Annotated in this window: 47 protein-coding genes, 1 tRNA gene and 1 riboswitch (1 of these 49 running past the window's edge); of the genes, 30 read left to right on the top strand and 18 right to left on the bottom strand. The window is 30.5% G+C overall.

The features are described 5' to 3' along the window. On the bottom strand, positions 1 to 2,934 hold the 5' portion of the coding sequence (thrA, locus tag WAO74_RS09440) for a bifunctional aspartate kinase/homoserine dehydrogenase I (protein ID WP_422161535.1). 471 nt of this gene lie to the left of the window's left edge; the window shows 2,934 of its 3,405 coding nt (coding positions 1-2,934); the start codon lies at positions 2,932 to 2,934; its stop codon lies off the left edge, out of view. A 98-nt stretch (positions 2,935 to 3,032) separates the two neighbouring features. Beyond that, on the bottom strand, positions 3,033 to 4,307 hold the full coding sequence (locus WAO74_RS09435) for an O-acetylhomoserine aminocarboxypropyltransferase/cysteine synthase family protein (RefSeq protein WP_422161534.1): 1,275 nt from the start codon (positions 4,305 to 4,307) through the stop codon (positions 3,033 to 3,035). Between the two features lie 190 nt (positions 4,308 to 4,497). Next, positions 4,498 to 4,631: riboswitch (SAM riboswitch) on the bottom strand. Between the two features lie 413 nt (positions 4,632 to 5,044). Between WAO74_RS09435 and metK the strand changes: the two genes are divergently transcribed. The 4 genes from metK (at position 5,045) to WAO74_RS09415 (ending at position 10,948) form a co-directional block, all read left to right on the top strand. Continuing rightward, entirely contained in the window at positions 5,045 to 6,334 is a 1,290-nt protein-coding gene (gene metK / locus WAO74_RS09430; RefSeq protein ID WP_422161532.1) for a methionine adenosyltransferase, read from the top strand. 140 nt (positions 6,335 to 6,474) lie between these two features. Then, positions 6,475 to 8,976, top strand: coding sequence for a zinc-dependent metalloprotease (locus WAO74_RS09425; protein ID WP_422161530.1), 2,502 nt, complete (start codon positions 6,475 to 6,477; stop codon positions 8,974 to 8,976). Positions 8,977 to 9,071: 95 nt separating this feature from the next. Continuing rightward, positions 9,072 to 9,950, top strand: a complete 879-nt coding sequence (locus WAO74_RS09420; RefSeq protein ID WP_422161528.1) for a bile acid:sodium symporter family protein — start codon at positions 9,072 to 9,074, stop codon at positions 9,948 to 9,950. 116 nt (positions 9,951 to 10,066) lie between these two features. After that, on the top strand, positions 10,067 to 10,948 hold the full coding sequence (locus tag WAO74_RS09415) for a PIN domain-containing protein (protein WP_422161526.1): 882 nt from the start codon (positions 10,067 to 10,069) through the stop codon (positions 10,946 to 10,948). Between the two features lie 61 nt (positions 10,949 to 11,009). Here the strand turns inward: WAO74_RS09415 and WAO74_RS09410 are convergent, their stop codons facing one another. Continuing rightward, the gene (locus WAO74_RS09410) at positions 11,010 to 12,926 is read right to left on the bottom strand and encodes an ABC-F family ATP-binding cassette domain-containing protein (protein ID WP_422161524.1); all 1,917 of its coding nucleotides are present in this window, start codon (positions 12,924 to 12,926) and stop codon (positions 11,010 to 11,012) included. Positions 12,927 to 12,979: 53 nt separating this feature from the next. Here WAO74_RS09410 and WAO74_RS09405 point away from each other — a divergent pair, with 53 nt between their 5' ends. Next, positions 12,980 to 13,366, top strand: coding sequence for a DUF983 domain-containing protein (locus tag WAO74_RS09405; protein WP_422161523.1), 387 nt, complete (start codon positions 12,980 to 12,982; stop codon positions 13,364 to 13,366). A gap of 18 nt (positions 13,367 to 13,384) precedes the next feature. On the opposite strand, the gene WAO74_RS09400 is transcribed toward WAO74_RS09405, so the two are convergent. From WAO74_RS09400 to topA, 7 genes are all read right to left on the bottom strand, one after another. After that, entirely contained in the window at positions 13,385 to 14,425 is a 1,041-nt protein-coding gene (locus tag WAO74_RS09400) for an NAD(P)/FAD-dependent oxidoreductase (protein ID WP_422161521.1), read from the bottom strand. 194 nt (positions 14,426 to 14,619) lie between these two features. Next, complete coding sequence (gene gldN / locus WAO74_RS09395; protein ID WP_422161520.1) at positions 14,620 to 15,474, bottom strand: gliding motility protein GldN; 855 nt, start codon at positions 15,472 to 15,474, stop codon at positions 14,620 to 14,622. Between the two features lie 13 nt (positions 15,475 to 15,487). Next, on the bottom strand, positions 15,488 to 17,017 hold the full coding sequence (gldM, locus tag WAO74_RS09390; protein ID WP_422161518.1) for a gliding motility protein GldM: 1,530 nt from the start codon (positions 17,015 to 17,017) through the stop codon (positions 15,488 to 15,490). A 41-nt stretch (positions 17,018 to 17,058) separates the two neighbouring features. Beyond that, positions 17,059 to 17,694: a gliding motility protein GldL gene (gene gldL / locus WAO74_RS09385; protein ID WP_422161517.1), complete on the bottom strand. Its 636-nt coding sequence runs from the start codon at positions 17,692 to 17,694 to the stop codon at positions 17,059 to 17,061. Between the two features lie 34 nt (positions 17,695 to 17,728). Further along, positions 17,729 to 19,090 (bottom strand): gliding motility lipoprotein GldK, encoded by a 1,362-nt coding sequence (gene gldK / locus WAO74_RS09380; RefSeq protein ID WP_422161515.1) that lies wholly within the window; start codon positions 19,088 to 19,090, stop codon positions 17,729 to 17,731. A 102-nt stretch (positions 19,091 to 19,192) separates the two neighbouring features. Continuing rightward, positions 19,193 to 20,353, bottom strand: a complete 1,161-nt coding sequence (locus tag WAO74_RS09375; RefSeq protein ID WP_422161514.1) for a formimidoylglutamase — start codon at positions 20,351 to 20,353, stop codon at positions 19,193 to 19,195. Between the two features lie 36 nt (positions 20,354 to 20,389). Then, a complete protein-coding gene (gene topA, locus WAO74_RS09370; RefSeq protein WP_422161512.1) occupies positions 20,390 to 22,873 on the bottom strand; it encodes a type I DNA topoisomerase in 2,484 nt (827 codons plus the stop codon). A gap of 200 nt (positions 22,874 to 23,073) precedes the next feature. On the opposite strand from topA, the gene miaB reads away from it, so the two are divergent. From miaB to groL, 8 genes are all read left to right on the top strand, one after another. Then, positions 23,074 to 24,528, top strand: coding sequence for a tRNA (N6-isopentenyl adenosine(37)-C2)-methylthiotransferase MiaB (miaB, locus tag WAO74_RS09365; RefSeq protein ID WP_422161510.1), 1,455 nt, complete (start codon positions 23,074 to 23,076; stop codon positions 24,526 to 24,528). A 133-nt stretch (positions 24,529 to 24,661) separates the two neighbouring features. Next, positions 24,662 to 25,003, top strand: coding sequence for a hypothetical protein (locus WAO74_RS09360; protein ID WP_422161508.1), 342 nt, complete (start codon positions 24,662 to 24,664; stop codon positions 25,001 to 25,003). 3 nt (positions 25,004 to 25,006) lie between these two features. Then, positions 25,007 to 26,230 (top strand): sigma-54 interaction domain-containing protein, encoded by a 1,224-nt coding sequence (locus tag WAO74_RS09355; protein ID WP_422161506.1) that lies wholly within the window; start codon positions 25,007 to 25,009, stop codon positions 26,228 to 26,230. Between the two features lie 104 nt (positions 26,231 to 26,334). Further along, the gene (locus WAO74_RS09350; protein WP_422161505.1) at positions 26,335 to 26,841 is read left to right on the top strand and encodes an LptE family protein; all 507 of its coding nucleotides are present in this window, start codon (positions 26,335 to 26,337) and stop codon (positions 26,839 to 26,841) included. 34 nt (positions 26,842 to 26,875) lie between these two features. Next, on the top strand, positions 26,876 to 27,625 hold the full coding sequence (locus WAO74_RS09345) for a hypothetical protein (RefSeq protein ID WP_422161503.1): 750 nt from the start codon (positions 26,876 to 26,878) through the stop codon (positions 27,623 to 27,625). Continuing rightward, positions 27,625 to 27,957 (top strand): preprotein translocase subunit SecG, encoded by a 333-nt coding sequence (gene secG, locus WAO74_RS09340; protein ID WP_422161501.1) that lies wholly within the window; start codon positions 27,625 to 27,627, stop codon positions 27,955 to 27,957. The genes WAO74_RS09345 and secG overlap by 1 nt, the downstream gene beginning before the upstream one ends. 197 nt (positions 27,958 to 28,154) lie before the next feature. Next, on the top strand, positions 28,155 to 28,430 hold the full coding sequence (locus tag WAO74_RS09335) for a co-chaperone GroES (protein WP_422161500.1): 276 nt from the start codon (positions 28,155 to 28,157) through the stop codon (positions 28,428 to 28,430). 113 nt (positions 28,431 to 28,543) lie between these two features. Then, positions 28,544 to 30,169, top strand: coding sequence for a chaperonin GroEL (groL, locus tag WAO74_RS09330; RefSeq protein WP_422161497.1), 1,626 nt, complete (start codon positions 28,544 to 28,546; stop codon positions 30,167 to 30,169). A gap of 128 nt (positions 30,170 to 30,297) precedes the next feature. Here groL and WAO74_RS09325 read toward each other — a convergent pair whose 3' ends face one another. From WAO74_RS09325 to WAO74_RS09310, 4 genes are all read right to left on the bottom strand, one after another. Beyond that, on the bottom strand, positions 30,298 to 31,023 hold the full coding sequence (locus tag WAO74_RS09325) for a heavy-metal-associated domain-containing protein (RefSeq protein WP_422161495.1): 726 nt from the start codon (positions 31,021 to 31,023) through the stop codon (positions 30,298 to 30,300). Between the two features lies 1 nt (position 31,024). After that, complete coding sequence (locus tag WAO74_RS09320; RefSeq protein ID WP_422161493.1) at positions 31,025 to 31,435, bottom strand: heavy-metal-associated domain-containing protein; 411 nt, start codon at positions 31,433 to 31,435, stop codon at positions 31,025 to 31,027. Between the two features lie 144 nt (positions 31,436 to 31,579). Next, positions 31,580 to 33,823, bottom strand: a complete 2,244-nt coding sequence (locus WAO74_RS09315; RefSeq protein ID WP_422161492.1) for a TonB-dependent receptor — start codon at positions 33,821 to 33,823, stop codon at positions 31,580 to 31,582. Positions 33,824 to 33,898: 75 nt separating this feature from the next. Beyond that, complete coding sequence (locus WAO74_RS09310; RefSeq protein ID WP_422161490.1) at positions 33,899 to 34,303, bottom strand: HYC_CC_PP family protein; 405 nt, start codon at positions 34,301 to 34,303, stop codon at positions 33,899 to 33,901. 125 nt (positions 34,304 to 34,428) lie between these two features. On the opposite strand from WAO74_RS09310, the gene WAO74_RS09305 reads away from it, so the two are divergent. The 7 genes from WAO74_RS09305 to rodA all read left to right on the top strand — a co-directional run bounded on the left by WAO74_RS09305 (position 34,429) and on the right by rodA (position 42,101). Next, the gene (locus WAO74_RS09305; protein ID WP_422161488.1) at positions 34,429 to 34,881 is read left to right on the top strand and encodes a GAF domain-containing protein; all 453 of its coding nucleotides are present in this window, start codon (positions 34,429 to 34,431) and stop codon (positions 34,879 to 34,881) included. A 97-nt stretch (positions 34,882 to 34,978) separates the two neighbouring features. Then, entirely contained in the window at positions 34,979 to 36,505 is a 1,527-nt protein-coding gene (purH, locus tag WAO74_RS09300; RefSeq protein WP_422161486.1) for a bifunctional phosphoribosylaminoimidazolecarboxamide formyltransferase/IMP cyclohydrolase, read from the top strand. 75 nt (positions 36,506 to 36,580) lie between these two features. After that, positions 36,581 to 37,609, top strand: coding sequence for a rod shape-determining protein (locus WAO74_RS09295; protein ID WP_422161484.1), 1,029 nt, complete (start codon positions 36,581 to 36,583; stop codon positions 37,607 to 37,609). A gap of 18 nt (positions 37,610 to 37,627) precedes the next feature. Further along, positions 37,628 to 38,458 (top strand): rod shape-determining protein MreC, encoded by an 831-nt coding sequence (mreC, locus tag WAO74_RS09290; RefSeq protein ID WP_422161483.1) that lies wholly within the window; start codon positions 37,628 to 37,630, stop codon positions 38,456 to 38,458. Further along, positions 38,451 to 38,954, top strand: a complete 504-nt coding sequence (gene mreD, locus WAO74_RS09285; RefSeq protein WP_422161482.1) for a rod shape-determining protein MreD — start codon at positions 38,451 to 38,453, stop codon at positions 38,952 to 38,954. The genes mreC and mreD overlap by 8 nt, the downstream gene beginning before the upstream one ends. Continuing rightward, positions 38,954 to 40,840 (top strand): penicillin-binding protein 2, encoded by a 1,887-nt coding sequence (gene mrdA, locus WAO74_RS09280; protein WP_422161570.1) that lies wholly within the window; start codon positions 38,954 to 38,956, stop codon positions 40,838 to 40,840. Before mreD ends, mrdA begins: the two co-directional genes overlap by 1 nt. Further along, entirely contained in the window at positions 40,821 to 42,101 is a 1,281-nt protein-coding gene (rodA, locus tag WAO74_RS09275) for a rod shape-determining protein RodA (protein ID WP_422161480.1), read from the top strand. Before mrdA ends, rodA begins: the two co-directional genes overlap by 20 nt. Before the next feature lie 86 nt (positions 42,102 to 42,187). Here the strand turns inward: rodA and rpsT are convergent, their stop codons facing one another. The 3 genes from rpsT to proS form a co-directional block, all read right to left on the bottom strand. Continuing rightward, the gene (gene rpsT, locus WAO74_RS09270; protein ID WP_422161478.1) at positions 42,188 to 42,439 is read right to left on the bottom strand and encodes a 30S ribosomal protein S20; all 252 of its coding nucleotides are present in this window, start codon (positions 42,437 to 42,439) and stop codon (positions 42,188 to 42,190) included. 35 nt (positions 42,440 to 42,474) lie between these two features. Next, positions 42,475 to 42,546 (bottom strand) — tRNA-Glu (locus tag WAO74_RS09265). An 88-nt stretch (positions 42,547 to 42,634) separates the two neighbouring features. Beyond that, positions 42,635 to 44,113, bottom strand: a complete 1,479-nt coding sequence (proS, locus tag WAO74_RS09260; RefSeq protein WP_422161476.1) for a proline--tRNA ligase — start codon at positions 44,111 to 44,113, stop codon at positions 42,635 to 42,637. A 146-nt stretch (positions 44,114 to 44,259) separates the two neighbouring features. Here proS and WAO74_RS09255 point away from each other — a divergent pair, with 146 nt between their 5' ends. The 5 genes from WAO74_RS09255 (at position 44,260) to WAO74_RS09235 (ending at position 49,236) form a co-directional block, all read left to right on the top strand. Then, complete coding sequence (locus WAO74_RS09255; protein ID WP_422161473.1) at positions 44,260 to 45,306, top strand: hypothetical protein; 1,047 nt, start codon at positions 44,260 to 44,262, stop codon at positions 45,304 to 45,306. A 28-nt stretch (positions 45,307 to 45,334) separates the two neighbouring features. After that, the gene (locus WAO74_RS09250; RefSeq protein WP_422161472.1) at positions 45,335 to 46,717 is read left to right on the top strand and encodes an OmpP1/FadL family transporter; all 1,383 of its coding nucleotides are present in this window, start codon (positions 45,335 to 45,337) and stop codon (positions 46,715 to 46,717) included. 107 nt (positions 46,718 to 46,824) lie between these two features. Beyond that, complete coding sequence (locus WAO74_RS09245) at positions 46,825 to 47,733, top strand: NifU family protein (RefSeq protein ID WP_422161470.1); 909 nt, start codon at positions 46,825 to 46,827, stop codon at positions 47,731 to 47,733. Positions 47,734 to 47,803: 70 nt separating this feature from the next. Then, on the top strand, positions 47,804 to 48,535 hold the full coding sequence (gene ubiE / locus WAO74_RS09240; protein WP_422161468.1) for a bifunctional demethylmenaquinone methyltransferase/2-methoxy-6-polyprenyl-1,4-benzoquinol methylase UbiE: 732 nt from the start codon (positions 47,804 to 47,806) through the stop codon (positions 48,533 to 48,535). Between the two features lie 2 nt (positions 48,536 to 48,537). After that, complete coding sequence (locus WAO74_RS09235; protein ID WP_422161467.1) at positions 48,538 to 49,236, top strand: porin family protein; 699 nt, start codon at positions 48,538 to 48,540, stop codon at positions 49,234 to 49,236. 73 nt (positions 49,237 to 49,309) lie between these two features. Here WAO74_RS09235 and WAO74_RS09230 read toward each other — a convergent pair whose 3' ends face one another. Beyond that, positions 49,310 to 50,041, bottom strand: a complete 732-nt coding sequence (locus tag WAO74_RS09230) for a TrmH family RNA methyltransferase (protein ID WP_422161465.1) — start codon at positions 50,039 to 50,041, stop codon at positions 49,310 to 49,312. Positions 50,042 to 50,106: 65 nt separating this feature from the next. Here WAO74_RS09230 and WAO74_RS09225 point away from each other — a divergent pair, with 65 nt between their 5' ends. The 5 genes from WAO74_RS09225 to WAO74_RS09205 form a co-directional block, all read left to right on the top strand. Next, on the top strand, positions 50,107 to 52,596 hold the full coding sequence (locus WAO74_RS09225) for a BamA/TamA family outer membrane protein (RefSeq protein ID WP_422161463.1): 2,490 nt from the start codon (positions 50,107 to 50,109) through the stop codon (positions 52,594 to 52,596). A gap of 96 nt (positions 52,597 to 52,692) precedes the next feature. Then, on the top strand, positions 52,693 to 53,760 hold the full coding sequence (gene fbaA, locus WAO74_RS09220; protein WP_422161461.1) for a class II fructose-bisphosphate aldolase: 1,068 nt from the start codon (positions 52,693 to 52,695) through the stop codon (positions 53,758 to 53,760). A 186-nt stretch (positions 53,761 to 53,946) separates the two neighbouring features. Further along, the gene (gene accD, locus WAO74_RS09215; protein ID WP_422161460.1) at positions 53,947 to 54,804 is read left to right on the top strand and encodes an acetyl-CoA carboxylase, carboxyltransferase subunit beta; all 858 of its coding nucleotides are present in this window, start codon (positions 53,947 to 53,949) and stop codon (positions 54,802 to 54,804) included. A gap of 107 nt (positions 54,805 to 54,911) precedes the next feature. After that, complete coding sequence (gene rpsO / locus WAO74_RS09210) at positions 54,912 to 55,181, top strand: 30S ribosomal protein S15 (RefSeq protein WP_422161458.1); 270 nt, start codon at positions 54,912 to 54,914, stop codon at positions 55,179 to 55,181. Between the two features lie 271 nt (positions 55,182 to 55,452). After that, the coding region (locus WAO74_RS09205; RefSeq protein WP_422161456.1) for a polyribonucleotide nucleotidyltransferase at positions 55,453 to 57,671 on the top strand (2,219 nt) is incomplete at its 3' end.

Genomic DNA, 57,671 nt, shown 5'->3' with positions numbered 1-57,671 from the left:
AAATCCTTTATCAATAGCTTCTTTTAATACGGATGAAAACGTAACATTTTTTTCAGAAAAATTATTAAAAAGATAACTTAAAGTTCCAGAAAAAACACCTCTAATTTTGGTGATATTCTCACCAGATTCATGTAATAAACGAATGGTATCAATTAAAGGCAAACCTGCACCAACATTGGTTTCGTATAAATATTGTTTTTTATATTCTTTTAATTTAGCTCTTAATTCTTTATAAAAATCAAAAGATAAGGTGTTTGCAATTTTATTGCAGGAAACTAAATCGAAACCAGCTTCAATTAAAGGAATATAATTAGATACAAAATCGACACTTGCAGTATTATCTACAGCAATTAAATTCTCTAAATGATATTCTTTTGCAAACGCAATGATATCTTCAACAGAAATAGTTGAATCACCTTTTTCGAGTAAATCTTCTTTCCATTTTTGGGTAACTCCATTTTTATTTAGTAGCACTTTTTTAGAATTGGCCACAGCAAAAACATTGAGTTGCAGTTTTCTTCTTTCTAAGACAGATTGTGTATTTTCTATAATTTGATTTATTAAAGTAGCACCTACCAAACCTTTTCCGAAAATGGCAATATTTATTTTTTTAGTAACTCCAAAAACTTGTCCGTGAATTACATTCACAGCTTTGTTTAATTCGGTTTTTTTGACCACCAAACTTACATTTTTTCCAGTTACTGTATTGTTGAATAAAAGGGGTATAATTTGGTTTTTAATTAAGGCATTATATGGTAAATGGAATTCACTTAAATCTTGACCAATTATTGATATTACTGCAACATCATTAACTATAGAAATTTGATTTACATCTTGCGAATAAAAATCATTTTCAAATTCGTTTTCTAAAGCCTCAACTGCTTCTTGTGCTCTATCTGCATTAATAATTAATCCAATTCCTCTTTCTGATGAACCTTGAGAAATAATACTAATACTAATATTTTTATCACTTAAAGCTCTAAAAATTCTTGCATCAACACCAACTTTACCCAATAAACCTCTACCTTCAAAATTTAATAAAGCTACATTATTAATTGTAGAAATTGATTTTATGCCTTTTGCTGATGAAGGTTCTGCAGTGATTAAAGTCCCTTTATCTTCTTTATTAAAGGTATTTAAAATTCTAAGATTGATATTTTTTTCTAATAAGGGAATAATGGTTTTTGCATGCAAAATTGTAGCTCCGAAATTGGCTAATTCATTCGCTTCTGAAAAAGATAGTTGCTCAATCTTTTTAGCATCTACGACCAAATCAGGATTTGCAGTAAAAATTCCGCTTACATGTGTATAATTTTGCAACTCATCTGCATCTAAAAAATTAGCCAAAAGTGCAGCTGTATAATTGCTTCCATTTCTACCTAAAGTGGTGGTTTCTCCTTTTTTGTTTGACGCAATAAAACCTGTAATAATATGAATTACATCCTTATTTTTCTTAAAATGTGCAATAGTATTTTCTTTAGAAATTGCTAAAATTGGTTGCGCATTTCCAAAGTTTTCATCTGTAATAATTAGTGTTCTGGCATCTGTTGCATTTGCAGCAATATTTTCTTTTTCTAATAAACTTACTAATAATTTTACAGCTAGTAATTCGCCTTGTGCTAAAACTTCATCTTTAATTTTCTGGCTATAATCACCCAATAAAGAAACACCTTCGAAAATGGCATCTAATTTTAAAAATTCTTGAGAAAAATCTACAGCATTATTAGGCTCTAATTGATATTCTTTAAACTTCTCAAAGCTATTTTTATATGCTGTTTTTGCTGCTGCTTTTTGTAAAATGGCTTCCAAATCGTTCGTTGTATTTCCTCTTGCAGAAGCAACAACTGTAATTTTTTCTTTGTTCTCGTATTTATTTTTGATAATTGCAATTGAATTCTCTAACCCTTTTCCGTTTGCTAAAGATTTCCCTCCAAATTTAATCACCTTCATTCTTTTCTTCCTATAATCTTTATTAAAAATCGGCTCAATAATAGTTTGCAACTGATCGTATTCTATTAAAAATGCATCATGCCCATGAACCGAATTTATTTCATTGTAGGTGACATTTTCTTTGGTTAACGCCAACTTTTTATGGGTTTGTCTATTTTCTTCGGCTGTAAAAAATAAATCAGAATCCACACCAATAATGTGAATATCTGCTTCTATTTTATCAAAAATAGATTCAGAAATTTTTCCATTTTTTGTAACGTCAATCGATTTTAATAATTGATTCATTAACTTATAAGACGATAATTGATAGCGCTCTTGCAACTTTTTTCCATGATGTAACAACCAACTTTCTACATTAAAAAATTCTGAATTTTCTTTTTTAGATCGATGAAAACGCTCTTTAAAAGATTCTGGAGTTCTGTAACAAAGCATCGCATGCATACGTGCATCATGCACAGGATTGCTAGAATTTACCAAAAATTGCTCTTGAATTTGGCAATTGGCAATTAACCAATCTGTAGATTTCCAATCGGTTGCAACTGGAATAAAATGTTGGGTTAATTTTGTGTTTAGCAACATCATTTCCCAAGCAATTCCTCCTCCTAAAGAACCACCAATCAATGCAAAAAGTGTATCAACTTTTAATTCTTTTAATCCTATTAAAAAGATTTTTGCAATATCTCTGGCAATAAAACTTTTGTAATCTTCAATTACAAAACCGTCAAAACCATTACCAGGAATGTTAAAGGAAAGAATCGTATAATTATTTGTATCAATCGTTTTTTCTATGCCAATAATGTCTTTCCACCAACCATTTTCGCCAGCAACATTGCTATTACCTGTCAATGCATGGTTAACCAAAACTACAGGAGCAGAACCTAATTCTTGTCCAAATAATTGATAACTTAATTGCAAATCGAGAAATTGCAATCCACTTTCTGTTGTGAAATTATGAATAGTGATATGTTGTAATTGATTTTTCAATTAGTATAGTAATTCGTCTGTTCGAGCGTAGTCGAGAACTTTAAACTCAAAAGTAAAAAGATCTTTCGACTGCGCTCAAGGTGACATTCTTAAACTTATTATATTTTTGCAAAAGCAGCTCTTAAATCTTCTTTTAAATCTTCTAAATCCTCAATACCCACAGACAAACGAATTAAATCTTGAGTTACGCCTGTACTTGCTTGTTGTTGTTCATCTAATTGCTGATGAGTAGTGCTTGATGGATGAATAATTAACGATTTAGTGTCGCCAATATTTGCCAATAAAGAAAATAATTTGGTAGTATCTGCAATTGTTTTTGCAGCTTCAAAACCTCCTTTTGGTCCAAATGTTACAATTCCACTTTGTCCTTTTGGCAAATATTTATCTGACAATTTTTTGTATTTACTACTTTTTAAACCAGGATAATTTACCCAAGCCACTTCCTCCTGTTCTTCTAACCATTCTGCTAAAGCCAAGGCATTTTCTGAATGTTTTTGAATTCTAACTGGTAAAGTTTCTAAACCTTGAATAATATTAAATGCGTTTGTTGGACTTAATGCACCTCCAAAATCACGTAAACCCTCTAAAATCAATTTAAAAACAAAAGAAGCCGCTCCTAAAGTTTCATAATATTTTAAACCATGATACCCTGCAGAAGGCTCTGTAAATTCTGGAAATTTGCCATTTGCCCAATTAAAAGTTCCTGCATCAATAATTGCACCACCTAAAGAAGTTCCTTGGCCACTAATATATTTTGTTAGCGAGTGAATTACTAAATCTGCACCATGTTTAATTGGGTTTAATAAAGCTGGAGTTGCTACTGTATTATCTACAATAAAAGGAACTTCAGCTTTTTTTGCTTGTTTAGAAATTGCTTCTAAATCTAACACATCTAATTTAGGATTCCCTAAAGATTCTATAAAGATTGCTCTTGTGTTTTCTTGCACAGCTTTTCCGAAATTTTCTGGGTCAGAAGCATCTACAAAAGTAGTTGTAATGCCAAATCTCGGTAAAGTAACATTTAATAAATTGTATGTTCCACCATACAAACTACTTGAAGCAACAATGTGATCTCCTGCTTTTAAAAGTGCTAACAAGCCTGTTGCAATCGCTGATGTTCCAGATGCAAAAACTACAGCTCCAATACCACCTTCAATAGCTGCTAAACGATCTTGTAAAATTTGATTTGTTGGGTTATTTAAACGTGTGTAAATAAAGCCTAATTCTTTTAACGAAAAAAGATTTGCTGCATGTTCTGAATTGTTAAAAACATAAGCTGTTGTTTGATAAATTGGCACTGCTCTTGTACCTCCATTTGCTTTTACATCATGCCCTGCATGTAAAGCGTTTGTTGCTAATTTTAATGTACTCATTTTTCTATTTTTTTGAGTTAATTTAGATTCCTGTTTTCACAGGAATGACATTTTTAAAAGAAACACAATATTGCATATTGTGAATCATTTTGCGATTAAACCAAAAGTCAAATGCATCAATTTTGTTGATGTACTTACTAGAAAAATGTTATTAAGAAAATAGGATTTTTCAGAAATGAAAAATTCTGTTTTGTTATCTATCCTTCATATTTAAATGAGATACTGAAACGAGTTCAGCACAGGGTAGAATTTAGCACCTTCTTTATTACTAAAGGGTTGCTAAGGTTTCAAAGGGTCTAATCCCTCCACCTTTCTTGATAACATTTCAATAAGTTATTGAACTTTGTGAGTGCAAATATTGCAACAGAAAAAATTAGTATCCAAATAAAAATCATATTATTTTTTATTTAATATTGATTTCACATTTTAAGCAACCTAGTTTTCATCATTTACTAATTATATTGCTTTTTAGTCCAAAAAAATGATTTATTGATGATATCATCATAAATAATTATAACAAAAAAATGTTTGATTATAATTTTTAAATGTAACTTTGCATCAGAATTAAGAGGAAAAATTTGAACTGATTGCAACCTCTTTGTTGATTTGTTTAAGATACTGAAACAAGTTCAGCAGAACAAAAAGCTAAAGCAGTAATTATCTACTTCTTTTAGCAATTCAGCAATCAATTTTTATCCTTCAAATAATTCTTATTTTAAAAAATAAAAAAGAATTTTATGTCATATTTATTTACCTCAGAAAGCGTTTCTGAAGGACATCCAGATAAAGTTGCAGATCAAATTTCTGATGCTTTGATTGATAATTTTTTAGCTTTTGACAAAAACAGCAAAGTTGCTTGTGAAACTTTAGTAACAACTGGACAAGTTATTTTGGCTGGAGAAGTGAAATCTGAAACGTATTTAGACGTACAAAAAATTGCTAGAGACGTTATCAATAAAATTGGTTACACGAAAAGTGCGTATATGTTCGATGGAAATTCTTGTGGAGTTCTGTCTGCAATTCATGAACAATCACCAGATATAAACCAAGGAGTTGATAGAGCGAACCCAGAAGAACAAGGTGCAGGAGACCAAGGAATGATGTTTGGTTATGCAACTGATGAAACTGAGAATTATATGCCTTTAGCTTTAGAGTTATCTCACAGGCTATTAAAAGAATTGGCTGAATTAAGAAGAGAAAATAAAGAGATTCCTTACCTAAGACCAGATGCAAAAAGCCAAGTTACTATAGAATATTCTGATGATAATGTACCTCAAAGAATTGATGCCATTGTAATTTCTACACAACATGACGATTTTATAAAATCATCATCAGAAAAAATAAGCGATAAAAAAATTGCTGAAGATAAAATGTTAGAAAAAATTAATTCTGATATAAAATCAATTTTAATTCCTAGAGTTGTGGCAAAATTACCTGCACATATTCAAAAATTATTTACAGACAATATTACATATCATATTAACCCAACAGGTGTTTTTGTAATTGGTGGGCCTCATGGAGATACAGGTTTAACAGGACGAAAAATTATTGTAGATACCTATGGTGGAAAAGGTGCTCATGGTGGAGGAGCTTTTTCTGGAAAAGATCCAAGTAAAGTAGATAGATCTGGAGCTTATGCAACCAGACATATTGCTAAAAATTTGGTAGCTGCTGGTTTGTGTAAAGAAGTTTTAGTACAAGTTTCTTACGCTATTGGGGTTGCAAAACCAACCAGCATAAATGTAGATACTTATGGTACATCAACAGTTCATTTAACGGATGGAGAAATTAGTAAAATAGTAGAAAGTATTTTTGATATGCGTCCTTATTTTATCGAAAAACGCCTAAAATTAAGAACACCTATTTATTCAGAAACTGCTGCTTATGGTCACATGGGTAGAACCCCAGAGGTTAAAACAGTAACATTTACAAATCCTATGGGCGAAACTGTTTCTGAAGAAGTAGAAACTTTTACTTGGGAAAAATTAGATTATGTAGATAAAGTTAAAGCTGCATTTCATTTATAAATTCAACAATTTTTTAATATTTAAAAACCTTCAAATTTATTGAAGGTTTTTTTATGTTAACTAAATTCCCTTTAACATAACTTTATGAAAAACACATGTATTGTTTGCGTAATTTCGGCGGAATTCAAATCAAATTTATAATGACAAAAAAAATACTAGCACAACTTACATTGGTTGCTTTTGTTTTTGCCTTTTCTTTAGATGTTAGTTCACAAAGAAAAGAGAAAAAAAACAAAAAAAATGTCAAAAAAACGGAGGCAGTTAAACCTGCTGCACCTGCTGCAAAAAAAGGAGGAATTCAACCTTATGGTAAAGTAGTTACCAAAGAATTTAAAACAGACAAAGGTTTGTTTCATGTGCATCAAAATGATGATTCTTATTTATTCGAAATTCCAGATTCTCTTTTAAAAAGAGAAATGTTAATGGTTACTAGAATTGCTAAAACTGCAAGTGGAATTGGTTTTGGTGGAGGAAAAACAAACGAACAAGTTTTACGTTGGGAAAAAAAGAACAACAATATTTTATTAAGAATCGTTTCTTATGATGTTGTTGCAGATTCTATTTTACCCGTTCATGAAGCTGTTGTAAACTCTAATTTAGAACCAATCCTTTACTCTTTTCCAATAAAAGCATATGGCAAAGACTCGACTTCTACTGTAATTGATGCCTCAACTTTTTTTAATGATGATGTTAAACCTTTGGGGTTTCCTGATAGAAGAAGAAAAGGATATCAAATTACAAGAATGGATAAAGACCGTTCTTACATAGAGAGAATAAGTAGTTATCCAGAAAATATAGAAATTAGAAACGTAAAAACGTATTTTGCAAATAATCCGCCTTCCAATGCAAGTGCAGGTTCTATTACTGTAGAAATGAGTAATTCTATGATTTTGTTACCAAAAGTACCAATGCAAAGACGTTATTTTGATGAAAGAGTTGGATGGTTTACATCAAGACAAACAGATTATGGTTTAGAGGTTCAAAAAACAAAAACTGTTACCTATTTAGATAGATGGAGATTAGAAGTAAAAGATGAAGACATCGAAAAATTTAAAAGAGGTGAATTAGTAGTGCCAAAAAAACAAATTGTATATTATGTTGATAGAGCAACTCCAAAAGAATGGGTTCCTTTCATCAAACAAGGTATTAACGATTGGCAAGTTGCATTTGAAGCAGCTGGTTTTAAAGAGGCTATTATTGCAAAAGATCCACCAACGAAAGAAGAGGATCCAGATTGGAGCCCTGAAGATGTGCGTTATTCTGTGGTGCGTTATTTAGCATCACCAATTCCAAATGCAAACGGCCCTCATGTGAGTGATCCACGTTCTGGAGAAATTTTAGAATCGGATATTAACTGGTATCACAATGTAATGACTTTGTTACACAATTGGTATTTTATTCAAACAGCAGCTATTAATGATGATGCAAGAAGTAACAGTTTTAAAACAGATGTTATGGGGCGTTTGGTTCAGTTTGTATCTTCTCACGAAGTTGGTCATACCTTAGGATTACCACATAATATGGGAAGTTCTGTGGCTTATCCTGTAGATTCTTTACGTTCTGCAAGTTTTACTCAAAAGTTTGGAACTGCACCTTCTATTATGGATTATGCACGTTTTAATTATGTTGCACAGCCAGAAGATAAAGGAGTTGCTTTAATGCCAAATATTGGTATTTATGATAAATATGCAATTTCTTGGGGATACAGACCTATTTTAGATAAAGATTCTAAAACAGAAAAAGAAACTTTAGATTCTTGGATTTTAGCACATGCAGGAGACCCAATGTATAGATTTGGTCATCAACAAGCTGGAGGTGTTGTAGATCCAAGTTCGCAAACAGAAGATTTGGGTGATGATGCCATGAAAGCATCTATGTATGGTATTAAAAACTTGAAAAGAATTTTACCCAATTTAGAAAAATGGACATCAGAAAAAGGTGAAACTTACGAAGAGCTTTCTACAATGTACGATCAGTTATTGGGTCAATTTAACAGATATATGGGACATGTTTCTGCAAATGTTGGTGGTGTTTATGAATACTACAAAACAACAGATCAAGCAGGAGCAGTTTATACACATGTAGATAAAGCAGTTCAGAAAGAAGCTTTACAATTTGTGATTGATAATTTATTCGAAACTCCAACTTGGATGTTAGACGAAAATATTTTTAGCAAAATTGAGTTTTCTGGAGCTATTGAAAGAGTTCGTGGTTTACAAGCAAGAACTCTAAATAATATTTTAGATGCTGGTAGAATGGCTAGAATGATAGAAAACGAAACTTTAAATGGAACTAAAGCCTATACTTTGGTTGATATGATGAGCGATTTACGCAAAGGTGTTTGGACAGAAATTTATAATGGTCAGTCTATAGACACTTACAGAAGAAACTTACAAAGAGCGCATTTAGACAGATTAAACTATTTGTTAAATGAGGCAAAAGATCAGAGAGATGCTAACAGTGGTTACTTTAAGCAAACAGGAATTACCATCAATCAATCTGATGTGAAATCTGTGGCAAGAGGAGAATTGAAAAGAATTCAACGTGATGCAAAAGCAGCTTCTTACAAAGGAAACACTATAACACGTTACCATTTACAAGATGTTGTTGATAGAATTGATATGATTTTAGATCCTAAATAGATTTAAAAATTAATTAAAAAACAAAAAACCTTATCTTTATTGATAAGGTTTTTGTGTTTTCAGAACAAAGAACCTGATGAACTAAATGATACTATATGGATACAGCAGAATTAATAAGTAAAGTATTTTTACCATTATCATTGGCAATTATAATGTTAGGAATGGGAATGACTTTAATTCCTGATGATTTTAAACGGATTTTCAAATATCCAAAAGCCATTTTTATTGGATTGACAAATCAACTAATTTTATTGCCTATTGTTGGTTTTTTATTGGCTATTGTATTTAATTTAGACCCAATAATGGCTGTTGGTTTAATTATACTTGCTGCTTGTCCTGGAGGACCAACAAGTAATTTAATCACCCAAGTTTGTAAAGGAAATATTGCACTATCTGTCACATTAACTGCTATTGCTAGTTTTATAAGCATTTTATTGATTCCTTTTATATTATCTTATGCATTGGCCTATTTTGGTACAAATACAACTACAGAAATTAAACTCCCAATTTTAGATACTATTTTACAAATTATGGTCATTACAGTTATTCCAATATCTATTGGAATGCTAATTCGAAAGTTTAAAACAAGTTTTGCCATGAGAATGGAAAAACCAATGAGAATGGCATCTACAGTTATTTTTATATTGGTATTTGCAGCAGTTTTAGCTGCTAATAAAGACATGCTAATAGATGGTATGAAAAAAGCTGGTTTGGTTACCCTACTTTTAAATCTAATTACAATGAGCTTAGGATATTTTACAGCAAAACTATTTAAATTAGACTTAAAAAGTAGAATTTCTATTACCATTGAAAGTGGTATTCAAAATGGAACTTTAGCCTTTGTTATTGCTGCTTCAATTTTAAACAATGTAGAAATGGGCATCCCAATTGGTGCTTATGCCATTTGGATGTTTATTACTGGAGGAATTTTAATGTGGTATTTTGGGAGGAAAAAAGAAATTAAAAAAAATTAAATTGTTTAAATTTACAAAGCAACAGTAATTTAAAAATTATAATAACCTATTTAATTTATGGGATATGAGTAATAAAAGTTATTTTATAATGAGTTGGGCATAATTTTAAAAACAATATGGCGAAAAAGAAAATTGAAAAATTAGATGCTTTAATATTCATTGACACAAATATATTACTAGATTTTTATAGAATTCGAAGAACAGATGTTTCTTTAAAGTATTTAGAATTAATAGAAAAACATAAGGATCAACTTATTGTTACTAGTCAAGTAGAAATGGAATATAAAAAGAATCGCCAATCTGCAATTCTTGAATCAATTACTGAAGTTAAGAAAATCAATAATGTCAATTTAAGTGTTCCAGCAATTCTTTCAGATTCCAAAGCTGTTGAAATGATCAAAAAGCAAAAAAAAGAAATTGATATCCAACAAAAAAAATTGAAAGAAAAGATTGATAAAATATTAACCAATCCGAATCAAAATGATGAAGTTTTTAAAAAGCTTCAAAAAGTGTTTAAACATAAATGTGATTTTAATTTAAACAGAGAAAACAAACAAAGATTCACAATTAGGAGGCTGGCTCTTAAAAGATTTATGTTAGGATATCCACCTAGAAAAAACAGTGACAATTCTATTGGAGACGCAGTGAATTGGGAATGGATAATTAAATGTGCTGAAACTTCTAAAAAACATATTATAATAGTGACTCGAGATACTGATTTTGGTGCTATTCACGAAAACGAATCATACCTTAATGATTGGCTAAAACAAGAATTTAAACAACGAATTAGTCAACAAAGAAAATTAGTGTTAACAGATAAATTATCAAGAGCTTTTCAATATTTAGAAATACCTGTTACTAAAGAAATGATAGAAGAAGAAGAAAAAGTAATAAAGCTTTCATCTGAACTCTACAGAAAAAAACTAATAGAACAACTATTGAAAAAATTTAAAGAAACTGAAAAAGATAATAATGATGAAGATGACACAGATAAATAAAATCTATGCACAACATCCATAAATAACAAATAAAAAACTATAAATTTAATAGTTTCTTATTTTAAGTAAAACTACCAACTTCAGCTTCAATCTTTTCCCATTCTTCCATTAAAGAATCTACTTTTGCTTTTTTAGCTTTGTATTTTTGAAAAAAGTTAGGTCTGGCTGAAACTTCATCATAGTTTTTTGCCAATTCTAAATCTATTTTTTCGATTTCTTTTTCTAAATCTGAAATTTCAGTTTCTATATTCGATAATTTATTTTTTAATTTTCTAAGGTCTTTTTCTTCTTCTTTAGATAAAACATCATCATTTTTAACAACTGCTTTTTCAACTTTTACAACGGTTCTTTTCTCAGCTTCACGTAAACTTTCCATTTTATGCTCTTCTAAGAAATAATCAATATCTCCTAAATATTCTTTAATCACTTTGTCTTTAAAGCCATACACAGTTGAAGTTAATCCTTGTAAAAATTCACGATCGTGAGAAACCACAATTAAAGTTCCATTAAAGTTCTTCAACGCTTCTTTTAAAACAGTTTTAGAGGCAATATCTAAGTGGTTTGTTGGCTCATCCATGATTAAAACATTGAATGGTTGCAGTAATAATTTACATAAAGCCAATCTGTTTCTTTCTCCTCCAGAAAGTACTTTTGCTTTTTTATCTACAGCATCACCTCCAAAAAGAAACGAACCCAACATGTCTCTAACACGCATTCTGTTGCCATCTGTGGCAGCATCTTCCATAATTTCTAACACCGTTTTTTCTGGTGGTAAATATTCTGATTGATTCTGCGCAAAATATCCAACTTGTACATTATGCCCTAATTTTAAATGACCTTTAAACGGAATTTCACCAACCATCATTTTTGCTAAAGTAGATTTCCCTTGTCCATTTTGACCAACAAAAGCAATTTTGCTATTTCTTTCAATTAATAAATCAACTCCTTCTAAAACGTGTTTGTCTCCATAGCTTTTAGACAAATTTTCTGCTTCTACAATAATTTTACCTGGCTCTTTAGAGATTGCAAAACGCACATTCATGGCTGCATTATCATCTTGATCTACTTCAATTCTCTCAACTTTATCTAATTGTTTCATTAAAGATTGAGCCATAGAAGCTTTACTCGCTTTTGCCTTAAACTTGTCTATTAATAGTTGCTTGGCTTTTATTTCTTTCTCTTGATTTTTTTGAGCTTGTAATTGTTTTTCCTTGATTTCTCCTCTTAACAATAAGAATTCAGAATATGGTTTTTTGTAATCGTAAATTTGTCCTAAAGAAATTTCAATAGTTCTATTGGTTACATTATCTAAAAACATTTTATCATGCGAAACCAAAACTATTGCGCCTGCATAGGTTTTTAAAAAGTTCTCTAACCAAATAATAGATTCGATATCTAAGTGGTTGGTTGGCTCATCTAATAATAAAATATCATTATTCTGTAAAAGCAGTTTTGCCAATTCTATACGCATTCTCCAACCTCCAGAAAAAGTATCTGTCAATTTATCAAAATCTTCTCTTTGAAAACCTAAACCTTGCAGAATTTTCTCTGTATCTCCTTGATAATTATAACCTCCTAAAAGTTCGTAACGCTCTTGTTTGTCTGTTAAATTCTGAATCAATTCTGTGTAAGAATCACTTTCGTAATCAGTTCTGGTAGTTAACTGAATATTAATTTCCTCTAACTCTAACTCAATTTCTTTAATTTCTTCGAAAGCTTGGTAAGCTTCTTCTAAAATAGTTCGTCCTTCCACAAAATCGATATCTTGTCTAAGAAAACCAATTCGAACATCTTTATCAAAAGCCATAGTACCTCCACTGGTTTCTATATCTTTAGAAAGCACTTTTAAAAGCGTAGATTTTCCTGCACCATTTTTTCCAATCAATCCTATTCTATCGCCTTTATTCAATTTAAAAGTGATGCCTGAAAACAAGTCTGTTCCCATAAAGGAAACTGTTAAATTATGTACGTTTAACATTAATTTTTGAGTAATTTTGTAGAGTGCAAAACTAATTAAAAAAATAGTTTCTGATGTTTAAAAAAGGTACAAAAATCTATAGTATTGTTAATGGCAAATGCCCAAAATGCCAAAAGGGAGATTTTTTTAAATATGGCTTCACTTTTAATCCATCAAAAATTACTAAAATTCACGATAATTGTTCGAATTGTAATTTAAAATACATGCTAGAACCTTCGTTTTTTTATGGTGCCATGTATGTAAATTATGGAATTACTGTTGGTATTTCTATTGTAGTTTTTATAATTGCAAAATTGGGTTTTGAACTAAGTTTATTGCAATCTTTTTTAAGTATAATTATTGCTCTCTTTGTTTTAGCACCTGTTAATTTGCGATTGTCTAGAATTCTTTGGATAAATATGTTTGTGAGTTATGAGGATGAAGTGGGAAGATTGAAGTAGGGAGTTTGAAGTGGTAAGTTATTCAAATCTTTTGATGTTTATTTCTGGGTCTAAGTCTGTATTATTTTCTAAGTGATTAAACAATTGTTTCGCAACTGTTGGAGCAATCATAACTCCTCTTGTTCCTAACCCGTTTAAAATAGCTAAATTTGGATATGCAGGTTGCACACCTACTAAAGGTCTTCGATCTCTCACAGTTGGTCTAATTCCTGCAGTTTGATCCAGTATTTTATAAGGAACAGAAATTACTTTTTTTAATTTTTCTATTAGCTCGTTTTTCGCTTCTTCAGTAATGTTCGAAGTTTTATCATCCCAATTAAAAGTGGCACCCACTTTATATAAATCATTTCCTAGAGGAAAAACGAATAAAGATGATTTCAGTTGAAAATTTATTTTTAATTCTGGAGTGTGAATAATAATTAGTTCGCCTTTTACTTCATTTAAGGGCAGGTAATTAAAAAATAAATTTTTAGTCATTCCAAAACCTTCGCAAAAAACAATTTTGCCAACGGAAATATCTTTGTATTCTAGGTTGTCTTTTCTAAACTTTATTAGCTCATGTTCGAACTTTTCGAATCTAATTATAGATTCGCTTTCTAAATAATCTCTGTAAGTATTTATAAGTTTTTTGGTATTTATCCAACCTGTTTCTTTTACATTTCCATATCCAAAATCTCCAAGAATAGCATCTCGTTTTTGATGGTCTATTTTAGCATCTAAATAGGTGTTTAATTCTGGCTTATCTAAAGCTTCAAACCAATTATTCTGTTCTTCTATAGATTTAAAAACCTTTTTTGTAGCAAACTTTTCATCGAACTTTGTATTGAATTTTTCTTCTAATTTTTGATAAAAAGGCATTGCTATTTCCAATTGCTCTTTGGCATTCCAAGCTAATGTAAATCTTTTTAAAATTACAGGATTGTAAACACCTCCTGCAACCAAAGAAGAGGTTTGAGAAACATCTTCAAAAACCATAAACGTTTTTTTTGCAGCAACTAATTCTTCTGCAAAAGCCAAACCAGCTAAACCTAAACCAACTATAATATAATCTACTTTCACAGTGTAAAAGTACTTAAGTTTTGTATTAAATAAATAGTTTTCTGAAAAATTGTAAACATGTCTAGCCCTGATTGTAGCAATTGTTTGAGCTCTTTTTGAGGAACGAAAAAAAGCGAGTGCGAAAAGCAGGAAATAGCTCCAAATAAAAAAACGCTTGCTTTCGCAAACGTTTTAAATATATTTTTTGGTAAAAATTAGTAGTTCCACATATCGATTTCTCTGTCTCGAATGTCTTCTTTTATTTTATCCGCTTCTAGAAGTTGAAATAAAGAATTACCTCTAACATAATCTTCTATGGCTCTATTGCCATAAATATTTTCTTCTCTAACAATTACAGAACTAAATCTTCTTGCATTTAATAAATGATCGTAAGAAATTGGATGAGAAGCATTCATTGGATTGAATACTTTAGACTCATGCAAAACTTCTCTTGCAGATGGGAAGAAAATCCAGAATAATTCGTACAACTTCTCGTCTTCAATATCTTCTAAACCTAAAGTTTGCACATCTTTACCCATTGGAGCGATTGCTAATAACCTGTATTTCATTTCTCCTTGGCGCTTGTCAAAATACCACATTCCTTTTAGCATGTAACCACCCACGTCTTCTGTTTGTATTCTGTAAGTATCACTATATCCATTTACTTCACGCACATTTACCAAACGAGATTCTATTTCATCACTTGTAATTTTTGATGTAAAAAAAGAATCTGAATATGCTTCTGTAATTTTGCCTTGTTTGATACCTTTTAGTAAAGTATCGAATAAAGATCTTCTATCTGAAGAAATATTTGTAGTGTCTATTGGAAAATAATAAGGTAAATTTATTTTCTGATTTAAATCTACAAACTCCCAAACTACTTTAGACCACATCACATCTCTATCATCTACATAGCCATAAGGAATTGGGCCATCGTTATCTGCTTCAATTTGTTTTTCATTTTTCTTTCCTATTTCATCAACAGATTTTGCATTTAAAATATTAATTTGTGCATTGGAAATACCTGCAACTAGAAAAATGTAAAATAATACTAAACTTTTTTTAAACATAATGTTTGTTGTTTTAGTTTGTTAACTCTATACTAACAGGTAAAACTTGTTTCAAATCGTAGCCATTTGCTGTAGCCTTAATATCATAAATATTTATAATATCACCTCTATTTGCTTTTTCTAAAACTTTCTTAGCTGCTGCACTTAAAGTAGAGCCATTAACAATAATAGTTAATTCTCCTGGAACTTTAATTTTAAAACTTACTACGTTAATATTTAACTCGAATTCAAAATCTGGAATACCTGCTGTTATAGGTGAATTTCCTAAACTAGATTTCGGCATTCTAACTGTTCCAAATTGGCCTCTAACCATACCTGTTGCTGCAGGTATATCTTTAATTCTAAATGTTGCTTTAGAATTCACGGTTTTACCACTACTTAATGTTGCACTTACGTTAATTGTTGCAACGTCTCCACCTGCAGGTCTTAAACTGTATTTACTTCCACTACCTGATAAGGCACCTCCAGAAGCTGAAACTTTTAAATTATTATCTCCAACACCTGGTAAAGAAACAGAAATTGGATTGTCTAGACCTCTGTACACCACATTCATTTTATCTGCAGAAACAACAGCAGAACTAGGTTCAGCAATTACAGAATATTTACTTTCAAAATTTACAGGAATTTCTTCACCATTTTCTGTAAAAAATATAGTACCTTTTATGTTTTTTTCTCCAACATTACCAGCTGCCATATCAATTATAACTTGACCATTTTTTACTGCATTTGTTGCATCAGCTCCATTTAAAATTACTTTATCTGGCACTAATGAAGCATCATATCTTCCTAATACAACTTCTCCTGTAACTCTTTCACCTGCGAAATAAGCAGTTTTATTTAATCTAACTATACCTGTGTAATTATTTAAAGATAATGCTTCTTCTAATTTACCACCTAACAATGCAGAAACAATATCAGATTCTGTATTTTTAATGTCAGCTTGCATTTGAGTAAGATTAGTTAAAGAGGCTACCAAAGGAAAACCTTCATATCTATATTTTAACCAAGGAATTTCTTTTCCATCACTATCAATTTCTACTTCTGTATTAAATCTTTCATTTAAAACCGTTTCGAATTTATTATTTTCACCTAATGTGTTACTAACATTTGTTCTGTAACCATTAACTTTATCGATAAATTCTTGACCTTCTGCAGTATAAGCATCCCCTTTAAAGAAATAAGTATCTAGAAAATCTGTTTTATCCATAGATTCATAGTCTGTTTTATCTTCTATATCTGTAGTCATTTTAGTCTTTAATTCTCCTAAATAAGAATAAAAATCTGCAGAATATTTCTTTATTTCGTTTGCTTGTGCGTTTAGTTTTCCAAATTTCTCTTTTTGTTCACTAGCTTTTGTAGCCAAATTCGCATACGCTTCGTTGTTTTTTTCTGTCGTAGAAACATTATTTTTATCGAGCTTCTCGTTCATAAAACCAAATGCAGACAATACCTCTTTACTCATGTTCATTGCCAACATTGCAATAAATACAAGATACATCAGGTTAATCATTTTCTGCCTTGGTGACATTTTTCCTCCTGCCATTTTTTAATTAGTTTTTTAGATTTATATATTTATTATACTAATTATTTGCTAGACATTGCAGATAACATTCCTCCATAAACTCCATTTAATGAAGATAAATTTTTGGCTAAAGACTCCATTTGCTCTTTTAATCTTTCAGTATTTTCTACAACCGCTGAATTTATTTCAGCTTGTTTTGTAGAGTTTTCAACTTGTACTTTATACAAGCTGTTTAAAGTTTCCATTTGAACAGCTGCCATAGAAACTTGCTCATTGTATTTATTTGTTGATGAAATAGATTCTGATGCTGCAGATAAGCCTTCTGCTGCCCCTTGAAAGTTTTTCATGCTATTTCCTAAACTTTCCATCAAAGAAGAATCAATTTTTGCTTCCTGTAATAAAACGTCTAATTTTTGAGCTAATAAACCTTCTGCTCCTATTTTATCTTCAGATGAAAAACCATCTTGACCCAATTCTGGATATACTTTTGTCCAATCTAAATCATCATCTGGAGCGTCGAATGCAGATATTGCAAATACGATTGCCTCTACTACTAAACCTATTGTTAACATTACTCCTCCAGTTAAAGGACCAATAGAATAGTGTTGAATTTTAAATAATGCTCCAATAATTACAACTGCTGCTCCCATTCCGTAAACGAAATTCATTCCTCTTTTATAAGATCTAGATTGTGCCATTTTTTAATTTAATTTTTTTTGTTTAGTTTATTTTTTACTTGTTCGTTGTTCCTATATAATTTTGAACGGTTCTAAAACCAATGTAACTTCTTGCAGTATCTGCATATTCGTAATCTCTAGAAGCAACTTCTAAATAATATGCAACATCTTTCCAAGAACCACCTCTAATTATTTTTCTTTTATTTTTTCTATCTTCAACATTCGGATTCATAGTAGAAGCCATGTAATAAGAAGATAAATTATATGCTGTATTTGTCCACTCAGAAACATTACCAGCCATATTGTACAAACCATAATCGTTTGCATTATAGGATTCTGCTTCAACAGTATATAAAGAGCCATCTACAGCATAATTACCTCTTACTGGTTTAAAGTTTGCTAGAAAACAACCTCGATCACTTGTTGTGCTACCTGTTCCCCAAGGATAAGTTGCAAATTCTAAACCTCCTCTTGCTGCATATTCCCATTCTGCTTCTGTTGGTAGCCTAAAATCTGGAACTTGAGTAGCTCCTTTTTTCCCTCTTAAAAAATCATTTTTCTTTTTAGTTCTCCAGTTGCAAAATGCATTTGCTTGTCCCCAAGTTACACCTACTACAGGATAATCTCCATAAGATTGATGATAAAAATAATCTTGGTGCATTGGGTCGTTATAAGAATAATTAAAATCTTTTACCCAAACTGTTGTATCTGGATATATGTTTAACACTTCTGTTTGAACAAAATCTTTTCTGTCTCCACCTTTTCTAGCAGCATTATCTCTATCAAACCAAGAGTATTTGTATTTTAAATACTTTGTGTTAAAAGTTCTAATTCCATCTACTGCATCTTCCTTGCTTATGTATAGAGAATCCATTACCTCAACATAATCTGCATCTGGAAAATCTTCTTTTTTCCAAACAATTTCTTCATCCCAATTTAAAGGCTGAATAGTATCAAAACTGTAGTAATTATCATACATATATTTTTGATAAGCACTCGCATTTGCAGTATCTGATGCTTTAAAAGCATAACTTTGAATACCTGAAGTACGACCTCTTCCTTGAGGATCTGGAGTTGCTCCCAAAGCTGCAAACTCTGCTTGGTAGGCTAATTTTGTTCTAACTACAGAATCTCTTACCCAAAATACAAATTCTTTGTACTCGTTATTGGTAACTTCAGTTTCATCCATAAAATAAGGACGAACTGTAACTGTTTTTGTAGGAGTGTTAAGCGTACCTAATATATCTTGATCTTGTTTACCCATGGTAAAAGAACCTCCAGGAATCAATGCCATTCCATAAGGTTTTTCTGAAAACCATTTTTTCTTAGATTTTACTCCAACCAATTCTCCTCTGTCATTAGAACCACAGCTGTAAAAAACGGTTATTAAAAGTGCAAATATTGCTGCTTTCTTCATATTTTATTTTGTCTTTACTAAAAGTCCGTAAACCTATTATTTTTTTTGCTAAAATACAATCTTGAGAGTGTTTTTAACGTAGTTAATTTACTATTTATTTAATTACATCATTTTTTTCATGGCTTTATACCATCTTTCTGGTATTATTTGCTTTGTTGCGTCTGTGTAATCTTTATATGTACATGGTATTAACGCATGTCTTTTGTATTTATTATCTGATAAAATATTTATCTCCATCCACCATCTTCCTGTTTTATTACTTTTATAAAATATTATTGGATCGTCCTCTAATAAAAGCACTGTGAATTTTTGATAATTTTCTTTTCCAGAAAAAGGGTAATCTTTTACTCTAGAATTCACACCTTCAATAAAATACCAAATCATTTGGGCTATTAAACTTGCTGTTTGAAAATTATTGTCGAGCTTCGAATTGTATTCGTAAATACCAAAAGAAGACACTTTATCACTTAAACCTGCATATCTAGAAATGGCACAAATTTCTTCGCCATAAAAGCCATTTGGAGAAGCATTATTATTGGCAGGAGCTTCACTTTGTCTTACAGCACCAATATCTATAGATACAATATCTGCATTTCTAAATGCGGGTTCTATATTTTCTAATTCTTTTGCAACTCCTAATCTGTATGCATCAAAAAATAAATCGTCTAACAGCTCTATTTCTTCTTGTGAATTAAAGTAAGTTTGATAACCAACATTGCAATAATTGAATAAATTACTAGGAGTTTGCATAAATATTTTCGTTAAATAGGATTGTGATGTTAACTCATCATCAGCATTTCCCAAATCAAATCTACTATCTACAGTGGTTATATTTAAGGTTTGCTCTCTTTTATCGTAAGCTCTGTAATTTACGTAAGTAATATCTTGACCTCCACCAATAATTATTGGAATAATGTCTCTATCTAACAATTCTGTAATAATTTCTGCAACTGCAAAATAGGTGTCAGTCACAGACTCGCCTTTTAAAACATTGCCTAGATCTGCAATTTCTACATTCCAATCACCTGGAAATAATTCATAAAACTTTCTTCGAATAAAATGAAGATTCTCTCCACAACCAAAATTATTTTCAGAATTTCTATCTTCTTGTACCCCAAATATGGCAATTTTAACATCTTCTAAATCTGGAAAACTTTGTTGAAAATTATGAATCCGTATATTTTTTCCCAAACATTTTGGGGAATGCAGTACCAAATGAGCCAAAGCTGCATCATTTACTGGGACTAAAAAATCGTGATTCATCAATTTTTTTATTGGGTACGCAAGATAATAAAATCTTTATTTCTTTTTAGCTGTTTTTCTTTTTGTTACTTTCTTTTTTGGAGTTTTTGCTTCTATCATTGCAACTGCTTCTTCTTTCGATAATTTTTCGATCTCAGTTGTTTTGGGCAACTCTATTTTAATTTTTCCTTTTAAAACATTAAATCGACCCCATCTTGCTTTTTCTACACGAATTCCAACGTCTTCCCAATTATGAATAACTTTATCTATTTCTTTTTGTTTTTTTGTTTCAATCAATTCAATAATATCGTCTTCAGATAAATTATCAAAATCGTATTTTCTACTTACGTTGATAAACATTGAATTCCATTTAATGAAAGGTCCAAAACGTCCAACACCTTTTTGTACAGGTAATTTTTCATAATGTGCAATAGGCGCATCTGCTTCTTGCTTTAAAATAATTAATTCTTTGGCCCTTGGCAAATCTACTTCCATTGGGTTTTCTCCATTATCTAAAGAAACAAACATAGAACCGAATTTTACATAAGGTCCAAAACGACCATTAGAAACAATAACTTCTTCACCTTCGTACGTACCTAAAGTTTTTGGAAGCAAAAATAATTCTAGAGCTTCTTCCATGGTTATTGTACCTAAATTCTGGTCTGTATTTAAGCTTGCAAATTCTTTTTCTTCATCTTCTGGAGCCCCAATTTGTGCAATAGGTCCAAATTTTCCAAGTCTTACTAAAACTGTTTTGCCAGAAACTGGGTGTTTTCCTAAAATACGTTCTCCACTTTCTCTATCTGCATTTTCTTTTACATCTTCTACATTGTCATGAAATTTGGTGTAAAAACCTTTAATCATTTCTATCCAATCTTCATTACCTTCAGAAATATCATCAAAAGAGTTTTCTACTTTTGCTGTAAAACCAAAATCTAAAATATTAGAGAAATTAGCCACCAAGAAATCATTTACAATATTACCTATGTCTGTAGGTATTAATTTGTTTTTATCAGAGCCAGTTTTCTCAGTCAAAGTTTGACTTTTTACATTTCCATTTGATAAAATTAATTGTTGATATTCTCTCTCTAAACCTTCATTTTGTCCTTTTTCTACATAACCTCTTCTTTGAACTGTAGAAATTGTTGGTGCGTAAGTTGATGGGCGTCCAATACCTAGCTCTTCTAATTGTTTTACTAAAGATGCTTCCGTAAATCTGTAAGGAGGACTTGTAAAGCGCTGGGTTGCATTTATAAAAGTGTATGCTAAACTTTCGTTTACTTTTAAATTCGGTAACATTCCTGCTTGTTCTTCTTCATCATCATCTATTCCCTCTAAATATACTTTTAAAAATCCTTCGAATTTTATCATTTCTCCATTCGCAGTAAAGATTTTTGAATTCTCAGAATTTTCTATTTTGATGTTTGTGCGTTCTAACTCTGCATCACTCATTTGCGAAGCCAAGGTTCTTTTCCAAATTAAATCATATAATCTATCTTGGTCGTATTCAACATTTACAGAATGCATTTTCATGTTTGTTGGTCTAATCGCTTCATGGGCTTCTTGCGCTCCTTTTGCTTTCGACTTAAAAACACGTTGTTTGCTAAACTCTTTTCCATAAAAAGCTGTAATTTCTTCTTCAGCCTCATTTCTTGCATCTACAGATAAATTTACACTATCTGTTCTCATATAAGTTATTAAACCTTCTTCGTATAAACGCTGTGCAACTTGCATTGTTTTGCCAACAGGAAAACCTAATTTTCTAGAGGCTTCTTGTTGTAAAGTTGATGTTGTAAAAGGTGCAGCTGGCGATTTTTTTGCTGGTTTTTTGGTTAAATCTGCAATTGAAAAATCTGCTTTTGCACACGATTTTAAAAAACTTTCAGCCTCTTTTTTAGAATCGAAATTCTTAGGAATCGTTGCTTTAAAAGTTTTGCCTTCGTTATTAGAAAATTCTGCAACTACCTTATAATGTGTCTCTGCAGTAAATTCTTGAATACTTCTTTCTCTTTCTACAATTAATCTTACTGCTACAGATTGCACTCTACCTGCAGATAAACCTCCTTTTACTTTACGCCATAAAACTGGCGATAATTCATAACCAACAAGCCTGTCTAAAACTCTACGTGCCTGTTGTGCATTTACCATATTATAGTCTATATCTCTAGGATTTTCGACTGCTTTTAAAATGGCTTTTTTAGTAATTTCATGAAAAACAATACGTTTTGTATTCGAATCTTTTAATTCTAATTGCTCTTTTAAATGCCATGCAATTGCTTCTCCTTCTCTATCCTCATCACTTGCTAACCAAACAGTTTCTGCTTTTTTTGCTAAAGATTTTAATTTTTTAACAATTGCTTTCTTATCATCGGAAACTATATAATTTGGACTAAAATCTCCTTCTACATCTATCCCTAATTCTTTGCTTGGTAAATCTGCAATATGCCCATAACTCGATTCTACTTGATAATCTTTACCAAGAAATTTCTCTATCGTTTTTGCTTTTGCAGGTGACTCTACTATTACTAAATTTTTCGCCATTTATATTTTTTTGCTCCAAAAACGCAACGTTAATTGCTGGTTTCTGGATTGCAAAAGTATGTAGTTTTTTGTTAAAAAAAATAATTTCGAGAATTTTCAGTAAATAATTAACAAAAATACAAGATTATTTTTCTGCCAATTTGTCATATAAATATAAAATTGGTTATATCTTTGCCCACCTCTAAATGATAAATTTACAGATGGAATCAATAGAAAAAATTATCGACGAAAAAATACAAGGAAAAGCGCTTGTAACCGAAAATAGAAAAGAAAACACTAAGAAATTATTCATAGAAAGCTATGGCTGTCAAATGAATATGAATGACAGTGAAATTGTTGCTGCAATTTTAGATAAAGAGGGCTACAACACTACAAATATTTTAGAAGAGGCAGATTTAGTATTGGTAAATACTTGTTCAATTCGCGAAAAAGCAGAAACATCTGTTCGTAAAAGATTACAGAAATACAATGCTGTAAAACAAATAAACAAAAACATGAAAGTGGGTGTTTTAGGCTGCATGGCTGAACGCTTAAAAGAGAAGTTTTTAGAAGAAGAAAAAATTGTTGACTTAGTTGTTGGGCCTGATGCTTATAAAGATCTACCAAATTTGTTAGAAGAAGTTTATGAAGGTAGAGATGCTGTAAATGTTATTCTGTCAAAAGATGAAACTTATGGCGACATTTCTCCTGTAAGATTAAATTCTAATGGAGTTACAGCTTTTGTTTCTATTACAAGAGGTTGTGATAATATGTGTACTTTTTGTGTAGTTCCTTTTACTCGTGGACGAGAAAGAAGTCGTGATCCAAAAAGTATTTTAGAAGAAATTCAATCTATGGTTGATAAAAACTATAAAGAAATTACACTTCTTGGACAAAATGTAGATAGTTTTTTATGGTATGGAGGAGGTTTAAAGAAAGACTTTAAAAAAGCTTCTGAAATGCAACAAGCAACTGCTGTAGGTTTTGCAGAATTGTTAGATATGTGTGCAACCAAATTCCCAAAAACACGTTTTCGTTTTTCAACATCCAATCCTCAAGACATGAGTTTAGATGTGATTCATGTAATGGCAAAACATAAAAACATTTGTAAATACTTGCATTTACCTGTTCAAAGTGGAAGTAATGCCATGTTAAAAGCCATGAACAGACAACATACGCGAGAAGAATACATGGAATTGGTGGATAACATTTTTAAAATTATTCCAGAAATGTCTTTAAGTCAAGATATGATTGTTGGTTTTTGTGGCGAAACTGAACAAGATCATAAAGACACTTTAGAATTAATGCGATATGTAAAATACGATTTCGGTTTTATGTTCGCTTATTCTGAAAGACCAGGAACTTTAGCAGGCAATAAAATGGAAGATAATGTACCTGAAGAAGTTAAAAAAAGAAGATTACAAGAAGTAATAGATTTACAACAAGAACACGCTTTATATAGAACACAACAACATTTAGGAAAAACGGAAGAGTTTTTAATTGAAGGCACTTCCAAGAAAAACCCAAATGAATGGAAAGGTAGAAATACACAAAATACTGTAGCTGTTTTTGAAAAAGGCGATTATAAATTAGGCGATTTTGTAATGGTAAAAATAGAGGATTGTACCTCAGCAACCTTAAAAGGAACTGTTGTTGGGTATTCTGATAATAATTAGAAGCTATTTCCTGCTTTACGCTATATCTTTTTTTAAGAAAAATAAAAAAAGGATGTCGCTTCAATCAGGGCTAAACATATTTGCAAAAACAGTGCTTTATAAAAGCTAATTGTTCATCTATTATTAATTTAAAATGACTGTATTTAACTTCCATAACAAAACTTTCTATGTACTAGAAAATTCAAAAAGCGGAAAAGTAAATTCTGAAACAGTTTTTAAATATCAACAAAAAGGAAATTTAGTAACTGCAGATTATGCTGGAGGAACTATTAAATACGGAAAAATAATTGCAACGCTTGATGATGATATTTTGAATATGATATATCAATGTGTAACAACAGAAAACGAATTAAAAGCAGGAAAAGCAATTGCCAAAGTAAGTTTAACAAAAGAAAATAAAATTCTTTTAAAACTGGATTGGCAATGGTTAAATGGAAAAAAAGAAAAAGGTGTTTCTGAATATATAGAGAAATAAAAAATGGAAAACATACAAGCATTAAAACAACGTTTTGGAATTATTGGTAACGATATTCATCTTAATAGAGCTTTAGAAAAAGCTGTAAGAGTTGCACCCACAGATATTTCTGTGTTGGTAACTGGAGAAAGTGGTGTGGGTAAAGAAAATATTCCAAAAATAATTCATCAATTATCGCACAGAAAACATGCAAAATATATCGCTGTAAACTGTGGTGCAATTCCAGAAGGAACTATAGATAGTGAGCTTTTTGGTCACGAAAAAGGCTCTTTTACAGGAGCAACTCAAGACAGAAAAGGGTATTTCGAAGTTGCAGATGGTGGTACCATTTTTTTAGATGAAGTTGGTGAACTACCATTAACCACTCAAGTTCGTTTGTTACGTGTTTTAGAAAATGGCGAATTTATAAAAGTAGGATCCTCTAAAGTACTTAAAACCAATGTTCGAATTGTGGCAGCCACCAATGTAAACATGCAAGATGCTATCAACAAAGAACGCTTTCGAGAAGATTTATACTACAGATTAAGTACCGTAGAAATTCATTTGCCACCTTTAAGAAATCGAAAAGATGATATTCATTTATTGTTTCGAAAATTTGCTGCAGATTTTGCCCAAAAATATAGAATGCCTTCTATTCGTTTAGACGATAATGCCATTCAAATGCTATTAAATTATCGCTTTCCAGGAAACATTCGTCAACTTAAAAATTTAGCAGAACAAATTTCTGTAATCGAAGAAGAAAGAACAATCAATGCCCTAAAGTTACAGCAATATTTACCAAACAACAAAGGCAATTTACCAGCTGTAATTGGTGGTAGAAAGGAAAACGATTTTTCTACAGAACGTGACATTATGTATAAGATTTTATTTGATATGCGTAATGACATTAATGATTTAAAGAAACTAACTTTAGATTTGATGAAAAGTGGAAATATAGAGGAAGTGCAAGAGGAAAATCATCATTTATTGGAAAAAATTTACGGTGATAAAGAGTTAAGAGAACACGATATTGAAGTGCTAAATATTCCTCAAAAATCATCAACTAACAAAGATTATGATTTTATTGAGACTATCGAAGAAGACGAATCTTTATCTTTACAAGAAAAAGAAATTGAAATGATTAAAAGGTCTTTAGAAAAAAATAATAATAAGCGTAAATTAGCCGCGAAAGAATTGGGCATTTCTGAAAGAACATTATACAGAAAAATTAAACAATATGATTTATAAAAATGTTTATTTGGGTAATCTTTTAGTTGTTTAAAATTGAAAACAGATTGTCAGTTCGAGTAATTTCGATTTTTATCGAAATTCTATCGATAACACTTAAAAATATGAAAAAATTACTTTTTCCCTTATTGTTTTTTATCAGTTCAGTTCTGATAATTTCTTGTGGAGCCTATTCTTTTACAGGTGGAAATACGGGTGAAGCAAAAACAATTCAAATCGACTTTTTTCCAAATAATGCGCCTTTAGTAGAACCAGCCTTAACACAACGTTTTACAAACGATTTGCAAGATTTATTTACACGTCAAACAAATTTAACACTCACAAATTCTAATGGTGATCTGCATTTTAATGGAGAAATAACAGACTTTAGAGTAACACCTTTAAGTGGAACAGCAGATCAAACTGCGGCTCAAAACAGATTAACTGTAACTGTAAATGTTCGTTTTACAAATAAATTAGTTGAAAAAGATGATTTTGAAAAAAACTTCTCTTTTTATTCTGATTTTACTGCAAATGCTCAATTAACAGGCAGCGTTTTAGAAAATGCATTAGATGAAATAATAGAGAGAATTACCCAAGATATTTTTAATGCTTCTGTTGCAAAGTGGTAAAAAATAGTTTGAAGTTTGAAGAAAAAATAAAAATTTGGAATTAATTAATTATATAGAAATATTAAAAAACAAAGAAGCACTTGATCAAGTGGAAACTACTCAATTAAAATCTATTGTTGATGAGTTTCCATATTTTCAATCAGCTAGAGCATTATATTTAAAATCGTTAAAAAATAACGATAGTTTCAAATACAATAAAGAACTTAAAATTACTGCTGCATATACAAATGATAGAGCAGTTTTATTCGATTTTATTACAGAAATAAGCAACCAAAATAAGGAAAAAACCAAAACAGAAATAGCAGAAATAATTCCTAAACTAGAAAAAGAAAAAGTAATAGTTGTTCATAAAAATGAAACTGTAATAGCAGATGATGTTCAAAAAGCTGAGCAAGGCTTAGAAAAAGGCAAACCAATTATTTTCTCAAAAACAGAAAATTATTCTTTTAATGAGTGGCTTCAATTATCTTCAAAAAAACCGATTACAAGAAAAGAAATATCGCCTAAAATAATCTCTGAAAAAGAAGAAATTATAGAGAAATTCATTCAAAATAACCCAAAGATAGAACCACTTTCAAAAGACAAAAACATTGTGATTTCTATTTCTAAAAATCAACAAGATTCCTCTTTAATGACAGAAACTTTAGCTAAAGTTTATTTAGAGCAAAATAAGTTTGAAAATGCTATTCAAGCTTATCGAATTTTAAGTTTGAAATATCCAGAAAAAAGTGGTTTCTTTGCAGACCAAATTAAAAGAATACAAATTTTACAAAAACATAAATAATGAGTTATACAGCATTTTTAATCTTAATTTTGATTATAGCCATCGCTTTAATCTTAATTGTTATGGTACAAAATCCTAAAGGTGGAGGCTTATCTTCTTCTTTTGGAGGTGGAGGAGCACAATCTTTAGGTGGTGTGCAAAACACAAACAACTTTTTAGACAGAACAACTTGGACTCTAGCAATAGCTATGTTTGCATTAATTTTATTATCAAATATTGCAATTCCAAGAGCAGGTTCAAATGATGTAAATTTAAATAATACTTTAGATGGTATAGAAGCTACAACTCCTGCAGAAAATACAGTACCAGCTACAAACGATACTATTAACTAATTTTTAGTCATAAAAATTTAAAAATGCCAACGTAAATGACACGTTGGCATTTTTTTATGCTCAAAATTTATCATAAAAATCAATCTCCGAAAATATGTCAGTTTAAATTAATTGGCATAATTTCTGCCTATTTACTGCAAGTAAACATTAATTTAATTAACCTGCCTGTTTAAGTACAGGTCAAAATTTATAAAACAATGGGATTAAACATTAAACCGTTAGCAGACAGAGTTCTTGTAGAACCTGCTCCAGCAGAAACAAAAACAGCTTCTGGATTAATTATACCAGATAATGCAAAAGAAAAACCTCAAAAAGGTACTGTAGTTGCAGTTGGTAATGGAAAAAAAGACGAGCCTTTAACAGTTAAAGTTGGTGATACAGTTTTATATGGAAAATATGGTGGAACTGATTTAAAATTGGAAGGTACAGATTACTTAATGATGCGTGAATCTGATATTTTAGCAATCATCTAGCCCATCCTAACCTTCCCAAAAGGAAGAAAAACTGACCGAAAAAAAATAAAAACAAATATTTGTTCCGAGTGAAAAACTTTAAACTTTAAACTTGGAACCTTAAACTTAAAAGTATGGCAAAAGATATAAAATTTGATATAGAAGCTAGAGATGGCTTAAAACGTGGAGTGGACGCACTTGCAAATGCAGTAAAAGTAACTTTAGGTCCTAAAGGAAGAAATGTAATTATTTCTAAATCTTTTGGTGCACCAACAGTAACAAAAGACGGAGTTTCTGTAGCAAAAGAAATAGAATTAGAAGACGCTCTAGAAAACATGGGAGCTCAAATGGTTAAAGAAGTAGCCTCTAAAACCAACGATTTGGCTGGCGATGGAACTACAACTGCAACTGTTCTTGCACAAGCAATTGTAAAAGAAGGTTTAAAAAATGTGGCTGCTGGTGCAAATCCAATGGATTTAAAACGCGGTATTGATAAAGCTGTAGCTGCAATTGTAGCAGATTTAGAAAAACAAGCACAAAAAGTTGGTAATTCTTCTGATAAAATAAAACAAGTTGCAGCAATATCTGCAAATAATGATGATACAATTGGCGAACTAATTGCTACTGCATTTAGCAAGGTTGGTAAAGAAGGTGTAATTACTGTAGAGGAAGCAAAAGGAATGGAAACTTATGTGGATGTTGTAGAAGGTATGCAATTTGATAGAGGTTATTTATCACCTTATTTTGTTACAGATGCTGACAAAATGATTGCAGATTTAGACAATCCTTATATTTTATTGTTTGATAAGAAGATTTCTAACTTACAAGAAATTCTTCCAATTTTAGAGCCAGTTGCACAATCTAGTAGACCTTTATTAATTATTGCAGAAGATGTAGATGGACAAGCATTGGCTACTTTAGTAGTAAATAAATTACGTGGAGGGTTAAAAATTGCTGCTGTAAAAGCTCCAGGTTTTGGAGACAGAAGAAAAGCTATGTTAGAAGACATTGCAATTTTAACTGGTGGAACTGTAATTTCTGAAGAAAGAGGTTTTTCTCTAGAAAATGCAACTTTAGATTTACTAGGTACTGCAGAAACAGTTACAATTGATAAAGATAATACTACAATTGTAAATGGTTCTGGAGATGCTGCTGCTATAAAAGCAAGAGTAAATCAAATTAAAGCTCAGATAGAAACTACTACATCAGATTATGATAAAGAAAAACTACAAGAACGTTTAGCTAAATTAGCAGGTGGTGTTGCAGTTTTATATGTTGGTGCTGCATCTGAAGTAGAAATGAAAGAGAAAAAAGACAGAGTTGATGATGCTTTACATGCTACAAGAGCTGCTGTTGAAGAAGGAATTGTTGCTGGTGGTGGAGTTGCTTTAGTACGCGCAAAAAAAGCATTAGAAAAATTAGCTACAGACAATTTAGATGAAACAACAGGAGTGCAAATTATTAATAAAGCTATAGAAGCGCCTCTAAGAATTATTGTTGAAAATGCTGGTGGTGAAGGTTCTGTAGTTTTAAACAAAGTTTTAGAGGGTAAAAAGAATTTTGGTTATAATGCTAAAACTGATGAGTATGTAGACATGCTGCAGGCTGGAATTATAGACCCTAAAAAAGTAACAAGAGTTGCTTTAGAAAATGCTGCTTCTGTAGCTGGTATGATTTTAACTACTGAATGTGCTTTAATTGATATCAAAGAAGATGCACCTTCAATGCCTATGGGTGGTGGAATGCCAGGAATGATGTAATGGCGAATCGCCATAGATACATCTTTTTCTCCTTTCTCTTTTCTTGAAATTTTATGGAGATGTATCAAAATAAAAAAATCCGTTAGAAAATTTTCTAACGGATTTTTTACTTTTACTATTATTACAATTTAAATAAATTGAAAAATCATAAAAATTGCCATTAAAATCATAATCGTATTTTCTATAAAAGTAGCTTTTGTCATTGGTAAATTTAAAACTGAACCTAAACATGCACACTTAATTGATTTTTTATCTAATAAAGATTTTGTAACTCCAATTGTGGTTATTCCTAAAATTATTAAAGTGATAATTAATGCTGATAAAATTTGAAATCTCATTAAGAAAAAAACACCTAAAGTCAATTCTATAAAAGGATAAATGAATCCATAAGTAGGAATTTTTTCTGCTAAAGGATCGTACATTTGAAAACTTGTAGAAAATCCTTTTACATCTAACAATTTAAAAAAACTAAAAACCACATAAAACAAACCCATAAAAGTGAGCATAAATTCTTCTGTACTCCAAGGATTTATATTTATTAAAATAGAGGCTGTTGTTATAAAAGCAAAGATTAAAAACAATGGAAACAATTGCTGAACTTCAGATTTTTGTTCTTCTTTAAAATCAACTACAAGAATTTCCTTTGTTTCGTTTTTTTCTGTAATCGTAAATTTTTCTGATAACACTTTTTGTAAGTCATCCACTGAAATATGGGTTGACATTTTAATTTCTGCCTCTTTTTTTTCCAAATCAACAGAAACACTTTCTACATTTTCTATAGATAACAGCGATTTTTCAACGGAGTTTTTGCATCCATTGCAAGTCATTCCAGAAACAGTATAAATATGTTTCATACTAATTCTTTTTCTTTTGTTTTTTCAGACCACCTTCGTGATCTAAAACAATTTCTTCATCTCTATATTTACAGCAAGGATGCACAGAATTATAAGCTTCATTTTTGGCAACTAGTTTTTTATCATTTTCTAATAAAATATCATGACCAACTTTTAAAATATTTTCTTGAACCTTAGAAACATTGGTTTTACGCTCATCCATTATTAAATTTAGTTGATGCGTTTCTACACTCCAAATTGCAAACTTTACACCTACTGTTTTTAAAGCAGCAGTTTCTATTCTTTTTTTACACATTCCACAAATTCCATCAACTTTCATCGAAACTTTTGCATTTTTATCTTTTTTTACTTCTTGTGATTGTGCTGTAAAACCAATCATTAGTACACCGATTGCTAATATAAATTTTTTCATTTTTGTTTGTTTTTTAGTTTTATAATTCCTGTTTAGACAGGAATCTTGTTATTAATTCTCCTTTTTTATTTTTTTGAGATTCCTGCTTTCGCAGGAATGACAGAATGTTTCATTATTATTTTATTTAAAATTCCACTAAAAGGATTATTTTATTTTAAATCGTAATCCTGCATAAATTGATCGTCCAAAAATGGGTGCATACACTATTGTAGTATCAAAATTCGGTCCAAAAGGATCATCACTTGCTAAAATAGGATTATTCTGCTGAACATTTGTTAGGTTTTCTCCCCCAACATAAACTTCAAATTTGTTTGAAAACACTTTGGTTATTTGTGAATTTAATAACTGATAGGGCTGAGAATTTTCTGGTAATTGATATTGCACAGGATTTGAACTTGTATTTGGCAAACGTTGAGAACCAATACTATTAAAAGTCAAATCGAAACGCCATTGAGATTCCTTTTCTGTCAATTCTGTTTCGTAAGAAAGGTTTGCAAAAAATCGGTTTTGCGGCTGAATCGGTTTTTGCAAATTGCCACTTTTATAATCTGTAGTAATATCAAAATATTTGTAAGCCGTTCTTAAATTTAAATTGGTTGCCAACTCATAATTTACCTCAAACTGAAAACTATTTGCTATACTTCTTCCATTTAAGTTATAGAAAGAAACTTCTTGCGGATTTTCCCAATCTACAATCACTTGATTTTCGAAATTTGTTTGATAAAAATCAAAAGTCACATCACCCTTTTTATCAAATAGATTAAATTTCTGAAGATAGGATACTCCATAATTCCAAGCAATTTCCGGGTTTAATCCATAGATATTTCCACCTACATCATCAATATTAATTTGTCTAGAACTTGCAAATAATTGCTGATTTTCTGCAAAAATGTTAGCACTTCTTTTTCCTCTACCTACAGAGGCTCTTAAAACTCCTTTATCCCAAGGAACATATCTTAAATGCAAACGTGGCGTTATAAAAGTATCTAATAAATTATGAGCATCGATTCGCACACCTGCTGTTAAACTAAAATTATCTAAATTATCAAAAGCATACTCAAAAAAAGCGCCTAAAGAATTTTCTTTTCTATCAAAATTAGAAGTGTTTACTAGTTCATCAAAACGATCATATGTGAAATTTAAACCTGTTTTAAATTTATTTCGAGTATCACCAATAATTGAATTAAAAATCAAGTTTGAATAGACGCTTTCGTGTTGAATATCGTATACATTTAAACCAAAATAAGAGTCTTGTTGATGATTGCTATACGCCATTTGAAAACCAATACTTTGATAAGGAATTTCTGGAAAAACATAACCTAACTTAGCTGATGCATCAAAGCGCTTTGTATCAATTTCGCTTCCCCAATGATTTGTTGTTCCTTTATCAACGGCCGGATTAAAATCAATTTCTCCTGTTTGTTTTTCATCATTTAAAAAACGAACATTTATAAAACTTACCCAACCTTTTTCTGCATCTGTAAATTGCCATCTGTTCATTACATTTATTTGGTTAGACAAAGGCATGTCTAAAAAATTGTCTTTATTTTGATCGAATTTTTGCCCTGTATAATTACCATGAATGTACAAACCTGTATTCCATTTTTCTGAGACTTTTTTATTAAAATGGGTGTTTGCTTCAAAACGCCCCATTTGGGAGCCATACAAATTTAAAAAGAACGAATTGTCTGTTAACGGTTTTACCAATTCTGCATTTATTTGACCAGAAATACTCTCAAAACCGTTTACTACAGAACCTGCACCTTTGGTTATTTGAATACTTTCTACCCAAGTTCCAGGTGTAAAAGTGAGTCCAAAAACTTGACTTGCACCTCTAATTGCAGGAATGTTTTCTTGTGTAATTAACAAATAAGGACTTGTTAAACCCAACATTTGTATTTGTTTTGTACCAGTTAAAGCATCCGAAAAACTTAAATCTATAGATGGATTTGTTTCAAAGCTTTCTGCCAAATTACAACAAGCTGCTTTTAATAATTCTTCTGCATTTACCGTAAACATATTTGTTGTTGATAGAGAAGATTTCTGAACTGCATTTCTTTTACTTTTAATAGTAATCTCTTCTAAATTACTTTCTAATGTTAAAAAATGATGAATAGGCTCTAGACTATTTATGATAATTGTGTCGGTTTTATAACCCAAATAACTAACTACTAATTTTTTATATTCTGGCTTATAATCAATTGTAAACCAACCTTTTTCGTTTGTTATTGCACTAATTTTGGTGTTTAGCCAAAAAACAGTTGCACCTTCTACACCTAAATTATCTTTAGGGTTTTTTTTATCCATAATCATTCCTTTAAAAGTTGTTTGAGATAAGAGAATGAATGGCATAAATAGTAAGAAACTATTTATAAAATATTTTTTCATGTTTTTATTGATTTTAATTTTTAATAAATTCCATTAACCATCTAAATAGATGAATTTTGAACATTAAAAATTAAATCAAATTAAGAAAGATTGGTATTGAACTTGATAATCTAAGGGAATATCTGGTGGAGAAAAATCTTTGTAAAAATCTAATTCTTCATCAAAATTTATAAATAATATTTGGTAAGAGTTAATAAAAGAAATTAAAAACTGCTGATTTTCGAAAGTGATATTCTCAACTTTATTTATTTGAAGTTCATCTTGACCTTCAATTTTTTGCACTTCATCTTTGCAACAGTTTTTCTTTTTGGTTGATGAAACTTTGTCCATTTTCATGCCACAATTATCACTTTTTCCAGTGATGGAAACATCTACCAAAAAATCTCCACAAAAATGTTTATCTACAGTAAAAGAAAACGTAGATAAAAGCACTAAAAATGCTAAGGAAAGTGACGATATTTTAGTTAAAAACTGTTTCATTATTACTTTGCAAATTTACAATAAGATAAATTAATATTATGTTAAAAAAAATCACATCCTTTTTTTGTGGTTTCATTTAGAATAAAAGCAGAATTTTTGATTTATTTTTGCAAAAAATTTAACTCATGAATGTAGCAGCTTTATCAAAAAATATAGATGTAATTATAGGAAGTAAGAAATCGAAGGAAGAAAAATTACAATCAATTTGTGATTATTTAGAAAGTGAAATTTCTTATTATGATTGGGTTGGTTTTTATTTTAGAAATGGATCTAAAGAAGAATTAAAATTAGCTCAATTTACTGGAGAACCAACAGAGCACACTATAATTCCTTTTGGTAAAGGTATTTGTGGGCAAGTTGCAGTAAGTAACCAAAATTTTGTTGTTCAAGACGTCTCTGAACAAGAAAATTATATTTCTTGTGGTTGGAAAGTAAAATCTGAAATAGTTATTCCTATTTTTGTTGATGGAGAAAATATTGGGCAAATAGATATCGATTCTCATACTGCAAATACGTTTACAGAAAAAGACACAGAATTATTGGAATACGTTTGTAAGCAAGTTGCTACTATTTTATAATTTAACTTGTTAACTACTCCCCTATTTTGTTACTATCTTTTTATTGTGATTTCTTTGATGATTACGTAGTTTTGTATGCTTAACAATACTACAACAAATGAGCACTTCAAAAACAATTAAATCTGCATTAATTTCTGTATTTCATAAAGATGGTTTAGCACCAATTGTGCAGAAATTAAACCAATTAAATGTAACAATTTACTCTACAGGAGGAACCGAAAAATTTATAAAAGAACTAGGAATTAATGTAATTCCAGTAGAAGAAGTAACTTCTTATCCATCAATTTTAGGTGGCAGAGTAAAAACCTTACACCCAAAAGTTTTTGGAGGAATTTTAAATAGACAAGATCATAAAGGTGATGTTGCTGAAATGGAAGAATATAACATTCCGCAATTAGATTTGGTAATTGTTGATTTATATCCGTTCGAAAAAACAGTTGCTTCAGGTGCTTCTGAACAAGATATTGTAGAAAAAATTGATATTGGAGGAATTTCTTTAATTAGAGCATCTGCCAAAAACTTTAAAGACACATTTACAGTTTCATCAATGGAACAATATGGTGAGTTTTTAGAAATTTTATCAAAAAACAATGGAGAAACCTCTTTAGAGCAAAGAAAGAAATTTGCTGCAAAATCCTTTAATGTTTCTTCTCATTACGATACTGCTATTTTTAATTATTTTAATGAAGATGAAATAGTTTATAAAGCAAGTGAAACTACTTCTAAGGTTTTACGATATGGAGAAAATCCTCATCAAAAAGGATATTTCTTTGGAGACTTGAATGCTATGTTCGATAAATTACATGGCAAAGAAATAAGCTACAATAACCTGTTAGATGTTGATGCAGCAGTGAATTTAATGAATGAATTTATTGGAGAAGACCCAACATTTGCGGTTTTAAAACACAATAATGCTTGTGGTTTTGCTCAAAGAAAAACTATAAAACAAGCTTATTTAGATGCTTTAGCAGGAGATCCTGTATCTGCTTTTGGTGGTGTTTTAATTGCAAACACAGAAATTGATGCAGAAACTGCAGAAGAAATTCACCAACTTTTTTGTGAAGTGGTTATTGCCCCAAGTTATTCTTATGAAGCTTTGGAGATTTTAAAAGGAAAGAAAAACAGAGTTATTTTAGTTCAGAAAAGCACAGAATTACCAGTTCAAAACGTTAGGACTGCTTTAAATGGATTATTAGTTCAAGATAAAGATTCAAAAACAGATACTTTAGCCGATTTAACGTATGTTACAGATGCTAAACCAACAGAAAGTGAGTTAAAAGATTTATTATTTGCCTCTAAAATTTGTAAACACACAAAATCAAATACCATTGTTTTCACAAAAAACAATCAATTATTGTCAAGTGGAACTGGGCAAACCAGTAGGGTTGATGCCTTAAGGCAAGCCATTGAAAAAGCAACAAATTTTGGTTTTGATTTAAATGGTGCAGTGATGGCAAGTGATGCATTTTTCCCTTTTCCAGATTGTGTTGAAATTGCAGATAAAGCTGGTATAAAAAGCGTAATTCAGCCTGGAGGATCTATAAAAGATCAACTAAGCATCGATTATTGTAATGCCAATAATTTATCGATGGTAATAACAGGAACAAGACATTTTAAACATTAATTAATTTAACTGATTTACAAGATTAATTTTAGTAAATTTGTAAGATTACACACTTCAAAACAAGAAAAATATTTTATGGGTTTTTTTGATTTTATGACGGAAGATATTGCGATTGATTTAGGAACCGCAAACACGTTAATAATACACAATGGGAAAGTGGTTATTGACAGCCCTTCCATTGTTGCTAGAGACAGAACTACTGGCAAAATTATAGCTATTGGTCAGGAAGCAAACTTAATGCAAGGAAAAACGCATGAAAATATTAAAACAATTCGACCTTTAAAAGATGGTGTAATTGCAGATTTCCAAGCATCTGAAGAAATGATTAAAGAGTTTGTAAAGCAAATTCCATCAATCAAAAAGAAATTATTTCCACCAGCATTAAGAATGGTTATTTGTATACCCTCAGGAATTACAGAAGTTGAAAAACGTGCTGTAAGAGATTCTGCAAAACACATGAATGCCAAAGAAATTTACTTAATTTACGAACCAATGGCTGCTGCAATTGGTGTAGGTATAGATATTATGGAGCCAAAAGGTAACATGATTATTGATATAGGTGGAGGTACAACAGAAATTGCTGTAATTGCACTTGGAGGTATTGTTTGTGACCAATCTGTAAAAGTTGCTGGAGATTTATTTACGAACGACATTATGTATTACATGCGTACACAACATAATTTGCATGTTGGAGAAACTACTGCAGAAAAAATAAAAATTACAGTTGGTGCTGCTACTGAAGATTTAGATACTCCACCAGATGAAATGTTAGTTCAAGGAAGGGATTTGTTAAGTGGTAAACCAAAACAAGTACAAGTTTCTTATAGAGAAATTGCAAAAGCTTTAGATAAATCTATCTTAAGAATTGAAGATGCTGTGATGGAAACTTTATCTAAAACACCTCCAGAATTAGCTGCAGATATTTATAATACTGGCATATATTTAGCAGGTGGTGGTTCTATGTTAAGAGGCTTAGACAAACGTTTGTCTCGTAAAACAGATTTGCCAGTTTATGTTACAGAAGATCCTTTAAGAGCTGTAGTTCGCGGAACAGGTATTGCTTTAAAAGAACTTAACAAATATAAAAATGTATTAATGAATTAGCATTCTTAAGTTTTAGCAATGCAGCAAATCATCTATTTTTTCCAAAAATTTAAATATTTCTTGTTTTTTCTATTGTTAGAATTTATTGCATTAGCTTTAACATTTAACAATCTTAATTTTCACAAAAGTAAGTTTGTAAATTCTGCAAACTCTATAACTGGAGGTCTTTATTCTCAAGCAACCAATATTTCTGAGTACTGGAATTTAAAGTATGAAAACAAAATTTTAGTTGAAGAAAATACACTTTTAAAAAATAAACTGGAAAGCAACTTTTCACAAGTTAATAGTATTGATTCAGTTGTCGTAGATTCTTTATCCTATAATCGTCAACAAAAATATACCTTTACCAACGCAAAAATTATAAACAATAGTTATTCTAAAGATTTTAATTTTATTACAATTAATAAAGGCGAAAACCAAGGAATTCTGCATGAAATGGCTGTAATTAGTAGTAAAGGAATTATTGGTATTACAGATAATTGCTCTAAAAATTATACTAGAGTTCAATCAATATTAAATAAAAATAGTAAAATTAATGCGCGTTTAAAAAACAGCAATTATTTTGGTTCTTTAGGTTGGAATGGTAAAGATTATAATATTGTACAACTTTCGGATATACCTAGACAAGCACCTTTAAAAATTGGAGATACTATTGAAACCGGTGGGAAATCTACAATTTTTCCTGAAGGAATTTTGATTGGCTATATATCAAAAATAAACAAAGGAAATACTGCCGACAATAAAGTAGATGTTACTTTATTTAATGATATGAGCAATTTAGGCTTTATATATGTGGTTAAAAATTTAGATAAAGAAGAAATAAAATCTCTAGAGACACAAAATGAATAACCCATTAAAAATGGTTTACCTATTTTTTTTCCTGCTTTTTTTGCAGGTTTTTGTGTTAAATAATATTCTATTTTTAGATTTTATAAATCCTTATTTATATATCGCATTTGTATTTGCTTTTCCTTTAAAAGAGAACAGATTTCCATTCCTGTTTTATTGTTTTCTATTGGGTCTTTTTATTGATTTTTTTTCTGATTCTGGAGGTATTCATGCTTTTTCAGTTCTGCTAATTGCTTACTTGAGACTGTTTTTTGTAAGAATCTATTTTAAAAAAGTTCCTGCAGATTATCCTTTTTTTGAAATAAAATCAGAGCCTTTTGGAAAAGTTTTTAATTATGTAGTAACTTTAACAGTAATACATCACCTAATATACTTTTCTATTGCTAATTTTAGCTACTATAATATAACTAGCGTATTATTAAACACCTTATGTTCTAGTATATTTACGTTGTTATTATATTTTTTAGGAACTTATATTTTTATGAAAAGCGAATGATGCAAAGAGGTTTTTTACTTTATTTTTTAATTACGCTAATAGGATTAATTTTTATTGGAAGGTTATTTCAGCTTCAAATTATTAAAGGTGATAGTTATGATCCTTTAAATAATGCTTCTGTTAAAATCGAATTCGACTATCCTGAACGTGGATATGTCTATGATAGAAATGGGAAGTTATTAGTTGCAAACCAACTTTCTTACGATGTTATGGTTCAGCCAGATCAAGTAAAACCTCTTGATACCATAGAATTTTGTCAACTTTTAAAAATTGAAAAAGACGATTTTTTAAAAAGATTTAACAAAGCAGAAAATTATGCCTCCTATCTACCTTCAGTTTTTTTGAAACAACTTGCCAAACAAGATTTTGCATATTTACAAGAAAAACTTCATAAATACAAAGGCTTTTACATTCAAAAAAGAATTATAAGAAATTATCCAATAAAAGCAGCTGCAAACGTTTTAGGTTATATAGGAGAAGTAAATGAAGAAAAAGCGAGAAAAAGCAAATACTATCAGCAAGGAGAATTAGAAGGTAAAGATGGTGTTGAAAAACAATACGAAGATATTTTAAGAGGCAGAAAAGGAAAAAAGTACTTAAATCGAAACCGATTTAACAAAGTTACTGGTTCTTTTCAAGATGGTGCCAAGGACACACTCCCTGAAAACGGAAAAGATTTAACATTAACATTAGACATAGAGTTGCAAGTATATGCTCAAAAACTGATGGAAGGAAAGCGTGGAGGAATTGTAGCTATTGAACCTTCTACTGGAGAAATTTTGGCATTAGTAACTTCCCCTTCTTATGACCCAAATATGTTAGTGGGTAGAAAAAGATCTAAAAACTCTTTTATTTTATTTAATGATTCTATTACAAAACCTTCTTATGATAGAGGTTTACTAGCAGCTTATGCCCCTGGATCTCCATTTAAAATGATGAATGCTCTAGTGGGTTTACAAGAGAATGTAATAAATACAAATACTTCTTTTTACTGCTATGGAGGATATAGTTATGGTAACAGAAAAGGTGAATTTATGAAATGTCATTGCGATATTTATGGACAACCTATTAAATTAAAAACAGCAATCGCTAGATCTTGTAATAGTTATTTTTCAAACACTTATAAAAGAATCGTAGAGAAAGATAAAAACCCAACAGAAGGTTTAAACAATTGGTATAAACATGTTAGCAGTTTTGGCCTAGGTGATTTTTTAGGTTACGATTTACCAGCTGGAGTTCGAGGATTGATACCTGATGGAAACTATTACAACAAAAGATTAAACTATAGATGGAATGGATCTTCTATTATATCTAATGCTATTGGGCAAGGAGAAATTTTAACAACCCCTATACAACTTGCAAATTTTACAGCTGCAATTGCAAACAGAGGTTTCTTTTTTACACCACATATTGTAAAGAGGATTGATAGGAAAACTATTGATAATCCAAATTATACAGTTGCAAAAAAAACCACAATAAACAAAGAGCACTTTACACCAGTTATAGAAGCTATGCAAGAAGTTTTTAAAACAGGAACTGGAAGATGGAGTCAAGTCAAAGGCATCGAAATTTGTGGTAAAACAGGAACTGCAGAAAATTTTATTATTGTAGACGGCTATAAACAACAGTTACAAGATCATTCTATTTTAGTCGCTTTTGCACCAAAAGATAACCCAAAAATAGCTTTAGCTGTCTTTGTAGAAAATGGTGGATATGGGTCAACTATAGCTGCTCCAATTACAAGTTTAATTATTGAAAAGTACATAAATGGATTCATCTCTAAAGCAAACAGTTATAGAGAACTAAATATGTTGAATATGAGTTTGCAAGAGATTTACGCAAAACAAATACCAAAACCTCAAGAAATTGCGTCAGGAACGAAATAATATTTTTGCAGGTGTAGATTGGATTTTAGTTTTTATCTATACTGTTTTAATTGGATTTGGCTGGATAAATATTTTTGCAGCCTCTAAAACAGAAGCTGATATAGAAATGCTTGGTTTTTCTACAAAGTATGGCAAACAACTTGTATTTATCTGTTTTACGATTCCATTAATCGTTTTAATTCTTTTTTTCAATGCAAAATTCTATGAAAAATACGCAAGTATATTTTATATAATTTCTATTTTTTCCTTGTTACTCTTATTTCCTTTTGGAAAAGAGATAAATGGCGCAAAATCTTGGTTTAATTTTGGAGCTTTAGGCCTACAACCATCAGAATTTGTAAAAGCTTGTACAGCTTTAGCTGTAGCAAAATTGTTGAGTGATAGACAATACAATTTAAAGCTTGTTAAAAATCAAATAAAAGCATTTATTATTATTTTTCTCCCTGCGATTTTAATTACATTACAGCCAGATGCAGGTTCTGCGTTAATTTATTTGTCCTTTTTTTTTGTGCTTAATAGAGAGGGGCTAACACTTAACTATATATTATTTGGTATTACTTTTATCATTTTATTTATACTTACAATATTTTTCGGAACTATAACAATGTTAATTTCACTGTTCTTTATAATCTCTATAATCGTAGCCTATATAATTTACAAAAGTGGAAAAAGATTTTTAAGATTCAATTGGCATAAAATCATTGGTATTTATTTTGTTGTTGCATTTTTTGTTTTAGGAACTAGCTATACTTACAATAATATTTTTAAACAACATCATAGAGATCGATTTGAGGTTCTTTTAGGTATAAAAACTGATAATAAAAATATTGGTTACAACTCGTATCAATCAGAATTAACAATTAGTTCAGGAGGTTTTTCAGGAAAAGGGTTTTTAAAAGGAGATATTACTCAAGGCGATTTTGTACCAGAACAACATACAGATTATATTTTTAGTACAGTTGGAGAAGAATGGGGTTTTCTTGGGAGCACCTTTGTCATAATTTTATTCATGTTACTAATGTATAGAATTATTTATTTGGCAGAAACACATAATAATAAATTTGGACGAATTTACGGCTATGGCCTGGCTTCTATCATATTCTTTCATGTAATAGTAAATATAGGTATGGTTATTGGACTTTTACCTACTGTTGGCATTCCTCTGCCATTTTTTAGTTACGGAGGTTCTTCTCTTTGGGGTTTCACAATCTTACTTTTTATATTTATTAAGCTAGATGCTCATAAAAATTATGATTGGTAAAATAAAATATATCAGATTATAGAGCATAAAAAAACTCTGAAATAAATTCAGAGTTTATAATATTTTGTAAAAATCTATAAATAGAACTATAGTGTAGCGATGTGCTTTGTTAGTTTAGATTTTAAATTAGCAGCTTTATTTCTATGAATAATATTCTTTTTTGCCAATTTGTCTATCATAGAAATAACACTTCCTAATTTTCCTTCAGCTTCTTTTTTATCTTCAACTGCACGTAAATCTCTTACCGCATTTCTAGTTGTTTTATGATGATATTTATTCAGTAACCTTTTAGCGTTGTTACTTCTTATTCTTTTTAATGCTGACTTATGATTTGCCATAACTTCTTAATTCTTATGTTTTTATTAAAACTTTGTAGTCCGTACGGGAATCGAACCCGTGTTACCAGGATGAAAACCTGGCGTCCTAACCCCTAGACGAACGGACCATAACAAATAAGAATAATCCCTTAATTGCGGATGCAAATATACAATGTTTTTAAAACTCTGCAATATTTTTTTAAAAATTTTTAATATTTAATATGCTTTTGCAAAAAGTACTCTTTTTTCAGACGGTTTACCAGTAAATACGCATTGTCCATTTCCCTCTTTTGTATCATTTGGAATACACCTAATTGTAGCCTTTGTAAGCTCTTTAATTTTATTTTCTGTTTCTTCAGTACCATCCCAAAAAGCAGAAACAAAACCGCCTTTGGTTTTTATAACTTTTTTAAATTCATCAAAAGTATCTACAACAGTTGTTTTCTCTTTTCTAAAATTAATTGCTTTAGAGAATAGATTTTCTTGTATTTCTTCCAATAAGTTTTCTATTACAGAAACAATTCCTTCTTGATTAAGTGTTTTCTTTTCTAAAGTATCTCTTCTTGCAACTTCTAACGTTCCATTTTCTAAATCTCTATTACCAATAGCGATTCTTATTGGCACACCTTTCAATTCGTATTCTGCAAATTTAGCTCCTGGCCTAAATGAATCTCTATCATCAAATTTTACAGAAATACCGTTAGCTCGTAAATTTTTTACCATTTCATTTACTTTAATAGAAATTGCTGCTAACTGCTCTTCTCCTTTGTAAATTGGAACGATTACAACTTGAATTGGAGCTAATTTTGGAGGTAACACCAATCCCAAATCATCTGAATGGGTCATAATTAAGCCTCCTATTAAGCGAGTCGAAACACCCCAAGATGTAGCCCAAACATATTCTTGTTTGCCTTCTTTTGATGTAAATTTCACATCAAATGCTTTTGCAAAATTCTGTCCTAAAAAATGACTAGTTCCAGCTTGCAATGCTTTTCCATCTTGCATTAATGCCTCAATAGTATAGGTATCCTCAGCTCCAGCAAAACGTTCACTATCAGATTTCACACCTTTAATTACGGGCATTGCCATAAAACTTTCAGCAAATTCTGCATAAATATCTTGCATTTGTTTCGCTTCTGCGATTGCCTCTGTTTTTGTTGCATGAGCTGTATGGCCTTCTTGCCATAAAAATTCGGCTGTTCTTAAAAATAAACGTGTGCGCATTTCCCAACGAACAACGTTTGCCCATTGATTTATTAGCAAAGGCAAATCTCTGTAAGACTGAATCCAACCTTTATACGTGCTCCAAATTATTGCTTCAGAAGTAGGTCTTACAACCAACTCTTCCTCTAACTTTGCTTCTGGATCTACCCTCAATTTACCAGGATTATCAGGATCATTTTGTAAACGATAATGTGTTACAACTGCACATTCTTTGGCAAAACCTTCTGCATTTTTTTCTTCAGCTTCAAACAAACTTTTAGGCACAAATAATGGAAAATAAGCATTTTGATGACCTGTTTCTTTAAACATTCTATCTAATTCTGCTTGCATTTTTTCCCAAATTGCAAAGCCATAGGGTTTTATAACCATACATCCTCTAACAGCAGAGTTCTCTGCTAAATCAGCTCTTAAAACTAATTCGTTATACCACTTAGAATAATCTTCTGCTCTTTCAGTTAACTTCTTACTCATAATCTATACTTTGGCATAAATGTTGCTACATTTAAAGTGAATTTTCTGTTAAAAATAACTCTAATATCAAAAATTGCTACAAAATTAGTCTAATTTAGAGTTTTTCGCGCTAAATTCATCAATAAAAAACATCTAAATAAATACATATGAAACTAAATACTAAAAACTTAAAGCTCAGTCAACTTCTTTTATTTGTAACTGCTAATTTGTTATTGGTTTCTTGCGGAACTTATAATAGTGTTTATAATGATGATGGAATTTACGGAGATAAATCAAATGAAAATGAAGAAAAAAAAGTAATTGTTGTTAGTGATAAAGAGTATAGAGACTATGATAATAACTATTTTACGAAAGAGCTAGAGCGATTAAACACTTTAGAAAACAATGAAATTTTTACAGATGTAGAAACTTACAACTCTGATGATGAATATTTTGAAGACGATATAATTGATACTTTAAATTACAATTCTAGGCAACCTTGGGGTTTTGAAGATAACAATGTGGTGGTAAATGTTAATTTAATTAATGATCCTTTTTGGGGTGGAGGCTTTAACAATTGGGGTTGGGGTTTTAACAATGGCTGGGGCTTGAATAACGGTTGGGGTTTCAATACTGATTGGGGATTTTACAGTGGTTGGGGAAATCCTTTTTGGGGAAATCGCTTTTGGGGTTATAATCCTTATTGGCATCCTTATCATAATAATTGGGCGTGGAATGGAGGATTTTACAACCCATACTGGAGAAATAATAACTTTTGGAATAATAACTACAATAGGAATAATAGTTATGGCAGAAGAGTTACAAGCAATGCTAATGGTAGAAGAAATAATAGTGCAAATTCTAGACTTAGTTCTAATAACAGGTATAATTCTAACACAGGAAGGTCGTCCAATTCGATTACAAGAAATTCAAATATTTCTGGAACAAGAAATAGTTCAACAATAAGGAGTAGTTCTTCTTCAACTAGAAGAATTCCTACAAGAACAGGCACTAGTAATATTAGAAGATCATCGAGCACAAGAAGCAATGATGGAAACTACACCCCTTCAAGAAGGTCTAGTTCATCTAGTAGCAGTTCATCATCTAGGAGTTCTAGCTCAACTAGAAGTAGTAGTTCTAGTTCATCAAGCAGAAGCAGCAGTAGCTCTAGAGGTTCATCTTCATCTAGTTCTTCTAGAAGAGGAGGGAATTAAATTAACATTCTAAAGAAAATTTAAAAAAATGAAAAGATTTTTTATAATAGCGGCTCTGTTCGCGGCAACAGTTACGTCCTTTTCTCAATCTTTGGGCTATCAAGATTTAGGAATCTTATTTTCTCAAAGTGATAATAATGGATCTGCAAGATATACAGCAATGAGCGGTGCTTTTGGAGCTTTAGGTGGAGATATTTCTTCCATTAATGTAAATCCTGCTGGCCTGTCTGTTTTTAATAACAGCATGTTTTCTGGTTCTTTTAATTCTAGAAGTTCAGACATTAATACAAACTATTATGGAAACAGTATCACTACTCAAGATCAATTTATAAACCTATCTCAATTAGGTGCTGTTTTAGTTTTTGATAGTTCTTACAATACTGATTGGACAAAATTTGCCATTGGTTTAAACTACAGAATTACAAAAGATTTTAATGATGGTTTTTTAGCACAAGGAAATAGTGGTGTTGCAACTTTTACAGAGTATCCTTTAGACACAAACAACCCTGCATTGATTTACGATATCGCAGACGAACAGCGTTTTAACAATACTTTTAGGGGTGAAATTAGCGAGTTTAATGTTGCTTTTTCATCTGTTTATCAAAATAAATTACATTTAGGTTTAGGGTTTAATTTTTACGATTTAAATTTTAGTCAACAATCTACTTTAACAGAGTTTAATAGCGATGTAAATGGAAATGAATTGGATGCCTTTTTATATCAAGAAAATTTTACTACTGGTGCCGGTTTTTCTTTAAATGCGGGTTTTATATACAAAGCACATGAAAACTTTAGATTTGGTTTATCTTACCAAACACCAACTTGGTTTACAGAACTTATAGAAGATACCAATATTGTTAATAATGATGGCTTTTTTGGAGATACTGAAATTCTAGTTAGTAATGATAATTTAATTTATGATAATACTTCTGGAGGTTTTTTCCCTTCTCAATCATTAATATACAGACTTAAAACACCTAGTAAAATAACAGCAAGTGGCGCATTTATTTTTGGAAAAATGGGCTTAATAAGTATCGATTACTCGAATAAAAACTTTAAAAGAATAAAACTTTCTGGAGCAGATTTTTCTCAAGAAAACCAATCTTTTCAAGATAATTTTAGAAATACTCACAACTTTAACATTGGTACAGAATGGCGTTTTGATAGATTTAGCATAAGAGGTGGTTATGTTTTTGAGCAAAGTCCAGATATAGCAGCTTTAGATTCAGATAATATAAAAGGTTACTCTTTAGGTGGTGGTTATAACTTTGGCAATTTTAAGCTAGACTTTTCTTATAGTGATAATAGTAGAACAGCACCTTATAATTTTTATTCTGGCTTTAATGTAAATGCCGCAAATTTAACTTTAGACAACAGAATATTCACAGCAACTGTGACCTTAAATTTATAAATAAAAGCACTTTTTAAAATAAGACCTTGTATTTCTAAAAACATACAAGGTCTTTTTTATTGCAATTAAGTTTTTTGCCTTAATTTTGCAACTTATTATAAAAGATTATGAAAGAGACTAAAATTACAATTCAAGAAACTACAAACAACACCATTTTAAAATTTAATAGTAATCAAATTTTAATAAATGGAGGTAGTTACGAATACTCGAATATCGACGAAGCTAAAAATGCACCTTTAGCACAGCAATTATTTTACTTACCTTTTGTAAAGAAAATATTTATTACAGCCAATTTTATAGCAATTCAGCGTTTTGATATTGTAGAATGGATTGATGTTCAAGAGGAAGTTGCTGAACAAATTGAAGCGTATTTAAATGATGGAAATGAAGTTGTTGTAGAACAAACCTCGACCACAAAAAAAGAAGCTATAGAAGTTTATGCAGAGGTAACTCCAAACCCCTCTGTAATGAAATTTGGCACCAATAAATCTTTAACGCAAACAGATGTTGAGTTTAAAAATATTGATGAAGCTAGCAAATCATCACCTTTAGCCCAAGCCATTTTTACGTTCCCTTTTGTAAAAGAAGTATTTATTTCTGATAATTATATTTCTGTTACTAAATATGATATGGTGGAATGGAAGGAAGTTTTTGCAGAAGTTAGAACCTATATTCGTGAGTATTTAGTTTCTGGAAAAACCATTATTAAAGAACTTCCTGCAACACAACAAGCTACTTCAGAAAATAAAACAGAAGAACCAAAAATACAATTAGAAGGTATATCTGCACAAATTGTAGACATTTTAGATGAGTATATAAAACCAGCTGTAGCAGGTGATGGAGGTAATATTGCTTTTCGTTCTTATGATGAAAAAAACAAAATAGTTAGCGTAATTTTGCAAGGCGCTTGTAGTGGTTGTCCATCATCTACAGCAACTTTAAAAAACGGAATTGAAACCTTGTTAAAAGAAATGTTACCAAATCAAATTAATGAAGTTGTAGCTATAAATGGTTAGAATTTTGAAGTTTGAAGAAAAATAAAATTTAGCTTTCAGTATTTTGCTTAAAGCCTGAAGAAAAATTAAAATGTCAGCAGAAAAAATAAATCCATATAAAGATTCTAAACTAGGTAAAAAAGAACAAGTCACACAAATGTTTGACAATATTTCTGAAAATTACGATGGTTTAAACAGAGTTATTTCTTTAGGTATAGATGTAAAGTGGCGCAAAAAAGTAGTCGAAATTGTTGGTAAAAACAATCCAAAACAAATTTTAGATATTGCTACTGGAACTGGAGATTTAGCTTTAATGATGGCTTCTCTAAACCCAGATAGAATTATTGGTTTAGATATTTCTGCAGGAATGTTAGAAGTTGGAAAGCAGAAAATTGCAAAACAAAAACTATCAGAAAAAATAGAAATGATTGTTGGAGATTCTGAAGATATGCCTTTTGAAGAAAGCACTTTCGATGCTATTACAGTTTCTTTTGGGGTGCGTAATTTTGCCAATTTAAACAAAGGTTTAAAAGAAATTGCAAGAGTTTTAAAACCAACAGGAGTTCTAGTTATTTTAGAAACTTCTAACCCAACAAAATTTCCTTTTAAACAAGGCTATAAAATGTATACAAATTTGTTTTTACCTGTGGTGGGTAAATTGTTTTCTAAAGACAAAGTCGCTTATTCGTATTTATCTGAATCTGCAAATTCTTTTCCTTTTGGAGAAACATTCAACAATATTTTACAAAAAAATGGGTTTAAACATACAGAGCACATACCTGTAACTTTTGGAGTTGCCACAATTTATATAGCTAGAAAATAAGTATGAATAAAAAAGTTATTCTTTTAGGTTTTTTTCTAATAACTTCTGCAGTGTTTTTTGCACAAAGAGAACGTTTAGAAAACCTACCCACTTTCGATAAAAGAAGATTGCACTATGGTTTTTATTTGGGCATGAATCAAAATGATTTTAAACTAAATTTAAAAAACAGTGCTATTTTAAATGCAGATATTTCTATAGAGCCAACTTTTGGTTTTAATGTGGGTTTAATTGCTGAGTTGCGTTTACACAAAAACCTAAGTTTGCGTTTAGAACCAGGTTTGGTAAGTAATTCTAAGAATATTTATTTTAATCATTTGCCTTTAAGACGAGATAGTGTTCGAGAAATTGGCTCAACCTATTTACACTTTCCAGTCCTTTTTAAATTTAGCACAGACAGGTATAGAAATGTTCGTCCTTATTTATTAGCAGGCGTTTCTTACGATTATAACTTTTCTAGTAATGAAGCGAATCAAGATGATAATTCTGCTGGACAATTTAGAATGCAAACCCATAATTTTATGTACGAAGTTGGTGTAGGTATTGATATTTATTTATCATTCTTTAAATTTTCCCCATCAATTCGTGGAGTTTTCGCTATTAATAATGAAATTAAATACGATGACAATCCTAATAGCCAATGGACAGCTCCAGTAAATTTTATGGGAACTCGTGGAATTTTCTTGAATTTTGCTTTTGAGTAGAAATAGTCACAAAGTTTTAAAGTAACAAAGTTGCAAAGTAGAAATAGTTTTACAAGAAACTATTAACCAAAAACTAAAAACTTCTTCTAAACTCACTCAATAAAATTGCTGTTGCAGTTGCTACATTTAAGCTTTCTATTTCTTGATTTTCTCCAAACCTAGGAATTGATATTTTATTTTTTACTAACTTTTTTATTTCATCAGTTACACCATTTGCTTCATTTCCCATTATTAGAATAGCTTCTTTTGGTAGCTTAGATTTGTAAACATTTTCTCCATCCATATCTGCAATAAAAGTTGGTAAATTGGTTTCCTCTAAATAGCTTTTTAAATCTATATATTTCACAGAAACTCTAGTTAAAGAACCCATGCTTGCTTGCACTACTTTTGGGTTGTAACAATCTACAGTATCTTTAGAACAAACGAGTTGGGTAACTCCAAACCAATCGCATAAACGAATTATGGTTCCTAAATTTCCTGGATCGTTTATGGCATCTAAAACAATAGTTAAACCTGTTTTTTGAAGTGGTTTTTCATCAGGAATTTTAAATAATCCTAAAACTTTATTAGGTGCTTTTAAATTGCTTACTTTTTGTAAATCCTTTTCTGAAATGGTAATAATTTTATCCGTAGAAAAATTGCTTTCAAAATCTTCTGTGGCAAAAATAGTATCAACCTCAAAAGAAGAATTTAAAATTTCATTTACAACCTTAACGCCCTCCACTAAAAATAAAGAATGTTTTTGTCTATACTTTTTTTGAGATAAACTTGTTATAGTTTTTAATTGATTTTTAGAGATATTCATTAATAGATTATAGAATTATACCGTTGAAAAATACTATTTTTGATTTTCTTTGCAGTGCTAAAATAATGAAAAAACTTTCTTTATATTTTTTGATTTTATTATTTCTTGCTTCATGTAACTCCACAGAGCATGTTATAGAAGGAGAGCACATGCTTAAAAAAAATATTTTTTTTATAGATAGTACAAAAACCAAAGCCACAGATTTACAAAAATATATTTTACAGAAACCAAATGCTACAATACTTGGTTTACCTGTAGGTTTGTATTTTCATAATTTAGGAAATCACGATAAACCAAAAACACCCACAGAATGGGCTCAAAAAAACCCTCGTTCTTATGATTTTGTAAAAAAGATTTTCTCAGAAAAACAAAGTATTGCGTATGCAAATTCTTTTATAAACTTAAATCAATGGTTTTTAGATTATGATCAGCCAGAAATAGTAAGTGTTAGTAAAGTAAAGAAGACCGAAGATAATTTAGCTGCATATTACAAAACGCAAGGATATTTTAAGTCGACTGTAAAATCTGAAATTATTAGAGATTCTATAGAAAAAAAAGCGACTATAATATATAACATCATAAAAGGAAAACCAACTATTTTAGATACCATAAATTTTAAAATAGAATCGCCAGTTTTAGATTCTATATATAAAAATTCAGGCCTAGAAAGTTTGTTAAAAAAAGGAAATCAATACAAAGATCAAACCTTTAGAAACGAAGCTAGTAATGTTGTAAAACTCTTTAGAAATAACGGAATATATCACTTTACAGACTCTTCTTTAGGCTTTTATGTAGATTCTACTCGAACAGATTTTAAAACCAATGTAGATTTTTTAATGTCTGCAAATAGATTAGAAGAAGTAGATGGTAATTATATAGAAAAGCCTTACAAAGTTCATAAAATTAAAGAGGTAAATGTAATTACAGATTACACTTTTATAAAAAAATCAGATTCCATTCAAAGTTCTGTTTCTTTTAACGGAATTAATTTTATGGCTTATGATAAACTAAGGTACAATCCAAAATATTTATCTCAATCTATATTTTTAAGACCTAATACTATTTATAAAGACACTCTTCGAAATTTAACTAGAACTAATTTAAAATCTCTAAAAAACTTTAAAACCGCCAATATAAAATTTACACCTGTTTATGATGATAGTGAAGAGCTCATCATGGATATTTATCTTTCTCCACTTGAAAAATACACTTTAGGTTTCGAATCGGAATTAACCCATTCTAACATTAGAAATTTGGGTGTTTCTGGTAAATTTTCTATTACAAATAGAAACGCTTTTAGAGGTGCAGAACTACTAAAATTATCTTTTTTAGGCTCATGGTTTAATTCAAATACTGGTCCTGGTTGGGAAATTGGTACAGATGCATCTTTAGAAGTGCCAAGGTTCCTAGCACCTTTTAGTTTAAGTAAATTAGTACCCAAAGAAATGTCTCCAAGAACACTGTTTTCTATTGGTTCTAGTTTTCAAAAAAATATTGGTTTAGATAGGCAAACTTTTACATTTCTAACAGATTACAAATGGCAGTATAATCCGAAAAAAACAATTCAACTAGAAATTTTTAACACACAATACATTCAAAATTTAAATGTAGATAGTTTTTTTAATATTTATAATTCTGAATATCAAAATTTAAACGAAGTAGCTCAAGCATTTTATAGCGATCCTAATAGAGTTTTAAATTTACCTGAAGAAGCCATTTCTTTTATGGGTTTAATAGCTGATAATAATCGAAATAATAATTTCCAAAATACAAATCCAGAACTATACAACACCAATTTAAATATTTTAAATCGATACAATATTATTACCTCCGATTTTTTAATTCCTATTCTTGCATATACATTTACCTACAACAATCAAAGCGATTTTAAAGACACTAGTTTTTCGTTTTTTAAAATACGAGTTGCCAATTCTGGAAATATTTTTAGCCTGTTTTCTAAAGACATAAATCAAAATGGCAAAAAAACTTTTTTAAATATACCATTAGCTCAATATTTTAAAACAGATATCGAATATAAAAAGTTTTGGGATGTTGGTTACAACTCAGTATTTGCATTTAGAGCTTTTCTAGGGTCTATTATTGCTTATGACAATTCAGATATACCATTTACCAAAAGTTACTTTGCAGGAGGTTCAAATGATATTAGAGCTTGGCAAACTTATGAGTTGGGTCCAGGAAGCAGAAATACTGGTTTAGAATTTAATGTGGGTAGTTTAAAGTTTTTAACCAGTGCAGAATATAGATTTAACGTCATTGGCAAATTAAAAGGTGCACTTTTTGTTGATGCAGGAAATATTTGGGACATTTCAGGATCTAGTTTTATAGAAGATGATGCTAAATTTAAGGGATTATCATCCATAGAGGAAATAGCTATTGGTTCTGGTTTTGGAGCTAGAATAGATTTTAACTTTCTAATTTTACGTTTAGATGTTGGTTTTAAAACTTACGAACCCTATTTAAGTGGAAATAGGTGGTTTAGAAATTACAACTTTAATAATGCAGTTTACAATATTGGTATCAACTATCCTTTTTAAAAAGGTAACGTTTTCGTTATTTTATCGATATTCTTTAATGTAAAACCTACTAATTTTTATTATTTTTGACAAATAACATCAATTAAAAAACGTAACATGAGTCACAATATCAAACCTGGTGTAGCAACAGGAAAAGAAGTTCAAGAAATTTTTAACTACGCAAAAGAAAAAGGATTTGCATTACCAGCTGTTAATGTTGTAGGTTCTAACACAATTAATGGTGTTTTAGAAGCTGCCAAAGAATTAAATGCACCAGTAATCATTCAATTTTCTAATGGTGGTGCACAATTTCAAGCAGGTAAAGGATTATCTAACGAAGGGCAAAAAGCAGCAATTGCTGGTGGTATTGCTGGAGCAAAACATATTCACGCTTTAGCAGAAGCTTATGGTGTAACAGTAATTTTACACACAGACCACTGTGCAAAAAAATTATTACCATGGATAGATGGTTTACTAGACGCATCAGAAAAACATTTCGAAGAAACAGGAAAACCATTGTATAGTTCTCATATGATAGATTTATCTGAAGAACCAATTGAAGAAAATATAGAAATTTGCAAAGAATACCTTGCTAGAATGAGCAAAATGGGTATGACTTTAGAAATCGAATTAGGAATTACAGGTGGTGAAGAAGATGGTGTAGATAATTCTGATGTAGATTCTTCAAAACTATACACACAACCAGAAGAAGTTGCATATGCTTACGAAGAGTTACTAAAAGTTTCTCCTCAATTTACAATAGCTGCCGCTTTTGGAAATGTACATGGAGTTTACAAACCAGGAAACGTAAAATTAACACCTAAAATTTTAAAAAATTCACAAGAATTTATTACTAAAAAATATGGTGTAGAAAAAAATCATATCGATTTTGTATTTCATGGAGGTTCTGGTTCTACAGTTGAAGAAATTAGAGAAGCTATTGGTTATGGTGTAATTAAAATGAATATTGATACTGATTTACAATTTGCTTTTACAGAAGGAATTAGAGATTATATGCAAGGTAAAGCAGCCTATCTAGCTACTCAAATTGGAAATCCAGAGGGAGGAGATAAACCTAACAAAAAATACTACGATCCAAGAGGTTGGTTGCGTTTAGGAGAAGAGACTTTTAAAACACGTTTAAAACAGGCTTTTGCAGATTTAAACAATGTAGATACTTTATAAAATATAAGTTTCTTAATAAATTTAAGCATTTTGAAGATTTCTCAAAATGCTTTTTTTATGCAAATCACTCAGAAATAATCATTTAAAGAAATCTTGATAGTTCGCAAAAACACTTATATTTGTACACTTGCTTTGTGATGAAAAAGAACAAATGAAGGGTAAAAAGAAGAACTAAAATAAACTTATATGGCTTGGTTTAAAAGAACTGATAAAGGAATTCAAACACCTACAGAAGATAAAAAAGACACTCCAAAAGGTCTTTGGTATAAAACTCCTAGTGGAAAAATCATAGATACTGAAGAGCTAAAAAAGAATCTTTATGTGAGTCCAGAAGATGGTTATCATGTTAGAATTGGTAGTAAAGAGTATTTCGAATTATTTTTTGATGATAATAAATTTGTAGAATTAAATGAAAAACTAACCTCTAAAGATCCTTTAAAATTCGAAGACACTAAAAAATATCCAGACAGGTTAAAAGAAGCACAAGAAAAAACAAAGTTAAAAGATGCTGTTAGAACTGCAGTTGGCAAATCTTTAGGAAAAGATTTAGTTATTGCAGCCATGGATTTTAAATTTATTGGAGGTTCTATGGGTTCTGTGGTTGGTGAAAAAATTGCTAGAGCAATTAACTATTCTATAGAAAATAAAATTCCATTTTTAATGATTTCAAAATCTGGAGGAGCAAGAATGATGGAAGCATCGCTTTCTTTAATGCAATTGGTAAAAACATCAGCAAAGTTGGCACAATTAGCAGATGCAAAAATTCCATACATATCTTTATGTACAGATCCAACAACTGGTGGCACAACAGCTTCTTATGCTATGTTAGGTGATATTAATATTGCAGAACCAAATGCATTAATTGCTTTTGCAGGTCCAAGAGTTGTAAAAGACACAACTGGTAAAGAATTGCCAGAAGGTTTTCAAAAATCTGAATTTGTATTGGAACATGGATTTTTAGATGCGATTTACGAACGTAAAGAATTAAAAAAACAAGTAAACTTGTATATCGATTTAATTCAGAATATACCTGTTAGAGCCTAAAGAAAAAGGTTTAATTTTCAGTTAGTTATTCAAAAAAATAAAACTATATTTGCAAACTCAATGAAAACATCATTGAGCTACATAAAAATCATTTAAATAATATTGGCATGTACCTAACAAAAGAAGTAAAAGAAGGCATCTTCGAAAAACACGGTAAAGGAAAAAACGATACTGGAACAGCAGAAGGTCAAATTGCGTTATTTACGCACAGAATTAACCATTTAACTGGACACTTAAAAAACAATCGTAAAGATTATAATACAGAGCGTTCTTTAGTAATGATGGTTGGTAAACGTAGAAGTTTATTAGATTATTTGAAGAAAAAAGATATTACAAGATATCGTGAAATAATTCAAGAATTAGGAATTAGAAAATAATTCCAATAAAAAAGAGGCTCTATAAACGTGCCTCTTTTTTATTAAAAATTGTTTCTGCAGTTTATTTCAAATTAAAAAATAAGTCATTTCTGAGACTTCCCTGAACTAGATTCAGTAAAACAGAAAACTAAAAGTTCTTTAAAGAATAACAGACTTTAAAGAAATAAAAAAATCAAAAGAACTAACTAGCTTTTGAATTTCCATTGGAAAAACACACAACAACTACAGCACAACAACAAAAAATTAGTAATTAAAAATTTAGAATTCATTTATGATTCCAAAAGTATTTAGACAGGTCATAGACCTTGGAGATGGAAGAACCATCTCATTAGAAACTGGTAAGCTTGCCAAACAAGCTCATGGTTCAGTTGTTGTTCAATCAGGAAATTGTATGTTATTATGTACAGTAGTTTCAAATTATCATCAGGCAGATGTAGATTTTTTACCATTAACTGTAGATTATAGAGAGAAATTTGCTGCTGCAGGACGTTATCCTGGAGGTTTCTTTAAAAGAGAAGCAAGACCAAGTGATGGCGAAGTATTAACAATGCGTTTAGTAGACCGTGTTTTACGTCCATTATTTCCAAAAGATTACCATGCAGAAACACAAGTTATGATTCAAATGATGTCTCATGATGATGATGTAATGCCAGATGCAATGGCTGGTTTGGCTGCTTCTGCTGCTATTCAATTATCAGATGTACCATTCGAAACGCCAATTTCTGAAGTAAGAGTTGGTAGAGTAAATGGCGAATTCATCATCAACCCAACAAGAGCTCAATTGTTAGAAGCAGATATTGATATGATGATTGGTGCTTCTGCAGATTCTGTAATGATGGTAGAAGGTGAAATGGATGAGTGTTCTGAAGAAGAAATGGCTGAAGCAATTAAATTTGCACACGAAGCTATTAAAGTACAATGTGCTGCACAAGTTGCATTAGCAGAAGCTTTTGGTAAAAAAGAAACTAGAGAATATACTACAGAAGCTAATGATGATGAATTGGCTGCTAAAATTCATGATTTAGTATATGATAAAACATATGCTATTGCAAAAGCAGGCTCTGCAAAACATGAAAGAAGTGCTGCATTTAGCGAAATAAAAGAAGAAGTTTTCAATTCTTTCTCTGAAGAAGAGCAAAAAGAATTAGGAAAATTAATTCATAAATACGTTGCAAAAGCACAAAAAATTGCAATTAGAGATTTAACTTTAAATGAAGGTTTACGTTTAGATGGACGTAAAACTACAGATATTAGACCAATTTGGTGTGAAGTAGATTATTTACCATCTACACATGGTTCATCGATTTTTACAAGAGGAGAAACACAAGCATTAGCAACAGTTACTTTAGGAACCTCAAGAGAAGCAAATCAAATAGATATGCCATCTCATGAAGGTGAAGAAACTTTCTATTTACATTATAACTTCCCTCCTTTTTCAACAGGTGAAGCTCGTCCTTTAAGAGGAACTTCTAGACGTGAAGTTGGTCATGGAAACTTAGCACAAAGAGCATTAAAAGGAATGATTCCTAAAGATTGTCCTTACACAGTTAGAGTTGTATCAGAAGTTTTAGAATCGAATGGTTCTTCTTCTATGGCAACTGTTTGTTCTGGAACAATGGCTCTTATGGATGCTGGTATTCAATTAAAAAAACCTGTCTCTGGTATTGCAATGGGTTTAATTTCTCAAGGTGATAAATATGCTGTTTTATCTGATATTTTAGGTGATGAAGATCATTTAGGAGATATGGATTTTAAAGTTACTGGTACTGCTGATGGTATTACTGCTTGTCAAATGGACATTAAAGTAAAAGGTTTATCATACGAGATTTTAGTGAGTGCATTAAAACAAGCACGTGAAGGTAGATTACATATTTTAGGAAAAATAACTGATACAATTGCTGTACCAAATGCAGATGTAAAAGCACATGCTCCAAAAATGGTTACCAAAACTATTCCAAATGAATTTATTGGTGCTTTAATTGGACCTGGTGGAAAAGTAATTCAAGAATTACAAAAAGAAACTGGTTGTACTATCGTTATTAACGAAGATCCAATTACGACAGAAGGAATTGTTGAAATTTTAGGTACAAACCCAGATGGTATTGAAGCCGTTTTAGCTAAAATAGATTCTTTATTATTTAAACCAGCGGTTGGAAGTGCTTATGAGGTGAAAGTAATAAAAATGTTAGATTTTGGTGCTGTTGTAGAATATACAGATGCTCCTGGTAATGAAGTTTTATTGCACATTTCTGAATTAGCTTGGGAACGTACAGACAATGTTACTGATGTTGTAAATATGGGAGATGTTTTCGATGTGAAATATTTTGGAAAAGATCCTAGAACTCGTAAAGAAAAAGTTTCTAGAAAAGCACTTTTGCCAAAACCTGAAGGATTTGTAGAAAGACCTCCAAGAGATGACAATAGAAGCGGTGGACGTGATAATCGCGGAAGAGATAGTCGTGGTGGAGATAGAGATAGAAAACCAAGACC

It is taken from the genome of Polaribacter sp. (assembly GCF_049276715.1).
Lineage (GTDB): Bacteria > Bacteroidota > Bacteroidia > Flavobacteriales > Flavobacteriaceae > Polaribacter.
Note: the sequence above shows the minus strand (reverse complement) of the source record. Positions and strands in the feature narration are given on the sequence as shown.

Coding starts and splice junctions, on each gene's coding strand:
- WAO74_RS09235 (WP_422161467.1), top strand. CDS start 48,538: ATGAATAAAAAAGTTATTCTTTTAGGTTTTTTTCTAATAACTTCTGCA.
- WAO74_RS09355 (WP_422161506.1), top strand. CDS start 25,007: ATGGAAAACATACAAGCATTAAAACAACGTTTTGGAATTATTGGTAAC.
- WAO74_RS09250 (WP_422161472.1), top strand. CDS start 45,335: ATGAAAAGATTTTTTATAATAGCGGCTCTGTTCGCGGCAACAGTTACG.
- WAO74_RS09245 (WP_422161470.1), top strand. CDS start 46,825: ATGAAAGAGACTAAAATTACAATTCAAGAAACTACAAACAACACCATT.
- gldL (WP_422161517.1), bottom strand. CDS start 17,694: ATGGCACAATCTAGATCTTATAAAAGAGGAATGAATTTCGTTTACGGA.
- WAO74_RS09350 (WP_422161505.1), top strand. CDS start 26,335: ATGAAAAAATTACTTTTTCCCTTATTGTTTTTTATCAGTTCAGTTCTG.
- mrdA (WP_422161570.1), top strand. CDS start 38,954: ATGCAAAGAGGTTTTTTACTTTATTTTTTAATTACGCTAATAGGATTA.
- gldM (WP_422161518.1), bottom strand. CDS start 17,017: ATGGCAGGAGGAAAAATGTCACCAAGGCAGAAAATGATTAACCTGATG.
- WAO74_RS09405 (WP_422161523.1), top strand. CDS start 12,980: ATGTTTAAAAAAGGTACAAAAATCTATAGTATTGTTAATGGCAAATGC.
- WAO74_RS09225 (WP_422161463.1), top strand. CDS start 50,107: ATGAAAAAACTTTCTTTATATTTTTTGATTTTATTATTTCTTGCTTCA.
- WAO74_RS09410 (WP_422161524.1), bottom strand. CDS start 12,926: ATGTTAAACGTACATAATTTAACAGTTTCCTTTATGGGAACAGACTTG.
- fbaA (WP_422161461.1), top strand. CDS start 52,693: ATGAGTCACAATATCAAACCTGGTGTAGCAACAGGAAAAGAAGTTCAA.
- purH (WP_422161486.1), top strand. CDS start 34,979: ATGAGCACTTCAAAAACAATTAAATCTGCATTAATTTCTGTATTTCAT.
- WAO74_RS09415 (WP_422161526.1), top strand. CDS start 10,067: ATGGCGAAAAAGAAAATTGAAAAATTAGATGCTTTAATATTCATTGAC.
- WAO74_RS09335 (WP_422161500.1), top strand. CDS start 28,155: ATGGGATTAAACATTAAACCGTTAGCAGACAGAGTTCTTGTAGAACCT.
- proS (WP_422161476.1), bottom strand. CDS start 44,113: ATGAGTAAGAAGTTAACTGAAAGAGCAGAAGATTATTCTAAGTGGTAT.
- WAO74_RS09435 (WP_422161534.1), bottom strand. CDS start 4,307: ATGAGTACATTAAAATTAGCAACAAACGCTTTACATGCAGGGCATGAT.
- WAO74_RS09360 (WP_422161508.1), top strand. CDS start 24,662: ATGACTGTATTTAACTTCCATAACAAAACTTTCTATGTACTAGAAAAT.
- gldN (WP_422161520.1), bottom strand. CDS start 15,474: ATGTTTAAAAAAAGTTTAGTATTATTTTACATTTTTCTAGTTGCAGGT.
- ubiE (WP_422161468.1), top strand. CDS start 47,804: ATGTCAGCAGAAAAAATAAATCCATATAAAGATTCTAAACTAGGTAAA.
- WAO74_RS09230 (WP_422161465.1), bottom strand. CDS start 50,041: ATGAATATCTCTAAAAATCAATTAAAAACTATAACAAGTTTATCTCAA.
- WAO74_RS09420 (WP_422161528.1), top strand. CDS start 9,072: ATGGATACAGCAGAATTAATAAGTAAAGTATTTTTACCATTATCATTG.
- mreC (WP_422161483.1), top strand. CDS start 37,628: ATGCAGCAAATCATCTATTTTTTCCAAAAATTTAAATATTTCTTGTTT.
- WAO74_RS09255 (WP_422161473.1), top strand. CDS start 44,260: ATGAAACTAAATACTAAAAACTTAAAGCTCAGTCAACTTCTTTTATTT.
- groL (WP_422161497.1), top strand. CDS start 28,544: ATGGCAAAAGATATAAAATTTGATATAGAAGCTAGAGATGGCTTAAAA.
- rpsO (WP_422161458.1), top strand. CDS start 54,912: ATGTACCTAACAAAAGAAGTAAAAGAAGGCATCTTCGAAAAACACGGT.
- WAO74_RS09320 (WP_422161493.1), bottom strand. CDS start 31,435: ATGAAAAAATTTATATTAGCAATCGGTGTACTAATGATTGGTTTTACA.
- gldK (WP_422161515.1), bottom strand. CDS start 19,090: ATGAAGAAAGCAGCAATATTTGCACTTTTAATAACCGTTTTTTACAGC.
- WAO74_RS09310 (WP_422161490.1), bottom strand. CDS start 34,303: ATGAAACAGTTTTTAACTAAAATATCGTCACTTTCCTTAGCATTTTTA.
- topA (WP_422161512.1), bottom strand. CDS start 22,873: ATGGCGAAAAATTTAGTAATAGTAGAGTCACCTGCAAAAGCAAAAACG.
- metK (WP_422161532.1), top strand. CDS start 5,045: ATGTCATATTTATTTACCTCAGAAAGCGTTTCTGAAGGACATCCAGAT.
- WAO74_RS09375 (WP_422161514.1), bottom strand. CDS start 20,353: ATGAATCACGATTTTTTAGTCCCAGTAAATGATGCAGCTTTGGCTCAT.
- WAO74_RS09305 (WP_422161488.1), top strand. CDS start 34,429: ATGAATGTAGCAGCTTTATCAAAAAATATAGATGTAATTATAGGAAGT.
- WAO74_RS09325 (WP_422161495.1), bottom strand. CDS start 31,023: ATGAAACATATTTATACTGTTTCTGGAATGACTTGCAATGGATGCAAA.
- WAO74_RS09425 (WP_422161530.1), top strand. CDS start 6,475: ATGACAAAAAAAATACTAGCACAACTTACATTGGTTGCTTTTGTTTTT.
- rpsT (WP_422161478.1), bottom strand. CDS start 42,439: ATGGCAAATCATAAGTCAGCATTAAAAAGAATAAGAAGTAACAACGCT.
- mreD (WP_422161482.1), top strand. CDS start 38,451: ATGAATAACCCATTAAAAATGGTTTACCTATTTTTTTTCCTGCTTTTT.
- accD (WP_422161460.1), top strand. CDS start 53,947: ATGGCTTGGTTTAAAAGAACTGATAAAGGAATTCAAACACCTACAGAA.
- secG (WP_422161501.1), top strand. CDS start 27,625: ATGAGTTATACAGCATTTTTAATCTTAATTTTGATTATAGCCATCGCT.
- miaB (WP_422161510.1), top strand. CDS start 23,074: ATGGAATCAATAGAAAAAATTATCGACGAAAAAATACAAGGAAAAGCG.
- WAO74_RS09315 (WP_422161492.1), bottom strand. CDS start 33,823: ATGAAAAAATATTTTATAAATAGTTTCTTACTATTTATGCCATTCATT.
- WAO74_RS09295 (WP_422161484.1), top strand. CDS start 36,581: ATGGGTTTTTTTGATTTTATGACGGAAGATATTGCGATTGATTTAGGA.